The sequence below is a fragment of the Sharpea porci genome (assembly GCF_009695655.1).
Classification (GTDB): Bacteria; Bacillota_I; Bacilli_A; order Erysipelotrichales; family Coprobacillaceae; genus Sharpea; species Sharpea porci.
Window position 1 is genome coordinate 1 of the sequence record NZ_VUNM01000002.1, and the last position, 57,671, is coordinate 57,671.

At 37.6% G+C, this 57,671-nt stretch carries 55 protein-coding genes and 1 other annotated feature (1 of these 56 running past the window's edge); of the genes, 51 read left to right on the top strand and 4 right to left on the bottom strand.

Going from position 1 to position 57,671, the window contains the following annotated elements; translation table 11 throughout:
• Positions 1–990: 990 nt before the first annotated feature.
• Entirely contained in the window at positions 991–1,929 is a 939-nt protein-coding gene (locus FYJ79_RS01210) for a TIGR01212 family radical SAM protein (protein ID WP_154514170.1), read from the bottom strand.
• A gap of 46 nt (positions 1,930–1,975) precedes the next feature.
• Between FYJ79_RS01210 and FYJ79_RS01215 the strand changes: the two genes are divergently transcribed.
• The 5 genes from FYJ79_RS01215 to FYJ79_RS01235 all read left to right on the top strand — a co-directional run bounded on the left by FYJ79_RS01215 (position 1,976) and on the right by FYJ79_RS01235 (position 9,113).
• Complete coding sequence (locus tag FYJ79_RS01215) at positions 1,976–3,697, top strand: ABC transporter ATP-binding protein/permease (RefSeq protein WP_195836981.1); 1,722 nt, start codon at positions 1,976–1,978, stop codon at positions 3,695–3,697.
• The gene (locus FYJ79_RS01220) at positions 3,697–5,499 is read left to right on the top strand and encodes an ATP-binding cassette domain-containing protein (protein WP_154514172.1); all 1,803 of its coding nucleotides are present in this window, start codon (positions 3,697–3,699) and stop codon (positions 5,497–5,499) included. Before FYJ79_RS01215 ends, FYJ79_RS01220 begins: the two co-directional genes overlap by 1 nt.
• A gap of 54 nt (positions 5,500–5,553) precedes the next feature.
• Positions 5,554–5,753 (top strand) — a binding site (T-box leader).
• 36 nt (positions 5,754–5,789) lie between these two features.
• Complete coding sequence (gene leuS / locus FYJ79_RS01225) at positions 5,790–8,189, top strand: leucine--tRNA ligase (protein WP_154514173.1); 2,400 nt, start codon at positions 5,790–5,792, stop codon at positions 8,187–8,189.
• 107 nt (positions 8,190–8,296) lie between these two features.
• Complete coding sequence (locus FYJ79_RS01230; RefSeq protein WP_154514174.1) at positions 8,297–8,758, top strand: RpiB/LacA/LacB family sugar-phosphate isomerase; 462 nt, start codon at positions 8,297–8,299, stop codon at positions 8,756–8,758.
• A 91-nt stretch (positions 8,759–8,849) separates the two neighbouring features.
• Positions 8,850–9,113 (top strand): HPr family phosphocarrier protein, encoded by a 264-nt coding sequence (locus FYJ79_RS01235; protein ID WP_154514175.1) that lies wholly within the window; start codon positions 8,850–8,852, stop codon positions 9,111–9,113.
• A 62-nt stretch (positions 9,114–9,175) separates the two neighbouring features.
• Here FYJ79_RS01235 and FYJ79_RS01240 read toward each other — a convergent pair whose 3' ends face one another.
• Positions 9,176–10,840 (bottom strand): glutamine--tRNA ligase/YqeY domain fusion protein, encoded by a 1,665-nt coding sequence (locus tag FYJ79_RS01240; protein WP_154514176.1) that lies wholly within the window; start codon positions 10,838–10,840, stop codon positions 9,176–9,178.
• 153 nt (positions 10,841–10,993) lie between these two features.
• On the opposite strand from FYJ79_RS01240, the gene FYJ79_RS01245 reads away from it, so the two are divergent.
• Both FYJ79_RS01245 and FYJ79_RS01250 read left to right on the top strand, forming a co-directional pair.
• Positions 10,994–11,509, top strand: a complete 516-nt coding sequence (locus FYJ79_RS01245) for an SseB family protein (RefSeq protein WP_154514177.1) — start codon at positions 10,994–10,996, stop codon at positions 11,507–11,509.
• 33 nt (positions 11,510–11,542) lie between these two features.
• Positions 11,543–12,415 (top strand): IS1096 element passenger TnpR family protein, encoded by an 873-nt coding sequence (locus FYJ79_RS01250; RefSeq protein ID WP_154514178.1) that lies wholly within the window; start codon positions 11,543–11,545, stop codon positions 12,413–12,415.
• Positions 12,416–12,453: 38 nt separating this feature from the next.
• On the opposite strand, the gene FYJ79_RS01255 is transcribed toward FYJ79_RS01250, so the two are convergent.
• Positions 12,454–13,629: a pyridoxal phosphate-dependent aminotransferase gene (locus tag FYJ79_RS01255; RefSeq protein WP_154514179.1), complete on the bottom strand. Its 1,176-nt coding sequence runs from the start codon at positions 13,627–13,629 to the stop codon at positions 12,454–12,456.
• 68 nt (positions 13,630–13,697) lie between these two features.
• The gene (rpsD, locus tag FYJ79_RS01260; RefSeq protein WP_154514180.1) at positions 13,698–14,303 is read right to left on the bottom strand and encodes a 30S ribosomal protein S4; all 606 of its coding nucleotides are present in this window, start codon (positions 14,301–14,303) and stop codon (positions 13,698–13,700) included.
• A gap of 247 nt (positions 14,304–14,550) precedes the next feature.
• On the opposite strand from rpsD, the gene FYJ79_RS01265 reads away from it, so the two are divergent.
• The 44 genes from FYJ79_RS01265 to xerA form a co-directional block, all read left to right on the top strand.
• Complete coding sequence (locus FYJ79_RS01265; RefSeq protein WP_154514181.1) at positions 14,551–14,808, top strand: DUF1653 domain-containing protein; 258 nt, start codon at positions 14,551–14,553, stop codon at positions 14,806–14,808.
• 74 nt (positions 14,809–14,882) lie between these two features.
• Entirely contained in the window at positions 14,883–16,646 is a 1,764-nt protein-coding gene (locus FYJ79_RS01270) for a septation ring formation regulator EzrA (protein WP_154514182.1), read from the top strand.
• A 58-nt stretch (positions 16,647–16,704) separates the two neighbouring features.
• Positions 16,705–17,550: an ABC transporter substrate-binding protein gene (locus FYJ79_RS01275; RefSeq protein ID WP_154514183.1), complete on the top strand. Its 846-nt coding sequence runs from the start codon at positions 16,705–16,707 to the stop codon at positions 17,548–17,550.
• Between the two features lie 13 nt (positions 17,551–17,563).
• A complete protein-coding gene (locus FYJ79_RS01280; RefSeq protein WP_195836982.1) occupies positions 17,564–18,511 on the top strand; it encodes a FecCD family ABC transporter permease in 948 nt (315 codons plus the stop codon).
• Positions 18,508–19,269, top strand: coding sequence for an ABC transporter ATP-binding protein (locus FYJ79_RS01285; protein ID WP_154514185.1), 762 nt, complete (start codon positions 18,508–18,510; stop codon positions 19,267–19,269). The genes FYJ79_RS01280 and FYJ79_RS01285 overlap by 4 nt, the downstream gene beginning before the upstream one ends.
• Positions 19,270–19,279: 10 nt before the next feature.
• On the top strand, positions 19,280–20,287 hold the full coding sequence (asrA, locus tag FYJ79_RS01290; protein WP_154514186.1) for an anaerobic sulfite reductase subunit AsrA: 1,008 nt from the start codon (positions 19,280–19,282) through the stop codon (positions 20,285–20,287).
• Positions 20,288–20,289: 2 nt separating this feature from the next.
• The gene (gene asrB, locus FYJ79_RS01295) at positions 20,290–21,078 is read left to right on the top strand and encodes an anaerobic sulfite reductase subunit AsrB (protein ID WP_154514187.1); all 789 of its coding nucleotides are present in this window, start codon (positions 20,290–20,292) and stop codon (positions 21,076–21,078) included.
• A 13-nt stretch (positions 21,079–21,091) separates the two neighbouring features.
• Positions 21,092–22,081, top strand: a complete 990-nt coding sequence (gene asrC / locus FYJ79_RS01300; RefSeq protein ID WP_154514188.1) for a sulfite reductase subunit C — start codon at positions 21,092–21,094, stop codon at positions 22,079–22,081.
• Entirely contained in the window at positions 22,081–22,818 is a 738-nt protein-coding gene (locus FYJ79_RS01305) for a sirohydrochlorin cobaltochelatase (RefSeq protein WP_154514189.1), read from the top strand. Before asrC ends, FYJ79_RS01305 begins: the two co-directional genes overlap by 1 nt.
• A 235-nt stretch (positions 22,819–23,053) precedes the next feature.
• Positions 23,054–24,193, top strand: coding sequence for a cysteine desulfurase family protein (locus FYJ79_RS01310; RefSeq protein WP_326803025.1), 1,140 nt, complete (start codon positions 23,054–23,056; stop codon positions 24,191–24,193).
• A 4-nt stretch (positions 24,194–24,197) separates the two neighbouring features.
• Positions 24,198–25,403 (top strand): tRNA uracil 4-sulfurtransferase ThiI, encoded by a 1,206-nt coding sequence (gene thiI / locus FYJ79_RS01315; RefSeq protein WP_154514392.1) that lies wholly within the window; start codon positions 24,198–24,200, stop codon positions 25,401–25,403.
• A 53-nt stretch (positions 25,404–25,456) separates the two neighbouring features.
• Positions 25,457–26,212 (top strand): arginase family protein, encoded by a 756-nt coding sequence (locus FYJ79_RS01320; protein ID WP_154514190.1) that lies wholly within the window; start codon positions 25,457–25,459, stop codon positions 26,210–26,212.
• An 85-nt stretch (positions 26,213–26,297) separates the two neighbouring features.
• Complete coding sequence (locus tag FYJ79_RS01325; protein ID WP_154514191.1) at positions 26,298–27,521, top strand: acetate/propionate family kinase; 1,224 nt, start codon at positions 26,298–26,300, stop codon at positions 27,519–27,521.
• A 66-nt stretch (positions 27,522–27,587) separates the two neighbouring features.
• Positions 27,588–28,790 (top strand): Mbeg1-like protein, encoded by a 1,203-nt coding sequence (locus FYJ79_RS01330; RefSeq protein ID WP_154514192.1) that lies wholly within the window; start codon positions 27,588–27,590, stop codon positions 28,788–28,790.
• Entirely contained in the window at positions 28,783–29,757 is a 975-nt protein-coding gene (locus FYJ79_RS01335; protein WP_229771284.1) for an alpha-hydroxy-acid oxidizing protein, read from the top strand. The genes FYJ79_RS01330 and FYJ79_RS01335 overlap by 8 nt, the downstream gene beginning before the upstream one ends.
• Positions 29,758–29,764: 7 nt before the next feature.
• A complete protein-coding gene (gene bcp, locus FYJ79_RS01340) occupies positions 29,765–30,217 on the top strand; it encodes a thioredoxin-dependent thiol peroxidase (protein WP_154514193.1) in 453 nt (150 codons plus the stop codon).
• The gene (gene yaaA, locus FYJ79_RS01345; RefSeq protein ID WP_154514194.1) at positions 30,214–30,957 is read left to right on the top strand and encodes a peroxide stress protein YaaA; all 744 of its coding nucleotides are present in this window, start codon (positions 30,214–30,216) and stop codon (positions 30,955–30,957) included. Before bcp ends, yaaA begins: the two co-directional genes overlap by 4 nt.
• Before the next feature lie 10 nt (positions 30,958–30,967).
• Positions 30,968–31,513 (top strand): histidine phosphatase family protein, encoded by a 546-nt coding sequence (locus FYJ79_RS01350; protein WP_154514195.1) that lies wholly within the window; start codon positions 30,968–30,970, stop codon positions 31,511–31,513.
• Positions 31,513–32,481 (top strand): DHH family phosphoesterase, encoded by a 969-nt coding sequence (locus tag FYJ79_RS01355; RefSeq protein WP_229771285.1) that lies wholly within the window; start codon positions 31,513–31,515, stop codon positions 32,479–32,481. Before FYJ79_RS01350 ends, FYJ79_RS01355 begins: the two co-directional genes overlap by 1 nt.
• A complete protein-coding gene (locus tag FYJ79_RS01360; protein ID WP_154514196.1) occupies positions 32,462–34,090 on the top strand; it encodes a CvpA family protein in 1,629 nt (542 codons plus the stop codon). Before FYJ79_RS01355 ends, FYJ79_RS01360 begins: the two co-directional genes overlap by 20 nt.
• A gap of 77 nt (positions 34,091–34,167) precedes the next feature.
• On the top strand, positions 34,168–34,842 hold the full coding sequence (locus FYJ79_RS01365; protein ID WP_154514197.1) for a response regulator transcription factor: 675 nt from the start codon (positions 34,168–34,170) through the stop codon (positions 34,840–34,842).
• Complete coding sequence (locus FYJ79_RS01370) at positions 34,839–36,260, top strand: sensor histidine kinase (protein ID WP_154514198.1); 1,422 nt, start codon at positions 34,839–34,841, stop codon at positions 36,258–36,260. The genes FYJ79_RS01365 and FYJ79_RS01370 overlap by 4 nt, the downstream gene beginning before the upstream one ends.
• Complete coding sequence (locus FYJ79_RS01375) at positions 36,235–36,813, top strand: xanthine phosphoribosyltransferase (protein ID WP_154514199.1); 579 nt, start codon at positions 36,235–36,237, stop codon at positions 36,811–36,813. Before FYJ79_RS01370 ends, FYJ79_RS01375 begins: the two co-directional genes overlap by 26 nt.
• A 4-nt stretch (positions 36,814–36,817) precedes the next feature.
• Entirely contained in the window at positions 36,818–39,757 is a 2,940-nt protein-coding gene (locus FYJ79_RS01380; RefSeq protein ID WP_154514200.1) for a chromosome segregation protein SMC, read from the top strand.
• Between the two features lie 12 nt (positions 39,758–39,769).
• Positions 39,770–40,750, top strand: a complete 981-nt coding sequence (ftsY, locus tag FYJ79_RS01385; RefSeq protein ID WP_154514201.1) for a signal recognition particle-docking protein FtsY — start codon at positions 39,770–39,772, stop codon at positions 40,748–40,750.
• Positions 40,751–40,752: 2 nt separating this feature from the next.
• Positions 40,753–41,082 carry a YlxM family DNA-binding protein gene (gene ylxM, locus FYJ79_RS01390; RefSeq protein WP_033162660.1) on the top strand — a complete coding sequence of 110 codons (330 nt, stop codon included), beginning with the start codon at positions 40,753–40,755 and terminating at the stop codon, positions 41,080–41,082.
• Between the two features lie 9 nt (positions 41,083–41,091).
• On the top strand, positions 41,092–42,480 hold the full coding sequence (gene ffh, locus FYJ79_RS01395) for a signal recognition particle protein (RefSeq protein WP_154514202.1): 1,389 nt from the start codon (positions 41,092–41,094) through the stop codon (positions 42,478–42,480).
• A 60-nt stretch (positions 42,481–42,540) separates the two neighbouring features.
• Positions 42,541–43,815, top strand: a complete 1,275-nt coding sequence (locus FYJ79_RS01400; RefSeq protein WP_154514203.1) for a dihydroorotase — start codon at positions 42,541–42,543, stop codon at positions 43,813–43,815.
• Positions 43,816–43,907: 92 nt separating this feature from the next.
• A complete protein-coding gene (locus tag FYJ79_RS01405) occupies positions 43,908–46,916 on the top strand; it encodes a glycoside hydrolase family 2 TIM barrel-domain containing protein (protein ID WP_154514204.1) in 3,009 nt (1,002 codons plus the stop codon).
• A gap of 74 nt (positions 46,917–46,990) precedes the next feature.
• Complete coding sequence (rpsP, locus tag FYJ79_RS01410; RefSeq protein ID WP_154514205.1) at positions 46,991–47,260, top strand: 30S ribosomal protein S16; 270 nt, start codon at positions 46,991–46,993, stop codon at positions 47,258–47,260.
• A 3-nt stretch (positions 47,261–47,263) separates the two neighbouring features.
• Positions 47,264–47,518: a KH domain-containing protein gene (locus FYJ79_RS01415; RefSeq protein WP_154514206.1), complete on the top strand. Its 255-nt coding sequence runs from the start codon at positions 47,264–47,266 to the stop codon at positions 47,516–47,518.
• 37 nt (positions 47,519–47,555) lie between these two features.
• On the top strand, positions 47,556–48,062 hold the full coding sequence (gene rimM / locus FYJ79_RS01420; RefSeq protein ID WP_154514207.1) for a ribosome maturation factor RimM: 507 nt from the start codon (positions 47,556–47,558) through the stop codon (positions 48,060–48,062).
• Complete coding sequence (trmD, locus tag FYJ79_RS01425) at positions 48,052–48,771, top strand: tRNA (guanosine(37)-N1)-methyltransferase TrmD (protein ID WP_154514208.1); 720 nt, start codon at positions 48,052–48,054, stop codon at positions 48,769–48,771. Before rimM ends, trmD begins: the two co-directional genes overlap by 11 nt.
• A 110-nt stretch (positions 48,772–48,881) precedes the next feature.
• Positions 48,882–49,235 (top strand): 50S ribosomal protein L19, encoded by a 354-nt coding sequence (gene rplS / locus FYJ79_RS01430; protein ID WP_154514209.1) that lies wholly within the window; start codon positions 48,882–48,884, stop codon positions 49,233–49,235.
• Positions 49,236–49,284: 49 nt separating this feature from the next.
• Positions 49,285–49,773, top strand: a complete 489-nt coding sequence (lepB, locus tag FYJ79_RS01435) for a signal peptidase I (protein WP_154514210.1) — start codon at positions 49,285–49,287, stop codon at positions 49,771–49,773.
• A gap of 9 nt (positions 49,774–49,782) precedes the next feature.
• On the top strand, positions 49,783–50,640 hold the full coding sequence (gene ylqF, locus FYJ79_RS01440) for a ribosome biogenesis GTPase YlqF (RefSeq protein WP_154514211.1): 858 nt from the start codon (positions 49,783–49,785) through the stop codon (positions 50,638–50,640).
• Entirely contained in the window at positions 50,633–51,265 is a 633-nt protein-coding gene (locus tag FYJ79_RS01445) for a ribonuclease HII (protein WP_154514212.1), read from the top strand. The genes ylqF and FYJ79_RS01445 overlap by 8 nt, the downstream gene beginning before the upstream one ends.
• Positions 51,266–51,337: 72 nt before the next feature.
• A complete protein-coding gene (locus tag FYJ79_RS01450; RefSeq protein ID WP_154514213.1) occupies positions 51,338–52,183 on the top strand; it encodes an undecaprenyl-diphosphate phosphatase in 846 nt (281 codons plus the stop codon).
• 93 nt (positions 52,184–52,276) lie between these two features.
• On the top strand, positions 52,277–52,756 hold the full coding sequence (locus FYJ79_RS01455) for a hypothetical protein (RefSeq protein ID WP_154514214.1): 480 nt from the start codon (positions 52,277–52,279) through the stop codon (positions 52,754–52,756).
• A complete protein-coding gene (locus tag FYJ79_RS01460) occupies positions 52,753–53,205 on the top strand; it encodes a hypothetical protein (RefSeq protein ID WP_154514215.1) in 453 nt (150 codons plus the stop codon). The genes FYJ79_RS01455 and FYJ79_RS01460 overlap by 4 nt, the downstream gene beginning before the upstream one ends.
• On the top strand, positions 53,205–53,963 hold the full coding sequence (gene dprA / locus FYJ79_RS01465; protein WP_154514216.1) for a DNA-processing protein DprA: 759 nt from the start codon (positions 53,205–53,207) through the stop codon (positions 53,961–53,963). The genes FYJ79_RS01460 and dprA overlap by 1 nt, the downstream gene beginning before the upstream one ends.
• A 57-nt stretch (positions 53,964–54,020) precedes the next feature.
• Positions 54,021–56,126, top strand: a complete 2,106-nt coding sequence (gene topA, locus FYJ79_RS01470) for a type I DNA topoisomerase (protein WP_154514217.1) — start codon at positions 54,021–54,023, stop codon at positions 56,124–56,126.
• A gap of 80 nt (positions 56,127–56,206) precedes the next feature.
• Positions 56,207–57,505: a methylenetetrahydrofolate--tRNA-(uracil(54)-C(5))-methyltransferase (FADH(2)-oxidizing) TrmFO gene (gene trmFO, locus FYJ79_RS01475; RefSeq protein ID WP_154514218.1), complete on the top strand. Its 1,299-nt coding sequence runs from the start codon at positions 56,207–56,209 to the stop codon at positions 57,503–57,505.
• Positions 57,498–57,671: the 5' end (the start) of a site-specific tyrosine recombinase/integron integrase gene (gene xerA / locus FYJ79_RS01480; protein WP_154514219.1), read on the top strand. It continues 759 nt past the right edge of the window; only the first 174 of its 933 coding nucleotides appear in the window; the start codon lies at positions 57,498–57,500; its stop codon lies off the right edge, out of view. The genes trmFO and xerA overlap by 8 nt, the downstream gene beginning before the upstream one ends.

A 57,671-nucleotide genomic window follows, 5' to 3' on the forward strand; every position in this document is an offset into this window, starting at 1 on the left:
CCCATGTAAGATCACCTCTTCAAATATTTTACTACCAGGGATGCCGGATGGAAAGAAAAAGGAGAGGCCATTGAAAATGGGCTCTCCTGAGTGGACATGATTACTTGTAATCATGTCCTTTTTTTATGGTAACAACCCTAAAAGTGCTCAATGATTGATTTGTTTTTGGACTTTTACATCATCTGCTTTAACACCTACTCCATTGTCATTGATGTAGTAAAGATCTTTGAATTTAGTGAGATAGATTCTCATCTCTTCTATGATTTTTATAGGCTTTTCAAGAATATTGAGGGCTTCTTTGATATTTTAATGAGCTTGATCATGAAGATCAATATGCGCAAGTTCGTAGCCTATCTCAATGTATTTTGTGCTTAGCCCTTTCTTGAAAAATGTATCGCGAAATCCATGTCCTGCCCGACAAATGCCCCATGCTCATACATCCGACCTATAAATAACAAGCAGACTTATTGCCTTGTTGAGCTTTTTTAAAAGATTGTTGAAAGGATCTTGTGGATCTACATTACGAGAGAGTTTTCGATGGCTTTGTGGATATCTGGCTTTGTACCAATTCCAAACATATAAAAATCACCTAATAATTGGTGATAAAGCCAATGATGAATATCTAGTGATTATTGCAAGCTCTAAACATCATTATCACTGATATCCATTTTGATATAAGTAATGGCATAGCGATAGAAGAGTTTCTTTTAAGGTTTCTAATCCAATTGTATTATCTTGGTGATCTACAGGATGATTGAAACAATATTCCCAGGCAGGAAAAGCAGCTTCTTGATATCCTGGTTCCAATGTTGAAGTAGTATTATTTTGTAAGTGTGTTTTTAGGGCTTCCCATTCTTTTTTTTTGACATCTTATACATTGTTTTATGATTATTTCTTGTTTCTATGTTAGTAAATAGAGAAGAATTTTAAAAATAATGAAATTTAGGTGAGAAATTTCATTATTTTTGACAAATATATATATAGGGGGAATTAAAGTAAATCACCTTGAATAATATTATGAGCACGCATTAGTTTATCAATATCATTAAGAATAGTTGTCTTATTACGTGACCATTGTGGTTCGACAAGATCATCTCCAGGAGCATCGCCAGTGAGACGCTCAATGACAATTTTAGGTGGGATATATTCGAGCTGTCTCACAACCAAGCGAATATAGGCTTCTCTTTGCATGATGGGAAAAGGGTCTTTTTGATAAAGATAGTAGAGAGGGGCGTGCTTCATAATATAGAGACTATGAATCTTGAGTGCCTGGATATCCAATTGGCCAACCACTTGTGCTGTTTCAAGCATCATGGCTTCACTTTCGTAAGGTAAGCCATTGATGATATGGACACAAACTTCAAGATTGTGCTTGCGTAATATCGCCAATCCTTTCTTGAAAGAAGCGAAGTCCTCACCACGGTTCACAAGTTTTGATGTTTTGTCATGGATGCTTTGTAAGCCAAGTTCAACATAGATGTCAGTACGTCTGTTGAGATCTTCTAAATAGCTCGCAATTTCTTCAGTTATACAATCTGCTCTTGTAGCAATCGCAATACCAACGACATTCTCTTTATTCACAAAGGGTTCAAAACGACTCTTTAAGACTTCAAGTGGCGCATAAGTATTGGTGAAAGCTTGAAAATAAGCAATAAAGCTTGCCTCAGGCCATTTACGTTGCATCATGAGAGCCTGCTTATCAAACTGTTCCATCAACGAATCATTAACATCACCTGCAAAATCACCTGAGCCACTTTCACTGCAAAAGATACATCCACCTACACCAACCTTGCCATCACGATTAGGACAGGTGAAATCAGCATTCAAGGCGACTTTCGCTATCTTCTTATGATATCTCTTTTTTAGAAAGTAATTATATGTATGATAACGCTTGTTATCAAATGAATAGGGAAAAGGATTATTTATCATTTCAATACCTCACGGGCAACATTATAACATGGAAAGGGGAGTTATTATGCTTGAAATGCGTCATGTTTCGCATCGTTATGAAAAAGATATTCTCGTCGATCAGTCCTTTCAATTTCCTGCTACGGGCTTTATTGGCATCAGTGGGGAAAGTGGCTGTGGGAAGACAACGTTGCTTTATATTCTAGCTGGATTGTTAAAGCCGGACGAGGGGGAAATCTTTTTCCAACATCAGCCTCTTACACATGACTTTCTTGGAACGCATGTGACAATGATTAGACAAAACAATGATATGATTCCCTCTTTGAATGTCGAAGATAATATTGAGGTGGGATGTAAAATTGCCCAGTTAAGCGGCATAGAAAAATTGCCAGGTATCATCCATCAGCTTGATATCAAGCATTGCTTAAAAAAATATCCTCATGAATTATCCGTAGGACAAAGAAAACGTGTCAGCATTGCTCGTTCGTTGCTTAAAGATTCGGATATAATTCTTGCTGATGAACCAACTGGTGCCCTTCATCAAGAGGCTGGACATGAAGTTATGCGATTATTAAAGAAAGCTAGTAAGCAAGCTTTGGTTTTAATTGTCTCACATGATGAAAGTTTACTTGAAATGTATTGTGATGAAATTGTGACTTTAGAAGCAGGTCAGCTGAAGGGTGAGATTTCTGAGCCATGTCATGAAAATATAAAAGAGAGAAAAAAGAAGCATTATTCGTTATGGCCTTATGCAGTGAAGGAGGTATTCTTTAGGATACGGAGACTTTGTGCACTGATATGTTTTCAGGTCATTCTCTTGTCATCACTGCTTTTTATGGTGGAAGGCTTGAATGGACTTCGCTTGGCAATGCATAAAAGTGTTGCCCATGCACCTTTAAAGGATATTTATCTTGTATCAAGAAAGGACCAGGAGGACTTTTCACTATCGGGGCAAAATATACGCCCTCATTTCTTAGGAGAAAGTGGCTCAATCAAAGAATTACCATCCGCCATGGTGGCGATTCTCCCTCAAAAGACAATGCATATAGTTCTTAAAAGCGGACGTATGCCAGAAAAAGAAAATGAATGTCTCATCAGTGCCTCTATTGCCTCTAAAGTTAAAGATCAAAAACTTACTTATCTCCTTGATGAGAAAGAATCTTTAAAGGTTGTTGGGGTGGTGCAGGAGTATTTCTTCGTTCATCCATATGTCTATTTACCTGAACATTTTGTAAGTGCGCACCCGGAATATCTCACCCATAGTATCTATGAAGTTGAAGGAAAAAGTCACCTGCCTTCTAGCCAACAATATGTCATCTCTAATGATGTCTTAGAAGAACGTGAGAATTATGAGGAACTTATTAAAATTGGAAAAATGGCAGGAGGGATATTTGTGGCTATTAGTCTATTGAGTTCATTATCATTAATGAAAATTGTCTTTCAGTCAATCGCACTGCAAAGACGGCTGGACAATGCGATTATGATGACGCTAGGCATGAAGATGAGACAGCTCTTCCTCCGCTTCTTTGAAGAAGGCATGATTATTGGTATTTCCATCATAACAATGAGTTATTTGCTGACTTATTTTCTTAGAGAATACCTCAATACTATGACAGCTTTCACTAAGACCTATCATTTTAGCTTTACACCCCTAGTATTTTACTATCAAGCTGATTTCTATTTATTATTAGCGCTATTTTATATTCTCTTAGTGGGAATGATGGATGCTAAGGGTATTCGTTATGTGAAGAAAAAAGATATTGTGGATATATTGCGGGAGGAAGACTGATGATTACGTTAAAACATATCAATAAACGTTATTTACATCAACGCGTTCTTATTGATGTCAATATGTCTTTCCCATCCAAGGGTTTTGTCAGTATTGTGGGGCCATCAGGATGTGGTAAAAGCACATTGTTGAATGTCATTGGGGGTATTGATCGTGAGTATCATGGGCAAGTATGCTTACATGGTCAAGTCGTAAAAGATTTATCAAAGAAGCTACGTGTAACGATGATATTCCAAAGTTATCATTTAATTCATTATCTCAGCAATAGGCATAATATCCATCTCTATGATGATTTTCATCCAACACGCTTTACTGACTATCATCAAAATCTCATCCAACAGTTTTATAAATTACCAGTTTCCAAGCTCTCCCTCGGACAGCGCCAGCGTGTTGCAATATTAAGGGCTTTATATCCTGAACCTGATGTTATTCTATGTGACGAGCCCACGGCATCCTTGGATGAGGCAAATAAAGTTATGGTAATGCGCTTTCTAAAAGAGCTATCTCAAAACGCTTTAGTAATCTTTGTCTCCCATGATCATAAGCTTGTTGAAGAATATAGTGATTATATTTATACAATGGAAGATGGTGAAATAACAAATACTATACAATATGACAAAGTCGACAAGGCTATCGTCAAATTAGACCATCATTTTCATCCCTTTGCCATCTTCAAGTTGGCTTTGCTGGGATTTAAATGTCAGAAAAAACGCTTCTTACAAATGTGTTTCTATCTCAGTTTAGCTCTTGTCTCCATTATGCTTGTCTTCACATTATCATTTTCTCTCAGGCATGCCATTATTGATTATATTGAAAGTGTACTACCTAAGAGTACTATCAGCTTTCAAAACATCAATGACATAAAAATGACCAAGAATTCTTCAATACAACATGTCTTTCATTATGTTGATGGCGTGGAGTTATTAGGACTTTCAGAAAATCGTGAACGCTATATGAAAAATGAAGCGCTCTTTATTAATGATGAAACAGGTTATACCAATAAAATTCACTATGGGCGATTGATTAAAGAGAATCATGAAATCATTCTCCCTTATAATACGGCAAGGAAGCTTGCAGGAAATCAGCATGTAGAAAAACTGCTAGGAAAACATTTCTATGCCTATTATAAATATCGTAATCTTGTCAAAGGTGTTGAAATGAAGGTGGTTGGTATTAGTCAAGAACGTTTAAGCTATGATGCGTTCTACCAGGCCAAAGATGCCAATCTGATGCATATGAAAGCACTTTTTGGGGACCAGCTTCAAACAAAACTAGGTATCCTTTACTATAAGGGAGATGGCAAGAAGGTTTTGAAGACTCTTCAAAAACAAAACCCACGCATACAGTTTAAATTGGTGGGGGAAAAGACCAAACAGAATATGAATAAGACCATTGATCGTATTGAGTTCATTCTTTTCCTGTTTGCCTTGATTGCGATTATGTCCTCATGTTTTATTATTGGTGAGATGATGTATTTGTTTGTAGAAAGTCATATGAAAGATTATGCCATTGAATATGCCTATGGAGCTAGGCGTATTCAGCTTTTTAAACAACTCTTTTACAGCATTATGCTTGTCATAGGGGTAAGCAGTTTGTTAAGTATTGGTGCATTGCAGGGATTACTTGTGAGTATGAACCACATTGTGTTGCCAAAGCTCTTTGAATCCTCCTTTCACGTTACCATCCCTATTTCGTTGTTAGTGATGACTCTATTGGGCGCTATTATACTTGTTTTGATTTCAGCTTTGGCATCATTTATTCGGATGAGTCGCTTCAATGTCGCTGAAGTTATGAAGCAATAGGGATGGAAGATTTAAAGTGTTTGCGTTAGCAGTCTTTCTGTGCTAAGATACGTGTATAAATCGATGATCAGGAATAGTAATAGGGAATGCTGCCAAGAGAGAGCTCATGGCTGGTGGAAATGAGCGACAGGAAACTATGAACTCACCTGTAAGATGCTTAGGTGATAAGCTTAAGTCGTAACTCGCGTTAAGAGGCTAAGAGCATGAATATTGTCTTCATGAACTAAGGTGGTACCGCGCTAGTCGTCCTTAGGTTATGAGGACTTTTTTATTTAGGAGGAAATGAAATTATGTCTTTTGATCACAAACAGATTGAACCAAAATGGCAAAAGTATTGGGAAGACAACAAAACATTCAAAACAGATACAAGTGACTTCTCAAAACCAAAATACTATACCCTTGATATGTTCCCTTATCCAAGTGGACAGGGCCTTCATGTAGGACATCCTGAAGGTTATACAGCGACGGATATTGTCAGCCGTTATAAACGTATGCAGGGATTTAATGTTCTTCATCCAATGGGATTTGATGCTTTTGGTTTACCTGCTGAACAGTTCGCTATTAAAACAGGTCATCATCCTGCTGAATTCACTTATAAGAATATTGATAATTTTAGACGTCAGATTAAAAGCTTAGGATTCTCATATGACTGGGATCGTGAAATTCGTACATGTGATCCTGATTACTATAAGTGGACACAGTGGATCTTCAAGAAAATGTATGATGCTGGACTTGCTTATATTTCTGAAATGCCTGTTAACTGGTGTCCGGGTTTAGGTACTGTCTTGGCGAATGAAGAAGTCATTGATGGTAAGAGTGAACGTGGCGGTTTCCCTGTTTATCGTAAGATGATGAAGCAGTGGGTCTTAAAGATTACGGATTATGCGGAAAAGTTATTGGAAGGCTTGGATGATATTGACTGGCCTGAATCGACAAAAGAAATGCAGCGTAACTGGATTGGTAAGTCTGTTGGGGCAGATGTTGTCTTCAAGATTGCTGACACAAATAAAGAATTTACCGTATTTACAACAAGAGCTGATACATTGTTCGGGGCAACATATTGTGTCATGGCTCCAGAACATCCATTTGTAGATGAAATCACAACACCAGAACAAAAAGAAGCTGTTGCTGCTTACAAGAAAGAAATTGCGACAAAAAGTGATTTACAGCGTACAGACCTCAATAAAGATAAAACAGGTGTCTTTACGGGTGCTTATGCGATTAATCCAATTAATGGGAAAAAGATTCCTATCTGGATTTCTGACTATGTATTGATTACTTATGGAACAGGTGCAATCATGGCCGTTCCAGCACATGATACAAGAGACTATGAATTTGCGAAGAAATTTGATTTACCAATCATTCCTGTCTTAGAAGGTGGTGATATTGAAAAAGAAGCCTTTACTGGAGATGGCAAGCATATTAATTCTGGATTCTTAGATGGCATGGGTAAGCAGGAAGCTATTGATACTATGATCAAATGGCTTGAAGAACATCATTGTGGTGAAAAGAAAGTCACTTACAAACTAAGAGACTGGTTATTCTCTCGTCAGAGATACTGGGGTGAACCTATTCCTATCATTCATATGAGTGATGGTACATTACGTGCTGTTAACGAACAGGATTTACCACTTGAATTACCAGCTACAGATAACTACATGCCTTCAGAAGAAGGAGAGTCACCATTATCACGTGTAAAAGATTGGTTAAATGTAGAAATTGATGGTGTCAAAGGTGTCCGTGAGACAAATACAATGCCACAATGGGCAGGCAGCTGCTGGTATTATATTCGTTATATTGATCCTCATAACAATGATGAAATTGGTGAAAAGCGACTTCTCGATCACTGGTTACCAGTTGATTTATATATTGGCGGTGCTGAACATGCCGTATTACACTTATTATATGCAAGATTCTGGCATAAGTTCTTATATGATATTGGGGTTGTAAGTTCACCAGAACCATTCCAGAAGCTATTCCATCAGGGCATGATTCTTGGACCAAATGGTGTCAAGATGTCAAAGTCTCGTGGTAATGTCATTAATCCGGATGAAATTGTTGAAGCATATGGTGCTGATACATTGAGACTCTATGAAATGTTTATGGGTCCTCTTGATGCAAGCAAGCCTTGGAGTGAAACAGGTGTTGAAGGTAGCCGTCGCTGGTTGGATCGTGTCTATCGTTTAGTTGTTGAAAGTGATAAGCTTGTGGATGAAAATGATGGTTCACTTGACTATATCTACAATGCGACAGTGAAGAAAGTCACAGAAGATTATGAAGCACTGGCTTTCAATACTGCTATTTCCCAGATGATGATTTTTGTCAATGAAGCTTATAAAGCTAAAACTTTATATAAAGGTTATGCCGAAGGTCTTGTTCAGATGTTGAGCTGTATTGCCCCTCATGTTGGTGAAGAAATGTGGCAGAAGCTTGGTCATGATGAAGGTATTTCTTATACAAAGTGGCCTACATTTGATCCAAGCAAGCTTGTTGTTGCTGAAGTTGAAATGGCTGTTCAGGTTAATGGTAAACTAAGAGCAAAGATTACTGTCGCTAAAGATGAAGACCAAGAAAAAGTGAAAGAAATAGCTTTAGCAGAAGATAATGTCAAGAAGTTTACGGAAGGTAAAGAAATTAAGAAAATCATTGTTGTCCCTAACAAGATTGTGAATATCGTAGTACCTAAATAATGAGCAAGGGAGTACTCTTTGAGTGCTCTCTTTTTGCAAAGAAATCTTTTTTAGGATTGCTTGTCATCTATGTGATGGATAAAATGAATATGAAGGAGTTGAGATCTATGAAAATAGCAATGGCTAATGATCATGCAGGAACACGCATGAAAAATGAAATTAAAGCTTATTTAGAATCACAGGGATATGAGGTTGTGGATTTTGGAACCTATGATGATACATCTTGTGATCTTTCAGATTATGTCTATCCTGCTAGCTTAGCAGTCGCTAAAGGTGAATGTGATCGCGGTATTTTCGTTGATGGTGTGGGATATGGCAGTGCTTTAATTGCGAATAAGATAAATGGTATTTATGCAGCTGTTTGTCAGGATCCATTTTGTGCCAAACTAGCAAGAGAGCATACTGATTCTAATGTTCTTTGTATTGGCGCAAAGATTATTGGTGATATGATGGCAAGTGAGATTGTGAAGACTTGGCTGACAACAGAACCACTGATGGAGGAAAAATATCGCCGTCGTGTCAATAAAGTTAAAGAAATCAATGATCGACATTGTATCCCTGTAAAATAACCTTGTATTCAGCAAAATTTTGTTATTCGATGATACAATAGAAGAAAAGTATGATATAATGAAAGCGGATACAAGAGGAGGGGATCAATCTATGGAAAAGTATTCTTTTACAGTCAATAACCCTAATGGTCTTTATGCAAAACCAATCAATACAATTGTCAATAACGTATCTAGCTTTATAAGTGATCTCTCTTTGACTTACGGTAATCGCACTGTCAATCTTAAATCGATGATGGGTGTGATGTCATTGGGAATTCCTAACAAAGCATTTCTTGAAATTACGGCAGAAGGTCCGGATGAAGAAAAGGCCATGAAAGAAATCAAACGTATTTTAGTTGATGAAGATATTGCATAACAACTTCATCTAGGCAGCTTATGTAGGCTGCCTTTTTTTGAACAAAAAATAGGTCCGAAGACCTATTTAGGAAGTTTGAATGATGATTTCATGGCACAGATTCTATTGAAGACTGGATGATCTTCTGTGGAATCTTTTGTATCAATGTTGAAATAGCCCTTTCTTACAAACTGGAAGGCATCACCAGGTTTATAATTCTTAATATTTTCTTCAATATAGCCATCAACAACAGTGAGTGAATGAGGATTAATATTCATTGTACCATCTTCATTGTAGACACCTTTTTCTTCATCAACAAGCTGTTCATAAAGACGAACAGGTGCTTTTACACAATGATGAGCAGCAACCCAATGAATAGTTCCTTTGACTTTACGTCCATTGAAGCCTGAGCCAGATTTTGTTTCTGGGTCATAAGTGACATGAACGACAGTAACATCCCCATTAGCGTCTGTTTCATAGCCTACACATTTCACAAAGTAAGCATTCATAAGTCTAACTTCATTGCCAGGGAAGAGACGATAATACTTCTTTGGTGGTTCAATCATAAAGTCTTCTCTTTCAATATAAAGCTCTCTTTCAAATGGAAGCTTTCTTGAGCCAAGTTCCTCATTTTCAACATTATTAGGGGCATCAAGATATTCGACCTGTCCTTCAGGATAATTATCAATAATAACCTTAATAGGCTGATCGAGAACAGCCTGCAAGCGTGGGGCCTTAGGCTTAAGATCATCTCTGATAAAATATTCAAGCTGCGCATAGTCTACTGAAGAGTTGGCTTTAGTGACCGAAGTGCTCTTCATGAAGTTCTTGAGCGATTCTGGCGTAAAGCCTCTTCTTCTCAAGGCTGCAATTGTGACAAGACGTGGATCATCCCAGCCATCAACAACACCATCTTCAACAAGCTTTTTAATATAACGCTTACCAGTTACAACATTGGTAAGATATAATTTCGCAAATTCAATCTGTTTAGGTGGATGAGGGTAGTCTAAGTTTTCAACAACCCAGTTGTAAAGAGGGCGGTGATCTTCAAACTCAAGTGTACAGATAGAATGCGTAATGCCTTCAATGGCATCTTCAATTGGGTGGGCAAAATCATACATTGGATAAATACACCATTTATCTCCTGTATTATGATGTGTGACATGAGCGACACGATAGATGATAGGATCACGCATATTAATGTTTGGTGAACTCATATCGATTTTAGCACGTAATACCTTTTCTCCATCCTTGAATTCATCATTCTTCATTCTTTCAAACAAATCCAAGTTTTCTTCGATAGAACGATCACGATATGGTGAATTCTTGCCAGGCTCTGTCAAAGTACCACGGTAAGCTCTGATTTCATCTGCGTTTAAGTCATCAACATAGGCTAAACCTTTACGGATGAGAGTCTTAGCGGCTTCATACATCTGATCAAAATAATTGCTGGCATATCTTACGCCACCAACCCATTTGGCCCCCAGCCATTCAACATCCTTGACAATACTATCCACGAATTCTGTATTTTCTTTCTTCGCATTCGTATCATCAAAGCGAAGATGGAATTCTCCATTATATTCCTCAGCTAAGCCATAATTTAATAAGATACTCTTGGCATGACCAATATGTAAGTAGCCATTAGGTTCAGGTGGGAATCTTGTAACAACTTTTGTATATGTTCCTTCAGCAAGATCTTCATCAATAATCTTTTCAATAAAATTCTTACCGATTTCATGATTATCCATAATTCATACTCCCTTTCTTAATTTCTTATCCATTTTACCAAATAAAAAACATTCTTTCCATACAATAAGATGAAAATAGACTAAGTGTTGGGATTTTTCCTACTCAAGAAGATGGATATTGGTTATAATAAGGAATATGTGAGGTAACTTGATATGAATACAAATGAAAGATCGCTTGATAATCGTCGACTTGTTGTGTTATTAGATACATTAAGGGAACATCCAAATGATGAACTTTATGAAGAGCTGTTTACATTGATTGCTGAAAGTAGTTATTTCTACGTTGCAGCCCATTTTGATAAACAGCCTGTCCGTCAGAAAGATGGTTCCTACTTATTACAAAATGATACACATATGACATTCCCACGTCTTTATGATGATCGAGGTGTATATTATTATCCGGCTTTTACATCACTTGATGAATTAGAAAAGTGGCAGGATGAGGAAGTGAAGAATGCAAGTATTTTAACGTTATGTATTGATGATTTTTTAGATATGCTTCATCATGATGAAGGGACTTCTGGTGTTGTCATAAATCCTTATACGCAATCATTCCTGCTTTTTAAAGGAATGATGGAACATCTCTATGAAGTAAGAGAAAAAGCACATCCATTCCATCGTCATACAATTTTAGAGCATCTTTATAAAAACAATAAAGATGCTGCATAGATATAATAATATAGAGAAAACGGAGGATTTATTATGTTTAGGGATACTTTAGATGCCTTTATTGATCAACTTGTTTCGAATACATTAGCTTATGATGACCAGGAGCTACAATTAAATATATCAAAGTTAAAAAAAGGTCTTGGTAATGATTTTGAATTCTTCTTTCAACACATAATTAGATTTCAGACAGCCCATGGTATTATGGCGGATCTTACGGATCAGGAATACATAAAAGGCATCATGACATTGCTTTCTCATCAAGTTCATGATTTGAAAGTACTTAATGGAATTTATACATTTAGGGTGGATCTTGTTGGCCATGAAAACAGCTGCTGGCGTGAAATCGCCATCCCAGGCAGTATGTCACTTGCTGATTTGGGATATATGATTCAGATGGCTTTTGGGGCAACTGGAGAACACTTATTTGATATAAGTTATCGTGGGGAAACTTTTATTTGTGATTCCCAGGATCAATATGAATCATTTGATGAGCCTTATGCCGCAGATGTCCAGATAGGACTATTGAAACTACGTAAAAACAGTCACTTAGATATGACATATGATTATGGTGAAAATTGGCAATTCAAAATTAAAGTCACTGGTGTCCATACTGTTAGACGCTTGACTAAGGATACAGATATGACTTTTGGTGAAGGGGCAGGTATGAATATCTGGGAAGATGATCATTATGATTTTGATCGCTATGCTTATGAACCGAAAGCTGTATCGAAAGAGTTTGAAAAGAATGGCTGGGATATTTCTGATTTCACTGATAATGTTTATGATAAAGATGAATGTAATAGTGATTTGTTGGAGAATTTCTATAATTTTAAAACAGGATATGAAGCATGTGAACCAAACTTCTTTGATGAAGTTGAAGAAGATGATTTTGGACCACTTAATTAGAACTGGGGAACCAGTTCTTTTTATATAAAAAGCCCATCTTAATCGATGGACTTCAATGTTTTCATAAAGTGTTCGATTTTATCGGTTGCGCTCTTGAGTTCATCAAGGGAATAAGCATAAGAGATTCTGACAAAACCTTCGCCACCACTGCCAAATGCACTGCCCGGGGTAAGGGCAAGGCGTTCTTTTTTCACAAGCTCAACACAGAAATCATAAGAGGAAAGATGCGTTGAAGTGATATTGCTGAAGGTGTAGAAGGCACCTTCTGGCATGAAGGTTGGCAAGCCGATTTCATTTAAACGTTTCACGAGAAAATTACGGCGTTGGCGATAATCATCGCGCATGCCATTCACATCACTTTGACATGCCTTTAAACCAGCCAGGGCACCATATTGAGCGGGAGTGTTGGCACAGATAGCACCAAACTGGTGAATCTTCACCATTTCCTCAATGAGTGCTTCATGTGCACAAAGATAACCAACGCGCCAGCCGGTCATCGCAAAGGCTTTCGAGAAGCCGTTGATGGTAATCACCTGATCTTTGATTTCATCAAAGGAAGCTAGCGAACAATATACATGATCATAGCTTAATTCAGAATAGATCTCATCACTGATGACTATCAGTTCATGTTTTTTAATGATTGGGACAAGTTGGGCAAGTTCTTCTTTTGTCATCATGGCACCAGTAGGGTTGTTAGGGTAGTTGATGAGTAATACTTTTGTCTTGTTTGTGATTGTTGCTTCTAGAATATCAGGCTGAATCTTAAACTGATGTTCTTCATCAAGAGGAAGAAAGACCATTTTTCCATTAGCAGCTCTAACAGCAGATTCGTATGCAACATAACCAGGATTAGGAATGATGATTTCATCACCTGGATCAATAAGAGTTCTTATGGCAAGATCAATACCTTCACTACTACCTGTTGTCACAATGACATGCTTATTGGCATCATATGCAACATCATAGCGTGCCTGATAGTAATCGCAAATAGCTTGACGCAAGCTCAAGAGACCACGGTTGGCCGTATAATGTGTTTGACCGTCCTGAATAGCTTGAATAGCCTTATTACAAATATATTGCGGTGTATCATAATCAGGTTCACCTACACCAAGTGAAATGACATCATCAAACTGTCTGGCATAGTCTGAAAACTTTCTGATGCCTGAGGGTTTTATGTTGATAATGCGTTGACTGACTTTATCCTTTATATTCATGTTTTATTTCCACCTTATCATCACTTAAAAGAAAAAGGTCCACCAATAATTGATGGAACCTTTGAGAATTAACCAAGTCTGTTGTAGTATTCAACAATTAACTGTTCGTTGATTTCCTGATTTAATTCAGATCTTTCAGGAAGTCTTAAATACTTACCAGTTCTCTTGTCAGCATCAACTTCAACGAAACCTAAAGTTGCAGTCTGTGCTTCTAAAGCGTTCTTGATAACATCTAACTGTAAAGATCTTTCTTTTACAGATACTGTATCGCCTGGCTTAACAACTGTAGAAGGGATGTTGTTCTTCTTGCCGTTTAATAAGATATGACCATGGTTAACTAACTGTCTAGCCTGTCTTCTTGTAGCAGCAAATCCCATTCTATATACAATATTGTCTAATCTTGATTCAAGTAAGAATAAGAAGTTTGCACCCTGTACGCCTTCCATCTTAGTTGCTTTGTTGTAAGTGTTGTGGAACTGTTTTTCATTTAAACCATACATATGTCTTACTTTCTGCTTTTCAGCTAACTGTAAGCCATATTCAGTCATCTTGTGTCTTCCCTGACCATGCTGACCTGGAGCATATGGTCTCTTTGCTAATTCTTTTCCATTTTCCAATACTGAGAAACCTAATCTTCTAGACTTCTTCCAAACTGGACCTGTGTAACGTGCCATTCACGTTTCCTCCTTATTGTATATTTGCAATAAGTAGAGTTCATATTCTATTTTACGAATGTTCTCATAAAGCCGTTGGTCAGCGGTTGACTACTAGACATCCTTTATGTTGAGAACATAACTGTAAAACTCCTATGTACCGCTATTCATACTGCAAGCAAAACTATACTGTTTTTTTGAAGATGTGTCAATGAATTTTCTTCAATTCATCGCATATTTTAGGTAAGATATGAACTGAGGTGAGATTATGCGAACATTTAAAGCAGGCGATATCGTCCAACATTTTAAAAGAGAAACAGTGGATCCACAAACAACAACCTATCTTTATAAGATTATCGGAATAGCGACACATTCAGAAACACGTGAAAGCATGATGGTCTATCAGGCACTCTATGGGGATCAAGGTTTGTATGTACGCCCTTTAGAGATGTTTATGAGTGAAGTGGATCATAAGAAATATCCTAATATACGACAAAAATATCGTTTTGTAAGAAAAGATGATTGATGGTCAAGATTTGCTGATGAAAATACATAACAAATATGATATCATAATTCTATATATAGAAAGAGGTTAGATTTATGGCAAGTGTTTCTTCATATATTAATCATATTATTACAGTTGTGGGTTATCGCAATTTAATTATCATTGGCATTATCCTTGTACTTCTCATTATTGCCATTATTATTTATCGCTCATTGCGTCTAAAAGTTTATCGACAGGAAATTGTTGAAATAGAAAATCATGTCAATGGCATTAAATCTTTGCCCATCCAATATCGCTTAGGCAGAGTGAAGTCAATTGCCAAAAATATGAGTGAGGTCGCCCAAAAATATACTCGCTTTGCGGCAGAATTTGAGCGTCTTTCAGAATTTCAGCAAAATGAGCTTGGTGTCTTATTGAATGATGTTGATGAACAATTATTCTATGGCAAAATTGGTGGCGTTGGTCATAAATTAAATGAATTAAAAGAAATGGCTGATGAATATGATCGCGATTCTAAGGCATTACTTGCCGAAATAGAAAAAGTGACAGAAATAGAGAATGAACAGCGTATTGAAATCATTAAGGTCAAAGAGAAATATCGTACGGTGGCTAATGCTTATGATAGTATTCGTGTCAAGGTGGAAAGTTTTGTGCCTGAATTAGCTGATATTTTTAAGAATATTGATGATGATTTTGTGAAACTTGAAGGGATGATGAATAATCAGTTATTTGCTGATGCGAAAGTATTTACTAATGAATTAGATCAACGTATTGATATGCTTTCAGAAAATATGAAAGATCTCCCATCATATGTTTCTGTTGTTAAGCAGTTACTACCTAGTAAGATTCATGATATTGAAAAAATGATTCAGGAACTCGCTGATGATGAATATGCGCTTGAGAAATTCGATGTTGAAAATCGTTATGATACAATTGTTGAAGAATTGGAAAAGAGCACATTACTGGTGAAAGATGTTAAAATTAAGGAAGCAGGAGCAACCTTAGAAACATTAACTGATCATATTGAATCACTTGCTGTAGATTTAAATACGGAAAGAGAATCTTTTGTGAAATTCCAGAAAGCATGGGCAAAATGTAAAAAAGTTTATGAAGATATTTATCAACAATATAAGAAAGCTCTTGCTGATCTAGATCAATTATCAACATATTATATTATCAATGAAAACGAAGTGACTTTAAGAAAGACAAATCATGATTTTATGGTTCTTTATGATAACTATAAACAGATTGAAGAAGAAGTCATTTCTGGTCATTTCTCCTATAGTGATGCTCTTTTAAGAGTTGAAAAACTCAATGAGGATGTCAAGGAACATGCTGATCATATTACGGACTTCAATGCCCAACGTAATGCCTACTATAAAACAGAACAAAAAGCTATTGAAGAGCTTGAAAATATCAACATTGTTTTATTAGAGACAAAGAGTGAAATTAAGAATCGTCATCTACCAATGATCAATGATTCCTATAAAGACTACATTCAAGAATCCTATGCGAAAGCGAGTGGTATTCAGTCTTTTAGAAATAGACGTCCAATTAGTGTTGAAGAATTATCAGAAAAGGTCAAAGAAGCTAAGGATATTATCTATAAATTATATGATAATGTTCATAATCTTGTTGTTACGGCAGAGATGGTTGAAGAGGCTATTGTTTATGGTAACCGCTATCGTTCAACTTATCTTGAAGTCAATACAGAATTGACAAAGGCGGAAGTGCTCTTTAGAAATGGCGAATATACAAAAGCTTTACAGACAGCTGTTGATATTATTGAAAAAATACAGCCGGGTTCTTATGAACACTTAATTAAAAGACAGGAGACAGCTGCTACAGAAGGTGCTTAGGCACCTTCTTATTGTGAAAGAAAGTAAGGTTTTGTATACTTAAGGAAAAGGAGAGGTTATGAGAAAAACAAGAATTTATACATTTGTCTTAATCTGTGCATTGATGCTGACTGGATGCACAAAGCCAAAGTCTACACCTAAGACAAGCTTGCAGAATGTGATTGCATGCTCTAAGTCGCTTGGTGAGATGTGGCAGCTTTCTGGTGGAAAACTGGCAGGTATTACTGATGATGGAAAAGAGCTAGGTAAGAATATAAAGGTTGTGGGGACATTAATGCGTCCAAGTGTCGAGAAGATAATTGCTATGAAGCCTAGTCTCGTCTTAATCACCGGTGACATTCCAACCCAACAAAAAGTCAAAAAGGCACTCACTGATGCATCAATTAATGTCAAAACAGTTAATGTTGATGATTTTCAAGATTATGATCGTTATATGAAAGAATTTACAAAAATGAATAAGCGTGAAGATCTCTATCAAAAGAATGTTGTTGATGTTAAAAAACGTATTCAAGTGCTCAAAGAGAAAGTGAATTTTAAGAAACAATCTTATTTGATGATACGTGTATCATCAATGAAAAACAAAGTCTTAAAAAATGATTATTTTGGCTGTGAGATTGTGAATGATATGAATATGGTCAATATAGCTCAGGATGATCGTGCGCTTGATGATATTAATGTGGAAGAAATCATGAAGAAGAATCCTGACTATATCTTTGTGGTTTATCAGGGCGAAGAAAAACAAGCACAAGAAGCTTACAATAAGATTGCTTCAATGCCAGGATGGGATCAGTTGAGTGCTTTGAAGAAGAATCATGTGAAAGTGTTGCCTAAGAACTATTTCCAATTTAAGCCTAATGCGAAATGGGATCAGGCATATCAGTACCTTTATGACTATCTCGCTTAAAAAGATGATTTGTGTGGGTCTTATTATCAGTGTGATGGCATTGATGATTTCTTTATTTGCTGGTTTATCATTTCCAATAAGCCAGCAATTAACTTTTTCACTGAGTGAAAGCGCTAAGACAATCATACTAAAAGTGCGTATCCCACGGTTTTTAGCCGCTTATTTTGTCGGTGCAGGTCTGGCAATTGCCGGCTTAACAATGCAAAGTGCACTTAATAATGCCCTAGCTTCACCAAGTGTTATTGGCATTCATGGCGGAGCGGGTTTCTTTACGCTTCTTGCTGCCCTTATTTTTCCTTACTACCTGCATGCACGGATGTTTTTTGCTTTTATAGGAGCACTGGTGAGTGCTTTGGCAGTTTATGGCATCAGTCATCAGGCTGGTGTCAGTAAGACAACTTTACTGCTTGCTGGTTTGGCTGTAAGCAGTCTAATGAGTGGTTTTGTGAATGCCATGATCACTTTCTTTCCTGAAACGGTAGGGGATAAGGTTGCTTTTAATCTTGGGGGCTTTTCAACAGTTATCACGAGTCAGCTCTATTTTGCGATACCTGTCATTATTATTGCCATAGTGATCTTATTGAAACTTAGTCGTGGCATTGATTTGTTATTACTAGGAGATGAGATGGCAACAAGTCTTGGTATTAATGTTGGGCATTTACGCTTAGGGCTTATTGTTTTAGTGGCTTTATTAAGTGGGGTAAGTGTGGCCATAAGTGGTTTGATTAGTTTTGTGGGACTTATTGTTCCCCATATTGTAAGAAGAATGACTAAGGCTGATACAAAAGTTCATATTATCGCCTGTGGTTTATTTGGTGGGAGTTTCTTAGTTTATTCTGATTTGCTAGCGAAATATCTCTTTTATCCCTATGAATTACCTGTTGGGTTATTGTTAAGTATGATTGGGGCACCATTCTTTATTTATTTGTTGATTCATAAGAAAAGGAAACTGAAATTATGATTGAGATGCATGATTTAGTCGTTGAATATGGTCATCGCCGAGTTCTATGTATAAATAATGTCAAATTAAAAAAGGGCGAAATAGTGACCATAATTGGCCAAAATGGTGCTGGAAAATCTACACTTCAAAAATGTTTGACTGGTCTAACTGAATATAAAGGTGCTATCTTAGTAGATGGAAAGAGCTTGAAAGAGCTTCCATCACGCCTGCGAGCACAAAAAATTGTCTACTTGCCTCAGGCCCAAAGTTCACCTGTTATGCAAGTTGCTACATTAGTAAGTCATGGCCGTTTCCCATACCTTGGCTATAGTCATACGTTAAGAGAAGAAGATAGGCGAATTGTTGAGGAAGCAATGAAGGCTACACATGTTGATTTATTGAAGGATCGTTTTCTTGATGAATTATCTTTAGGAGAGAGACAACGCGCTTTTCTAGCAATGGTTATTGCTACTGAAAGTGACTACTTACTCTTGGATGAACCTGCGACTTATCTTGATTTAATGAGCCAGCATGAACTGATGCAAATTCTCTTATCGCTTAAAAGGCAGGGAAAGGGAATTGTGCTTATTAATCATGATTTACCGGTAAGTTTTTCAATGAGTGATCAGCTTATATTGCTTGATCATGGGGAAGTCTTACAAAGTGGTACGCCAGAAGATTTTTTAGCCCATCAAGATCATTTACGCGAAGTTTTTCATGTCGGCATGAAAAAAATAGAAGATCCGCATTTATTATATCAATATGTCATCATTCAATAGGAGGAAGAAAATGGGATTTGTGATGAATAAGGAAGACTTTTCAAAGACAATAGAAAAGCTTTCTCAAGATTATCGATTATATGCACCAGTTGTAAAAAAGGGAGAAGGGCGTTGTCTTGATGAAGATATTGTACGCTATGATTTTATTAAGGATGCTGATGAGATTGAATTAGAATTGAAGTCTGATTACTCTTTTAAAGAAATCCTTTTACCTTTGTCAGAAACTTTGTTCTATTTTACTGAAAATGAGACAAAAGTAGCTGATCGTGATTTATCAGATGTTCTCGTCTTTTTAAGAAGCTGTGATTTACATGGCTTGCAAAGACTTGATGATATGTATTTAAGAAATGGCAGAGAGAAAGATTTTTTCTATAATCGTATTCGTGAACATGTCCATTTTGTCTTAATTGGCTGTACGCATTCCTATAAGGATTGCTTTTGTGTATCAATGGGAGCCAATAAGATTGATGATGGTTATGTCTTTTCAATCGAACAAAGCAATGATGGCTTTAAGAGTGAAATCAAAGATGATGCTTTTGCATCCTACTTTGTAGGCCAGGCTGAAAATGTGGCAGTTAGCTATGTGACTGAAAATGAAACAAAGGTCAATGTTCCTGATCATGTTCCACTATCAATCTATAAGTTAGATATGTGGCGTGAGTATGACGTAAGATGTATAGGCTGTGGTCGCTGTACTTTAGTTTGTCCAACATGTACATGTTTTACAATGCAGGATACATTCTATGATGCAAAAGGTAAAGTGGGTGAACGCCGTCGTGTGAATGCAAGCTGTATGATTGATGGCTATACGAATGTTGCTGGAGGAGGTAGCTATCGTCAGCCTAAAGGTGAACGTATGCGTTTTAAAGTCTTACACAAAGTCAATGATTTTAAAGCTCGCTTTGGTTACAACATGTGTACAGGATGTGGTCGTTGTGATGCTGTTTGTCCTGAATACATTTCATTTTCAACGCTCATTAATAAGCTTGATGCAGAAATCAAGAAGGAGGCAGAATAATCATGGAAAATGCATATATTCCTTTTCCCTCTCAAGTATTAGATGTTATCAAACATACTGATATTGAATATACTTTTCGTTTGGAATTTACTGGCGATGTTAAACCAGGTCAGTTCTTTGAAGTATCCATTCCTAAATTTGGGGAAGCACCTATCTCAGTAAGTGGTATTGGCGATCATTATGTTGATCTGACAATTAGACGTGTTGGTGTTGTCACCAATGAAGTATTTGAAAAATATGTAGGTGACTATTTGCTTCTTAGAGGTCCCTATGGTAATGGGTTTGATGTCAATCTCTATAATGATGGAGAAACAGTTGTTGTAGCAGGGGGAACCGGTGTATCACCAGTAAGAGGGGTCATTGATGCTTTAAGCCAGAGTGATGATCCACAAAATAAATATGCGATTGTTGGTTTTAGAAGCCCCGAACATATGCTTTTTAAAGATGATTTAAAAGCATGGGATAAGAAAATGAATCTTATCTTAACAGTGGATTCTGCAAAAGAAGGCTACCAGGGGAATGTTGGCTTAGTGACAAAATATATTCCCGACTTACCTATTCAAGATGTGAATACAGCTAAGGCCGTTGTGGTAGGCCCTCCGGCAATGATGCGTTTTTCTGTCATGGGCTTACTTGAAAAAGGGTTTAAAGAAGAAAATATCTGGGTTTCGCAGGAACGTAAGATGTGCTGTGGACTAGGTAAATGTGGCCATTGTCGTATTGGTGAAAAATATGTCTGCATTGATGGACCTGTCTTCAACTATACTGAATCAAAGGGCTTAATCGACTAGGAGGATCGAAAATATGGGATTAGATATTAATGCTAAGAAAATGATGAAAAATGCCTTTCGTATCTCCAAGGTCAGAGGTGAAACTGCTTCGCGTGTGCGTATACCTGGAGGCCTTATTGATGCGAAAAGTCTTGTCAAAGTAACCGAAATTGCAGAAAAATATGGGAATGGTCAGATCTTCTTGACAAATCGTCAAGGTATCGAAATTCCTGGTATTAAATGGGAAGATGTTGATGCTGTTAAAGAAGAACTTCAGTCCATTATTGAAGCTATTGGTACAAATCAGGTTGATGATGAAACTGGCTATCCAGCTAGTGGTACAAGAAATGTAGTGGCATGTCCAGGGGCGCGTCTTTGTCCATTTGGCTGTTATGATACAACAGAACTAGCAAGAAAGATGGAAGATGTCATCTTCCCCAATAACCGACATGTCAAGATTGCTTTTACCGGCTGTTCCAATGACTGTGCTAAGGTGAGAATGGATGATATTGGGATAATTGGTATGACTGAACCACAATATGACCCTGATCGTTGTATTGGTTGTGAGCAGTGTGTGAAATGGTGCAAGAAGAGATCAGTTGGCGCTTTGTCAATGTTGAATGGCAAGGTTAAACGTGATGAAGATTTATGTATTGGCTGTGGTGTTTGTGTGCACTATTGTCCAACTCGTGCCTGGACAAGAAGTAAAGAACATTATTTCCGTGTTGTCTTAATGGGACGTACTGGCAAGGTCAATCCAAGATTAGCGGAAGACTTTGCAAGATGGATTGATGAAGAGTCCATTCTTAAGATGGGACACAATCTTTATGCCTATATTGAAGAATATATTTCTAAAGATGCTCCTAATGGCAAAGAACATGTCGGCTATATTGTTGATCGTACAGGTTTCGAGACATTCTATGAATATCTCATGAAAGATGTGACACCAGGACCTAAGGCTGAAATTGCAACGACGATGTATTGGGGCGGCAAACGTTATGACCGTTCCAACAATCTCAAATAATGAAAGGGATATTAATTGTCAGTCATGGCACATTGGATCAAAGAGCTAAAGCGCGTTCTCTTGATCTTCTTTTTGAAGAAAACAAGCAGAGAGCAGATATTGTTCTTGCTTGCTTTGTTTCCAAGAAGACGATTGCAGGACAGAATGTATTATCTCTTGATCAAGCCATGAAGAAAATGCTGGACCTGGGTGTTGATGATCTTCATATCTATAATACATTTGTCATCCCTGGTGATATTTATCATCAGTTTCTTACGACCATTATTCCATATGAGGCTTTCTTCAAGCGACTTGTCATTGAAAAGCCATTACTTCATGAAAACTGTGATTTCTCTTTGCTTGCCCGTATGCTTACAAGAGAATATGCTATGAAATCTAATCGGACATATCTTCTTATAGGACATGGCTCCACAATCCAAACAAATAAGCTTTATGCCCATCTTGAAGCAGCTTTTAAGAAGCAAGCTATGACAAATGTGCATCTTGTCTTAATACATGGCCATCCTTCTATTGATGATGTGATGCCTACGCTCAATAAAAAACAAAAAATCATGCTATGTCCATTAATGATGAGCACTGGACATCATGTTGCTCATGATGTGAAGCAGTTTAAGAAATCATCAATCGAGACAAAACTTCTTGAAAATAACTTTGATGTTGAAGTGCTTGATCAGGGATTGGCAGAATATCGAACAATACGAGATTATATCATGCATAATGAAAAGACTTCTATTTAAAATAGAAGCCTTTTTTCTACAAATCTTTGAGCCATTGAATGATTTTCTTGAAGTTTATAATGAGTAGGATAAGTAAGAGAATAAAAATAATTAAAGCTATCACTAACCAAAACATGTTTGTCCTCCTTTTCTTCTTTTGTTTTAATATACATCAATCGTTTTTGCTACCAAAGACATTTTAGTTGTCACAAATGAAAAATAGTGTACAATAAGAACGATTAAGGAAGTGTAGAAAGTGATATATCTTGATTATGTGGCAACAACACCACTTGCTCCTGAAATTAAGGAGACATATATAAAACTGTTAAATCAATATTTTATTAATGCGGATTCTGCTTATGCACCTGGTTATGAAGTTAGCGGATTGATTGAAAAGAGCCGTAGCCATATTGCCAAGATGCTGCATGTAAGAAATGATGAAGTGATTTTCACATCATGTGCATCTGAAGCCAATAATCTTGCGATAAAAGGCGCTGCTTTTCAATATATGAATCGGGGCAAACATATTATTACAACTGCCATTGAACATAGCTCTGTCGCTAATAGTTTCAAAGAGCTTGCTGATGTATTTGGCTTTGAAGTTGACTATCTTCATGTCAATCATCAAGGGGCACTTGATCTTGATGAATTACGTCATCTTATTCGTGATGATACAATTCTTGTCTCAACGATGTATGTCAATAATGAGATTGGGGTGATTAATCCTATTCATGAAATTGCCTCTATCATTCATGAAAAGAATCCGAAGACAAAATATCATGTTGATTGTGTTCAGGCTTTAGGGAAATTGCCGATTGTGCTTGATGATATTGATCTTGCCAGTTTTTCTGCACATAAGATCTTTGGCTTAAAGGGAAGTGGTTTACTTTACAAGAAGCACAATACTTCGCTTGTCCCTCTTATTAATGGCGGACAGCAGGAATTTGGCTTAAGGGGCGGTACAAGCAATGCCGCAAGTGAAATTGTTTTTGCGAAAACAATGCGTCTCGCTTTAGAAGCAAGGGAAGAACACTATGCCTATGTATCTCAACTTAATCAATATCTAAGAAGCGAACTTGCGAAACGTCCTGCTATTGTCATTAATTCACCAGCAGAGAACTGTTCACCATTTATTCTCAATATCAGTATTCCTCATTATAAGCCTGAAGTTCTAGTGCATGCATTAGAAGAATATGATATTTATATTTCCACAAAAAGTGCCTGTTCCAGCAAGCATACGGATGTCTCACATACACTTGCTGCAATGTATCTTGATGATGAAATTGCTAGGAGTGCATTACGTATTTCCTTTTCTCATTTAACGACTAAAGAAGAAATTGATACATTCTTAAAGGCTTTGGATGAAAGCCTCAAGAATGTCAAGAAACAGAGGTAGAAAGATGATTCCTAATCATATTATCGTGCGTTTTGGTGAATTGACGACCAAAGGCAAGAATAGAAAAAACTTTACAAGAAAGTTATTAAACAATACCAAAGAAATCCTAAAAGACTTTGATAAGCTCACTTATCAACTGACATATGATCATCTGTATATCATGCTGAATGGCAGTGATCCACAAAGTGTTATGGAAAAGCTGAAAACTGTTTTTGGAATTCATTCTTTTTCATTATGTTATAAGGTGGAAGCTGATTTAGAAAAGGTTAAAGAAGTGGCAGCCTATATTATTAATCATGATGAAGGCATGAGCTTCAAGATTGATACAAAACGTAATGATAAAAACTTCCCGATGACATCATTAGAGATGAACAAGGCGATAGCCGGCTATGTTTTCCACAATACAACCAAAGAAGAATTACGTGTTGATGTTCATCATCCCGATATTCTTGTTAAAGTAGAATATCGTAAGGATTATGCCTATGTCATGGATAATGTTGTGTTGGGAGCAGGGGGATATCCTGTAGGCATTGGTGGGAAGGCTTTATTGATGCTTTCGGGTGGCATTGATTCACCAGTGGCTGGATACTTGATGATGAAACGTGGCATTGATATTGAATGCATTCATTATGCGTCTCCACCTTATACTAATGAGAAAGCTCGCGAAAAAGTGCTTGATCTTGTCGATGTCATGAAAAACTATGGTCATGGTAAGATTACCGTCCATATTATTCCTTTCACGCAAATTCAGCTTTCTATTTATGATCATGCCGATGAATCATATGCCATTACAATTATGCGCCGGATGATGTATCGTATTGCTCAGCAGGTTGCCAGGGAAAGAAACTGCAAGGCTATTGTCAATGGTGAATCTGTTGGTCAGGTGGCCAGTCAGACACTTGATTCTATGCAAGTCATTAATGAAGTCATCAATACTCCCGTTATTCGTCCTGTTGCTTGTGCGGATAAGCTTGAAATTATCAAGCTTGCTGAGGATATTGGAACATATGATATTTCCATTCGTCCATTTGAAGACTGTTGTACCATCTTTACACCACACAACCCGGCGACTAAACCAAAGAGTTATCGTTGTGAAGCCTATGAAAAAGAGTGGGATCATCAAGCTCAGATTGATGAGGCGATTGCTAATAAGGAAACAATTGTTATTGATTCAACCTATAAGAATGATGAAGAGGACGACTTATTCTAGTCGTTCTTTTTTGTATAGAACGTGCTATAATATTGCATTAGGAGGAATTTGATATGAATAGAAATCTATTGGTCGATTTCACACATATCTATCAGCCTACAAAACCTATTCAACAGGATTTTGCCCACTTAGATATGAGTGATATGCATTCTGTCAAAATGTATTTAAGCGATGAAAGCAAACGAGAATTAAGAAAACGTCTTGCCCGTTATCCTATTTCCGGCATACACTTTATTGATTCAGGAGATTATCATTATGTCACAGAATTCTTTGTTGAAAGAATTCATCAACCTTTTTCTTTAATTCTTTTTGATCATCATAATGACATGCAGCCATCCTCATTAGCTAATATCACAACATGTGGCAGCTGGGCGCTAGAAGTCCTTCTAAAGAATCAATTCCTTGTTCAGCTTATATTGATTGGTACAAGTCAGCATCATATTGATGAAATACCCGTTCATTCTTCCAAACTGATTACGCTTTCGGAAGAAGAAATTTGTGATGGAAAGCTATCAGAAAAACTCAAAAAGATCTGTCATCAGGTTCCTTTCTATATTTCCATCGATAAAGATGTCTTAAGTCAGCGTTATGCTTTGACCAATTGGTCACAGGGGCATATGCGTATCACAACACTATATCATTTCCTGGATCTTATTTTTCAAAAGGAGAAGGTTATCGGCGTTGATATTGCTGGTGAAATGGATGAAGATGATGGCGGTTCTGATTATTTTAAAGCCAAAGCCCTCAATGATCGGACAAATGTTGCTTTATATCGCTATCTAAAGCAGATTGGTACAAAGAAAAGTTGAAAACAAAGCAAAAAATGAAAATTATTATAGAAAAGTGTAAGCGCTTCTAGTAGAATAAAGATTAAGTTGTTAGGAGGATTCATACATGTCTAAAATAATGTCAGTAAATGCTGGAAGCTCATCATTAAAATTCCAGTTGTTTAAAATGCCTGAAGAAGAAGTGATTTGTTCAGGTGTTGTTGAGAGAATTGGTCAAGCAATGGGAAGCTTTACAATGAAACATAATGGTGAAAAGAAAGTGATCGAAGAACCTATTCCTGATCATGGTAAAGCCGTTGATATGCTTTTAAAAGCGTTGATAGATGATGGTATTGTTGAGAAGCTTGAAGAAATTGATGCAGTAGGCCATCGTATTGTCCAGGGGGGTCCATACTTTAGTGATTCAGCTATTGTAGATGACGACGTAATCGCAAAAGTAGAAGAACTTGCAGAATTGGCACCTTTGCATAATCCTGCTCACTTAGTTGGCTATCGAGCTATTGCGAAAAAGCTACCAAATGTGAAACATGTCTTTACATTTGATACAGCTTTCCATCAAACAATGGATGCCGAAAGATATTTATATCCATTACCATATGAATACTATACAGATTTAAAAGTGCGTAAATATGGTGCCCATGGGACAAGCCATAAATATGTCAGTGAACAGGTTATTGATATGCTTGGTAATCCAAAGCATTCAAGAGTGATCGTATGTCACCTTGGCAATGGTGCAAGCTTAAGTGCTGTTCAAGATGGTAAGTGCATTGATACATCAATGGGCTTTACTCCTTTAGCTGGCGTTATGATGGGGGGAAGATGTGGTTCAGTAGATCCATCTATTATGCCTTATTTATGCAAGAAGCTGAATAAAACACCTGATGAAATCTTATATATTTATAATCATGAATCAGGCATGAAGGGTGTTTCAGGTATTTCAAGTGACTCACGTGATGTCGAAAATGCTCTCTTCAATAAGGATGGTAAAGCAACACCTGAACAGAGTGAACGTGCTTTATTAACTTCTCTTCTTTATGCCCGTATTGTTTCTAAGTATATTGGTCAGTATTATGTAGAATTAGGCGGCTGTGATGCGATTGCCTTTACGGCTGGTGTAGGTGAAAATGCGGCTTATTTGCGTCGTCTGATTATTGATGACTGTTCAAGAGCACTTTCTGTATTCCTTGATGAAGAAGCGAATAATATCCATTCTAGTGAAAATAGAATTATCTCTAATGAATATTCTAAGATTGATGTGATGGTTATTCCTACAAATGAAGAAGTCATGATTGCGAGAGATACAGTAAGATTATTACATTTAGATGCATAACATAAAGGGAACTGCAAGTCGTAGTTCCCTTTATATATTTATGCTATAATCTTATCGGAGGGGCTTATGGAAAATCGTGATAATGTTTGTACATATATAAGATTTAAAGGTGATTGTTCATTTAAAAAGATGTCTTTTAATGAAGTTGATGCGATGATTTTTGCTTTATTATCCTATGTGGATTTTAGACAAATACTCACTTCACCACAAACATTAGAAGATGCTTATAAGAAGCTTTTAATCGTTGAAGAGAAGGGAATAGACGATTCACGTCCTCATACTCCAACGAGTCTAGATGTCTTGGAAATGGTTAAGCTCATGGCGCATTCAACACGTTTTCATAATATTATTCTTGATCATTATGTGGATGAATATTCCTTGTCACAAAGTGAACAGTTTGCAGCCTTAACGATTACTTTCATGCCACACTTCCATGTCTTCAGTTTTAGAGGAACGGATGATTCATTAGCGGGCTGGAAGGAAAACTGGGAAATGATTTATAAAATGCCAGTTACTGGACAGACAAAAGCCTTAGCCTATATTCAAGACCATATTTCTTCAAAATGGTATCATGCTTTTGAGCACTATTGGCTTGTGGGTCATTCAAAGGGTGGTAATCTGGCTGTCTATGGTGCTTGTTGTCTAGAAGAAAAGCAGGCCAAAAAGATTGATGGTATTTATAGCTTTGATGGGCCTGGTTTCCGTTTCCCACTGACAGAATTTCCCCATTATACAGCCCTAAAATCACGTATTCATAGCTATACGCCTAGCTTTTCGGTTATTGGCATGACTTTTGAGTATTATCATAAGGACTATACGATACAGTCATTTGAAGAAGGGCTTGCTCAACACTTAGGATTTAGCTGGGTTGTTTGTAATGATCATTTTGTGCGCAGTATGCGTGATGAGGAAAGTATACAGGTTGAAGAGCTGTTTCATAGCTGGCTAAGCGAAATTCCTCTTGATGAACGAGAACAGTTTGTTCAATCATTATTTCAAGTGCTTGAACAAGCAAACATCACAAATCTTCAAGAATTTCTTCATATGGATATTAAAGCGATGATTGAAGTGGTTAAAGCGATGGGAGGCATTGATGGCGAAAGACGAAACTTGATCATACGTATTTTAACGCTCCTGGCAGCTAAAAGCGCCAAACCGCGGTTTGATTGGTTTAATGAAAGTGTTGAGAAAATTGGCAATGCATTAAGCTTGAATACACAAAAGATTATCGATAAATTCAGTAAGAGAGGTAACAACAACAATGAGTAATATGAATTTAACTGGTCCTTGGCCAGGCCCTGAAGGGTTGATTCCAGAACCACCAAAAAATGCTGCTGATGCGAATAGGCATACAAGAAATTACTTAGACAGTATTCTGATTGAAGAACGCATAATTGATGCAATCGAACCAGATTTACATTTTGATTTATGGGGTAAATCATTTGCCTCACCAATCATGATGCCAGCCTTTTCTCATTTAAATAAAGTTGGAGAAAATGGCCGTACACCAATGGAAGAATATGCCCAGGCTGCAAAAGAATTACAGATTGTCAATTGGGTTGGTATGGAACCAGATGATGAATTTGCTAGAATTGCTGCTCTTGGAGCAAAAACTGGGCGTATCATCAAACCATTCAAAGACAAAGAAGAAATCTATCGTCAAATTGATAAGGCTCAAGAATGTGGTGCGATTGCGGTAGGTATTGATATTGATCATGTTTTTGGCAAGGATGGCAAATATGATATTGTTGATGGCATAGAATTAGGAAGTGTGACATGTGAGGATCTTAAAAATTATGTCAACTATTCAAAGGTGCCATTTGTCGCCAAGGGTGTTTTAAGTGTGACAGATGCCATAAAATGTAAAGAAGCTGGGGTAGACGCTATTTTTATTTCCCACCATCATGGCCGAATGCCTTTTGCGATCCAGCCTCTTGCACTTCTGCCTCAAATCAAGAAAGCATTAGCAGGGACAGGGATGATGATTTTTGTCGATTGTCATATTGATGATGGCTATGATGCCTATAAGGCGCTTGCTTTAGGTGCTGATGCTGTATCTGTTGGACGTGGGATTTTACCTGGCCTGTTAAAAGAAGGAACTGAAGGCGTTATGAAAAAAGTCAATAAGATGAATGAACAATTAAGAGAATTAATGGGTTATACAAATGTACATAATGTGAATGAGTTTGACCCAAGTGTTCTCTATGTTTATGGTCATCAGCTAGAAAAGGAGTAAAAGTAATATGCTTGAAGTAGGAAGTTTAGCACCAGATTTTTCCTTACCGGATGAAAATGGTGATTTACATAAATTAAGTGACTATCGTGGTCAAAAAGTTATTTTATATTTCTATCCTAAGGACAACACGGCTGGATGCACAAATCAGGCATGTGGCTTTAAAGACCGTTACCCACTCATTCAAGAAAAGGGAGCGGTTGTCTTAGGTATTTCAAAAGATTCCGTAAGAACACATAAGAATTTTAAGACAAAATATGATTTGCCATTTACTTTGTTGTCGGATCCTGAACATCAGGTGATTGAAATGTATGATGTCTGGAAGGAAAAGAAGAACTATGGCAGAGTCTATATGGGGATTGTGAGAAGTACTTATCTCATTGATGAGAATGGTATCATCGTCAAAGCTCTCGAAAAAGTAAAACCTGATCAGAATCCTCAGGATATGGTGGATGTTCTATGAGAATCATTTTTTCTCCGACAAAGAAAATGGTTCATGATGAATATGCCAACTTTCAACATCTGCCAGTATTCCTTGATGAGACAAGGAAGATCTTAGCTTATCTTCAGTCACTCAGCTATGAAGAACTCAAGAAGCTATGGAAATGTAATGACAAGCTTGCTAAAGAAAACTATGAGCGCATTATGGACATGGACTTAACTCATCATTTGACACCGGCTCTTTTTGCTTATACCGGTTTAGCCTTTAGTCATCTTGCCCCCAATATATTGAGTGAAGATGCCTATCAATATCTTGAAGACCATTTGCGTATTCTTTCAGGCTTTTATGGTGTTCTTAAACCTTTTGATGGGGTGACGCCTTATCGCTTAGAAATGCAAAGCAAGACAAAGATTGAAGGCTATAAGGATCTTTATATGTTTTGGGATTATAAGCTGTATGAGGAAGTTATTGATGAGAGTCATCTAATCATCAATTTAGCTAGTAAAGAGTATGCCAAGTGTATTGAAAACTTTTTAAGTGATGAAGATCTCATGGTTACGATTGTTTTTGGTGAATATAAAGATGACAAGGTTATTTCCAAAGGCACAAAAGCTAAAATGGCAAGAGGTGAAATGGTGCGCTATCTGGCCATGAACCATATTGAGAATCTTGATGGAATCAAGGACTTTGATGTCATGAACTACCAGTATGATGAAATGCTAAGTGATGATCATACATATTATTTTATTGAAAAAGGATAGTGAGGAGTGCATGATAAAGAAACTCTATTTTACTAGACATGGGCAGACATTCTGGAATGTTGAAAATAAAATATGTGGGGCAACGGATATTGGTTTAACTGAACTTGGTCACAAGCAAGCTATTGCGTGTGGCAAAGCCATTCTTGATGCTCAATTGCCTATTGATCTTATCCTCTATTCACCTTTAATAAGAGCGAAAGATACAGCCATGCATATAAGTGAAATCACGGGCATTAAGGCTATTGAGGAAAGACGGCTAAAAGAACAACATTTTGGGAAGTTTGAATCAACTCCCCGGGATGGCCATGAATTCTATCTTGCCAAGAAACAATTCTGTTATGACTTTGATGGCGGAGAAAGCATGATGCAGATGGCTTATCGTATCTATGGTTTGCTTGATGAATTAAAAGAAAGTGAAAAGACATACTTGTTGGTGGCACATAATGGCATTGCAAGAATTGTTGCGTCTTATTTCCATAATATGACCAATGATGAATTTGCGAAAGCAGGGATAAAGAACTGTGAAGTTGTGACCTATACATTCAAGGATGCCTAATGAAAAGGAGTACAATGATGTTGGAAATAATTAAAAAAATCAATGAATATGAAGAGATTCTCATCTATCGCCATGTCAATCCGGATTTGGATGCCTATGGTTCGCAGTTGGGCATGTATGCCTTCTTGAAGACAAATTATCCTTTTAAGAATATTGTTCTTATGGGCCAGGAGGATGAAGGGCTCAATAAAATCTTTCTTCCTGAAGGCATGCCAGTCACCAAGCCAACTGGTCAAAAAGCATTAGCTATTGTGCTTGATACTGCGAATCGAGAACGTATTGATGGTGATTTAACACTGGCAAGTGAAGTGATTAAGATTGATCATCATTTGGTTGTTGATAGCTATGGTGATATGAATTATGAGCGTGTTGATGCTTCTAGCTGTGCTGAGATTGTGACATTGTTGATTGGTGAAGTGCTAGGCAGTTATAATTTAAGTGTGGCAGGTGCTCGTGCGCTTTATATTGGTATTGTAGGGGATTCTAACCGTTTTCTCTATCGCAATACGACCAGACGTACTTTTGAAGCAGCCTCTGTCTTGATTGATCAGGGCATTGATATTGAAGAAATCTATGCGTCGATGTATGTTCGTAAAGAGAAGGAACTGCAGGTAACAAAATATATCTTGAATCATTATAAGAGTGAAGGTGGCTTTGCTTATTATTATCTCAGTGATGAAACGCTTAAAACTCTTGGCATTAGTCGCAATGAAGGCTCAAATTATGTCAATGTTTTAAGCAATGTTGAAGAATTCAAGGTATGGGGTGCGATTACCGAAAATAAAGAAGCTGGCAACATACGTGTTTCCTTGCGCTCACGAGAGTATCCAGTGAATGAAGTCGCTGCTCGTTATCATGGTGGAGGCCATATGCTTGCAGCTGGAGCTACACTTGAAACATTGGACCAATTGCCTGAACTTGTAAGAGATGTGCAGGAGGTGATTGCACATGGACGAGAAGAAGAGTGAAGAGAAGAAACAAAAAAATCCTTTTAAAGAGACATTGCTGGCACTGCTTATTACATTCATTCTGTTTGTTGTTAGTGAGTATTTTACGCTAACGCCTGTAACTTTTCATAGCCGGACATTTCTTGTCACATTTGCAATCACTATCGGCGTCTTTGTCTTTCTGCGTTTGATTTTCTTGCATCGTTTTGATAAATTGCAGTGGGTTTTATGCCTGTTGATTGTTTTGTCTCTTGGCATCAATGTGGTAGGTCCTTATTTCTCAACAGAAATGCTGAATGCGAAAAAGTATGCACGTCAAATTCAGTTAACGAAAAGCAATGATTTCTATAAGGATAATGAGAAAGTTACAGAGAATGCGATACCGGTTGTTGATAAACAATCGGCTATTAAACTTGGTGACAAGAAGATGGGCTCAATGAGTGAATATGTGAGTCAGTTTGTGGTTGATAATACATATAATCAAATCAATTACAATGGTAAAGCTGTTCGTGTTACAACCCTGAATTATGGCAGTAATCTTAAATGGCTTACTAATCACTGGTCGGGTATTCCTGCTTATATTATGGTTGATATGGTCACTCAGGATACAAAGGTTGTGAAACTAGAAAATAAGATGAAGTTTACAATCCATGATCATTTCTTTCGTAATATTAATCGCTATATTCGATTCCGTTATCCGACATTGATATATGCTAAACCTGCTTTTGAAATAGATGAAAAAGGCAATCCTTATTATGTTGCTCCTGTCTATACTTATAAGATTGGTCTATTTGGTGGCAGGGATATTAAGGGAGCGATTGTTGTGAATGCATCAAGTGGGCATGTTCGCTACTATCGCAAGGAGAAAGTGCCTAAGTGGGTTGACCGTGTCTATCCGGCCGAGCTCATCTATAAGCAACTTGAGAATTCAGGTAAGTATTCTGGTGGCTTTTTGAATAACTATCTGTCCCAAAAAGGTGTTCTCAAGCCAACAAAGGGTTATTCCTATTTGGCTATTGATGATGATATTTATATGTATACGGGCTTTACATCTGTTTCTGGAGATAGCAGTAATGTTGGCTTTGCGCTTGTCAATATGCGCACTAAAAAAGCAAAATTCTATCCCATTGCTGGTGCGACAGAAGCAAGTGCTATGAAATCAGCCAAAGGCAAAGTGGAGAACTATGGCTATGATGCAACATTCCCTATCTTGTTGAATGTGGATAATGTACCGAGCTACTTCCTTTCACTTAAGGATGAAGAAGGGCTGGTTAAGAAATATGCCTTTGTATCAGTAGAGAATTATGAGATTGTCGGGATTGGTGATAGTGTAAAAGAAGCTCGTGAAAATTACATGAAGCTTATTAATGATTCTGGTCATGCAAAAATTAAGACTTTGACAAAAAAGGCGGAAGGTAGGATTGCTTCAATCAAGGAAGTTGTTGTTGATGGTAATACAACATACTACTTTACCTTAGAAAATGATACGAAGACATATATTGCCTCAATCAAAGTCAATCCTCAGCTTCCTTTAAGCAAAGCAGGAGATGAAGTCAAACTGACTTATATTGATGACAGTAATGAAGCGAAAACAGTCTCACAACTTACATTTCTCACAACCCAAAGCTAATCATTATGGTTAGCTTTTTTAGTCTATAATTCTAAGGGGTTCTATGCTATAATGTGTGATATTGTGGGGTGAGTATCATGAAATCTAAGATTATGATTGTCGATGATGAAGAACATATTAGAGAATTGGTAAGATTCTATTTAGATAAAGAAGGTTTTGAATGCATTCAGGCTGCTAATGGTGAGCAGGCGATTGAAATTATTGAAAACCAGTATATTGATTTAGCGATTGTAGATATTATGATGCCAGGTATGGATGGGTTTACGCTTGTGGAAGAAATGCGTCAGTATCGTGAATTTCCAGTTATTATGCTGACGGCAAAGTCACAATCGAAAGATAAACTTAAAGGCTTTTCTCTTGGTGTTGATGACTATGTCACTAAGCCATTTGATCCTGAAGAACTTTTAGCTCGTGTGAAGGCTATTTTAAAGCGTTATTCCATCAATTCTTCGAATGTTGTAGAGATTGGTGATGTGATCTTTGATGGTGATAAGTATGAAGTACGATATCTTGATGAAACTATTCATTTGCCATTAAAACAATTTGAATTAGCCTTTGAGCTCGCTAAACATCCTAATCAGATCTTTACTCGTGAACAGCTTATTGAGAAGATCTGGGGAATGGATTATGATGGCTTTGATCGTACAGTTGATGTTCATGTCAAACGTATTCGTGAAAATCTTAAGGGTTTACCTGGCTTTAAGTTTGTAACAGTTCGTGGTGTTGGCTATAAGCTTGAGGTAGAACAATGAATCTTAAATCCGTTTATTCTAAATTATTTATGGGATTTCTCATTACCCTCATCCTTTCTTTTAGTGTGACAGGTTATTATATTGTTAAACGCTCTTCAAGCAATACACAAAGCGTTGCACTTGAGGAACTTAAGGGAAGAAATGAGCATATTGCAGATCTGGTAGAGACTGTTGATGAACAGGATATAAGGCGTATCCTTGATGATTATGCCAAGACAAGCAAGAGTGCCTTTCATATTGAAGGTGGGACGCTTCATGACAGCTTTGGTAAAGTACAGATAGGCTTGGTGCTTGATGATGTTTCGATGAAATCGATGAAGGTCAAAGAAGGAGCAGTCAAGATAAGAAATCATGATAATTTCTATCAGTATTCTAAAAGCTATAAAATCCATAATCAAATTTATATTATTACCGTTCAGAAAGATGTCAGTAAATCAGCATCAGCTTTCCTAGATTCCTTTATCTTATCTGGGGTGATTATGTTTCTTGTGGGAACTGTCGTATTCTTAGTGGTAAGTGATATTATTGTTAGACCAATTAGTAAGCTTACCGCGGCCACAAAGGAATTATCAAAAGGTAATTACAAGGTTCGTGTTGGTTATGCTGGTGATGATGAGATTGGTAAGCTCTATGTTGCCTTCAATAAAATGGCTGTTGAACTCAATAAGCAAGAAGCAAGAAGACAGCAGTTTATCTCCGATGTTTCCCATGAATTCCAGACCCCATTAACGGCTATTAGTGGTTTTGCCGGAATTTTGAAAATGGAAGATTTGCCAGCTGAGCAACGTATGAAATATGCTGATATTATAGCTTTCAATGCCAAAAGACTATCAACACTTTCGAAGAATATGTTGCAGTTAACTTTGCTTGAAGGTGAAGATGTGCAGCTCGAAAAAAGCAAGTATTCACTTATTGATCAGCTTAATCGTGTTATTGAGACGGAAGATAATAATGCGCTTGCGAAAGATATCGAAATTGAATTTAAGCATCCTCGTGGTGATATTGAGATTGTTGGTGATGAAGCAAGAATGGAGCAGGTCTGGATTAACTTGATTGGCAATGCTATTAAATATACGAATGAACATGGTGTGGTGACTGTTGATATACGTAAGACGACAAAGGATATTGAAGTGCGTGTAGAGGATACGGGTGTTGGTATGAGCGAAGAAGCCATCAGTCATATCTTTGAGCGTTTCTATCGTGAAGACAAATCCCGCAGTGTCGAAGGAAATGGGCTTGGGTTATCGATTGTTAAGAGAATATTGGATTTACATGAATTTTCTCTTGATGTGACAAGCCAGGAAGATGTTGGTAGTGTTTTTACAGTCAAGATTCCTTATGCACCATTTGGTGATTTTGCGAAAAGATTAAATATAAAAAGAGATAAAGAACATGAAAATATTGGAAAAGAAGATTAAGGAAGAAGGTCAGGTTCTTGAGCCGGATATTCTTAAGGTGGATAGTTTTCTCAATCATCAGATTGATGTAAGTTTGTTTCAGGAAATAGGACAAACCTTTCAAAAGCATTTTAGTGATAAAAAGATTAATAAGATTTTAACGATTGAAGCAAGTGGGATTGGTTTGGCAGTGATCTGTGCACAGAATTTTGATAACTGTAAAGTTGTTTTTGTGAAAAAGGCAGCTTCAAAGATTACGGATGATCATGCCTATACAACAACGATTCATTCCTTCACTAAAAATACAGATTACATTGCGCGGGTTTCTGCTGATTATTTGAATGAGGATGATCATGTGCTTATTCTTGATGATTTTCTTGCCAATGGAGAAGCAATATTAGGAATGTATGATCTATGTCAGCAGGCTCATGCAACAGTTGAAGGCATTGGCGTTGTTATTGCGAAGGGATTCCAGTCTGGGATGACAAGAATTAAGCAAGAAACAGGCTTGGATGTTTATGCCCTAGAAGTCATTGAAGGCTTTGAAAAGGGAAAGGTTATATTAAGGAAGTAGATATATGTATCTAAAAAGAGTAGAACTGCAGGGGTTCAAGTCTTTTGCGGATAAGAGTGTAATAGAATTTGAACCGGGTGTAACAGGCATTGTAGGGCCCAATGGCTGTGGAAAATCGAATATTACAGATGCAATACGCTGGGTACTTGGTGAAAAGAGTGCAAAGGCCATGCGTGGGGATACGATGACGGATGTCATTTTCTCTGGTTCAGAGGATCGTAAGCCTCTCAATATGGCGGAAGTGACTCTTGTCTTTGATAATGAAGATCATTATCTCGACAATGACAGTAATGAAGTGGAAATCACAAGACGTATTTATCGTGATGGTGGTGATGCTGAATATTATATTAATCGCCAGCAGTGCCGTTTAAAGGATATTACCGACCTTGTAATGGATACAGGGTTAGGGCGAGATTCATTATCAATTATCTCCCAGAACTCCATTAATGCCTTTGTTCAAAGTAAGCCAGAAGAGCGCCGTGGGATGTTTGAGGAGGCAGCCGGTGTTGCTCGCTATAAACAAAGAAAGAAGGAATCGGTCGCCAAGCTAGAGCGTACAACGACAAATCTTGAACGTGTAGAAGATATTGTCAATGAACTCGAACGCCAGCTTAATCCTTTGAAGCGCCAGAAAGAAAAAGCAGAAACCTATCTGTCATTAAAAGATCAGCTTCAGGAAATTGAAGTCAGTGTTCTTGTCAAAGAGATACAGACATTTACTGAAGAACTCAAAGTTGTTGATCAGGAATTAAAAAAGCTTGATGCTGATAAAGTACAGAATGAAGCCCAAATGACTCTAAATGAAGGCAAGAAAGAAGAATTAGAAGCAAAAATGTATCAGCTTGATCAGGAAGTCAATGACTTGCAAGGTCAACTCTTAGCAGCAATGAATAGAGTCAATGACTTGGAAATGCAGAAAGTTGAGATTGATGCTAATCGTAAACATATTCTTGAATCTACCAATAAAGAAGATCTTGCAGCAAAAATTGCGAATATGAAAGCGATGCTTCAGGATGCCTTAAGCGAATATAATGACCGTGTTGAACGATATAATGAAACAAAGAAAGAAAAAGAAGAACTTGATGAAAAAACACGTCAAAGTGATATTGCCCAAAACAACCAACGCAATAAGATAGAAAATATCAATATATCTTTACACCAACTACGTGCTACAAGAGCGCAAATTAAAGATCAGCTTGAAAATAAATCAGGCTTGTCCTATGGTGTACGTACGATTTTAAAAGCTGCTGATACACTAGCTGGCATTAGAGGTGTTGTTAGTGATTTGGTTGTGCCTAGTGAAGGCTATGAGAAGGCTGTTGGTGTATCTCTTGGTGGCAGTGCTCAGTTCATCGTCACGCTAAGCGAACATGATGCAAAAAATGCCATCAGTTATCTCAAACGCAATAAAGCAGGACGTGCGACATTCTTGCCTTTAGATGTCATCAAAGGGAGAACAATACGTAGCGATCTTGCCATGATTGCTAAAAACAGTGAAGGCTATTTAGGCGTTATGAGTGATTTTGTCACATATTCCCAAGATATCAAACAAATCGTTCTGAATTTGTTAGGACAGATTGTTGTAACGGATACCCTTGATCATGCGACCATCCTCTCGAAGAATATTCAGCATCGTCTCAAGGTTGTCACTTTAGCGGGGGATGTTGTTAATGTTGGTGGTTCGTTAACTGGTGGTAGTTTAAAAAATACCAACAATACATTTACTCATAAAGGAGAGCTAGAACGCATTGAAAAGCGAATTGGCGAGGAAGAAAATCATCTTCGCCAAGCGCGAATGGAATTGGCCCGTTTGGAAAATGAGGGACGTGAAATTCATCAAATGTTTTTACAAAAACAGGTATCATTTGCGAAACTGGAAGTTGTTGTTACGAATAAGATGAATGACTTGCAGGTAGCGAAAAGTGAATATGAAGCTCTCACCCATCAGTCTGCCAACCTAGAAGAACTTGAAGCGGATTCTGATGATAACAAGCTCTTGGATGAACTCAATGAAGCTAAGCGTAAACGTGATACATTGAAGGAAGAAATTCAATATAAACGTGATATGCGTATGCGTTATGTCAATGAAAATGATATGCTTTCTAATGAATTGCGTGAATTAAGAGCTTCACAAAGAGTCATTGAAAAAGCTATTACAGATCATCGCATTGCGAAAACAAAATATGAAACAGATATTCAAAATGCGCTTAACCGCCTCAATGAATCCTACCAGATGACCTATGATCATGCCTTGGAATTCTTAAATGAGGAAGTTAATCTTGAGCAGGCAAAAGAAACTGTACGCTCACTTAGAATGCGTATTGCCTCACTTGGCAATGTCAATCTTGATGCCATTAAAGAATATGAAGACGTTTCGTCACGTTATGAGACACTCAATAAGAATCGCATTGAATTACGTGAAGCCCAGGATGCCTTGATGAAAGCCATCAATGATATGGACCAGATCATGGTTGAACGTTTCTCAGAAACATTTGAGAAAATCAATACGGAATTCAATCGTGTCTTTCGATACCTGTTTGGTGGGGGCTATGCTCAGCTCAAATATACGGATCCGGACAATATATTAGAGACAGGCATTGACATTGAAGCCCAGCCACCTGGAAAAGCAGCTAAGCTCCATTCCTTCTCAGGGGGCGAAAATGCATTAATTGCCTTGAGCTGTCTCTTTGCGATGATGTCTGTAAGAACAGTGCCACTTTCTATTCTTGACGAAGTAGAAGCTGCTTTGGATCCAGCCAATGTCGAAAGATTTGCGAAGTACTTACAGGAATATTCTGACAAGACACAATTTATTGTCGTGACCCATCGTGAAGGAACAATGGCACAATGTGATTTACTGTATGGAGCAACAATGCAACAAAAAGGTGTGACAAAACTTGTCAGTGTAAAGTTTGAAGATGCCACCCAGATGGCGAGTGCTTAATGGAGGAGAAATATGGGATTTTTTAAGAGTATTAAAGAAGCCATTGTCGGTAAATCGGCAAAGACAAATGAAAAATATGTAGCGGGTCTAGATAAGTCATCAGAAACCTTTTCTTCACGTATGAATGCCTTGGCTGCTCGCTATCGTGAAATTGATGATGATTATTTTGAAGAGCTCGAAAACATCCTGATCATGAGTGATGTGGGTGTGAATATGGTGATGACGATTGTTGATGAAATTAAGAAGGAAGTGCGTCTTAATAATATCAAGGATCCTCGTGAAATTAATGAGATTATTGCGGATAAGATGTTTGTTATTTATGCCAATGATTCCATTATGACCACAAAGCTCAATTATGCCAAAGAAGGCTTAACTGTCATTTTGATGGTGGGTGTCAATGGAGCTGGCAAGACAACAACAATTGGGAAACTCGCCCATAAGATTATGGAAGAGGATCACAAGAAAGTCATGGTTGCTGCTGGTGATACGTTTAGAGCTGGGGCAATTGATCAGTTGGCTGTCTGGGCTGAACGATTAGGCATTGAATGTGTTACAGGTAAAGAAGGTGGTGATCCTTCATCGGTTATTTTTGATGGCCTGAAAAGAGCGAAAGAAGCTGGTGCGGATGTCTTGATTTGTGATACGGCTGGCCGCTTACAAAATAAAGTTGGCTTGATGAAAGAACTTGAAAAAATGAATCGTATTATTAAGCGTGAAGTCCCTGATGGACCTCAGGAAACCCTTCTTGTCATCGATGCAACAACTGGCCAGAATGGTGTCAATCAGGCTGTTGAATTCAGCAAGATTACTGATATTACAGGGATTGTCCTGACAAAAATGGATGGCACAGCTAAAGGCGGTATTGTGCTTTCCATTAAGGATATGTTGAATATTCCAGTGAAGTTTATTGGTCTAGGTGAAAAGATTGATGATTTACAGGAATTTGATCTTGAACAATATATTTATGGCTTATGTCATGACTTGATGGGGTAGGCATGGAAGATTTATTAGAGAAGAAAGAACATATTATTTTACTTCATGATATGTATGGAGATTTATTGACAGATAAACAGAATCAGTATATATCTTTATATTATGAAGAAGACTTGTCTTTAAGTGAGATTGCGGATGATTTACATGTCAGTAGAAATGCCGTCTATGATAATCTAAAAAGAGCAATTAAGCTAATGGAGAAGTATGAAGAAAAGCTTCATCTTTTAGAACGTCATCAAAAGCGTATGGCTTTGATTGATGAAATAGAAGAAGAAAATAAGAAGAAACATGAAGATATTGATGAATATCTTGAGATGTTGAGAAGACTATAGGAGGACATTATGGCTTTTGAATCATTATCGGATCGACTTCAAGAGTCTCTTAAGAAAATTAGAGGGCAATCCGTATTAACTGATGAAAATATGGAGGATATGCTAAGGGAGATTCGCTTAGCATTACTTGAAGCAGACGTTAACTTTAATGTAGTCAAAGAATTTATTGATCATACACGTGAAAAGGCTAAGGGACAAAATGTTGTTGGTTCATTAAAACCAGGACAGCTGGTAGTTAAAATCGTGCATGATGAATTAGTAGAATTACTAGGGACAGAAGTTTCTGAAATCAATGTTGATAAGAATCCAACAATCATTATGATGGTTGGTTTACAGGGTTCAGGTAAAACAACTTCAGCAGGTAAGATTGCGAAATATTTGCGTGATAAAAAAGGCAAGAAGCCATTAATGGTTGCAGCAGATATTTATCGTCCAGCAGCTGTTGAACAGTTAAAGACTCTAGGTGAAACATTGGATGTTCCTGTTTTTGCGAAGGGGACAGAAGTCTCAGCTGAAGAGATTGTGACGGAGGCTTTAGCATATGGTCGTGACAACAACAATGATGTCATCTTGATCGATACAGCCGGACGTTTACAAATTGATGAACGTTTGATGAAGGAGCTTGAAAATCTCAAAGCCATTGCTCATCCTGATGAAATTCTTTTAGTTGTGGATGCTTTAGCTGGTCAGGAAATTGCGAATGTTGCACAGAGCTTTAATGATCAGCTTGGGGTAACAGGTGCAGTGCTCACTAAGCTTGATGGTGATTCTCGAGGCGGTGGAGCAATCTCTATTCGTTATATGACAGGCGTACCTATTAAGTTTATTGGTACAGGTGAAAAGCTTGAAAATATTGATTTGTTCTATCCTGATCGTATGGCTGATCGTATCTTGGGCATGGGGGATGTTGTATCCTTGGTTGAAAAGGCTCAGGAAGTCTATGATGAGAAAGAAAGCATGAAGGCCATCACAAAAATGCAGAATGGGACTTTTGGCTTGGATGACATGCTTGTTCAGATGCACCAGTTGCAGAAAATGGGACCACTGTCAGGAATTCTCAAAATGATTCCAGGGATGCCTAAATTACCTAATTTCAGTGATGAGGATTCAGCAGCAAAGCTTAAGATTACGGAATCCATCATCTATTCCATGACTAAAGAAGAACGCCGTCATCCTGATATTATTACCTTAAAGCGTAAAGAAAGAATCGCTAAGGGATGTGGTATGGATGTAGCTGCTGTTAATCGTCTTTTAAAGCAGTTTGAAGAAAGCAAGAAGGTTATGAAGATGATGGGCAATATTGATCCTCGTACTGGAATGCCTGGTCGTCCAAAACAGAATCCTTATATTGGTAATCCAAATCGTAAGAAGGTTCGTAAAAAGAAAAAGAAGAAATAGTGTATGGGACGTGTTGTTACACGTCCTTTTTTGGTATGATAGCTTAGAGGTGATAAGAAAATGCTTTTAATCAAGAATGGACGTGTTATTGATCCAAAAACCAAAACAAATGCCCTGTTAGATCTATTGATTGATGATGGTAAAATCATCAAGATAGAAGAACATATTGAAGATGAAAATGCCGATATTATTGACGCCACAAATCTCATTGTCGCACCCGGTCTTATCGACAATCATGTACATTTTAGAGATCCAGGGTTTACTCATAAGGAAACCCTAGAAACAGGTGCTAATGCGGCTAAGGCAGGTGGCTTTACAACCGTCGTTTGCATGGGAAATACAAAGCCATGTGTGGATAATGTCGAAGTCCTAGAAGACATCCAGGAACGGGCCAAATACTTGCCTATTCATGTCCTGCAAGCTGCAAATGTGACTTTGGGAATGAAGGGTAAAGAACTTACTGATATGGTTGCATTAAAAGAAGCAGGAACAATTGGCTTTACTGATGATGGTGTTCCTATTAGAGACCCAAATGTAATGCTGGAAGCTATGCGTGTTGCAAAATCGCTTGATATGCCTATATCCCTTCATGAGGAAGATCCAGCACTTGTCGGCACGGCCGGTGTCAATGCAGGTCCTATTGCGGATAGTCTGCATATTGCCGGAGCAAGCCATTTGGCTGAAGAAACAATCACGGCAAGAGATTGTCTCTTGGCAAAAGAGACGGGTTGTCGTATCGATATCCAGCATCTTTCATCAGGAACGAGTGTGGATATTATTCGCTTTATGAAGAATTTAGGCGTTGATGTCTGGACGGAAGTCACGCCACAGCATCTTACGTTAACTGAGGAGGATGTTCTCACTTATGGTGCAAATGCGAAAATCAATCCCCCATTAAGAAGTGAAACAGATCGCATGAAATTGATTGAAGGCTTAGTTGATGGAACAATCGATATGATTGTCACTGATCATGCCCCACATGCCAAAGAAGAAAAAGATAAAGGTATTGTTCATGGCGCTCCATCAGGAATGATTGGCCTTGAAACATCACTAGCTCTTACTTTAACAGCTTTGGTTGAACCAGGATTTATGAAAGTAGAAGATGTGATTGAGAAAATGACTCTTAAGCCAGCTGAGTTCTACCATATGGATAAGGGAACAATCACAGTTGGTAAGGATGCGGATCTATGTATTTTTGATGAAAATGAACTGTGGACAATCAAAGATGAAGATTTTCATTCAAAGAGTCACAATTCACCATTTATTGGTCGAAGTGTCAAGGGCCGTGTTCGCTATACAATTTGTGGTGGTAAGATTGTCTACCAGCATCATTAAGAAGTCGCAAGAGCGGCTTTTTTACATTTAAGAAACCGTTTACAATATTTTAGTTTCCACTTATAATAATTTTATCAGATGGGAGGAAGAATATGTCTGAAGAAGATTTAAGCTATTTAGAGAATCCTGAGGTCTTTGGCATTAATGTCCTTAGACCAACAAGTAGTCATAACCATTATCACAATTATGAAGACTATAAGCATCATCAAGAGAGTTTTAAGCAGTCACTTAATGGTGAATGGCTTTTTAGCTATGCACCTAATCCAAGTGTGCGTAATAAAACTTTCTATAAGGCAGAAAATGTCGATTATCATGATTTTAAGACAATTAAGGTGCCAGGCCATATTGAGATGCAGGGCTATGGACAAATGCAGTATATTAATACGCTCTATCCCTGGGATGGACATGAATATTTAAGACCTCCGTATGTCAGTAAGACGGATAATCCTGTAGGAAGCTATATTTGTAATTTTACGATTAAGCCTCATTTAGCCAATAAACATATTATTTTACGCTTTGAAGGCGTTGAAAGTGCGATGAATGTTTATGTAAACGGACATTTCGTAGGTTATAGCGAAGATTCCTTTACGCCTAGTTCGTTCGATATCACACCCTATATACTTTCGGGCACCAATAAACTTGCCGTTGAAGTCTTCAAGCATTGTTCAGGGAGTTGGTTAGAAGATCAGGATATGTGGCGTTTCTTTGGTATCTTTAGAGAAGTGGCTTTATATGATCTACCAGAATGTTATGTCGAAGATGTCCGTGTGACAACACCTTTAAGTGATGAATATCGAAAGGCGAATGTCAATGTCGACCTGAAAATGATGGGAGAAGGCTATAATCTTGTAGCGAAACTTATGGACGACAACAATGTAATAGCCTCTTATGAGGGATGTGATACATCTTTCTCTTTTGATTTAGATCATCCTCGCTTATGGAGCAGTGAAGACCCTTATCTCTATAAGCTAGTTGTTGAAGTCTATCACAATAACGAACTCCTAGAAATTGTACCCGTTAATGTGGGCGTTAGAGAGTTTGCTATGCGTGATGGCATAATGCAGCTTAATGGAAAACGGATTGTCTTGAGAGGTGTGAATCGTCATGAATTTAGCTGTGAAAATGGTCGCGTTATCTCCCATGAGGAAATGCTTTATGATATACGTTTCATGAAACAACATAATATTAATGCTGTCCGTACATCACATTATCCTAATGTCAATGAATGGTATGACTTGTGTGATGAATATGGCATTTACTTAATTGATGAAACGAATATGGAATCCCATGGATCATGGCAGAAGCTTGGTCAGCTAGAGCCGAGCTGGAATATTCCTGGCAATCTTAAAGAATGGCAGGCTTGTGTGCTCAGTCGTGCAGAAAGCATGCTGGAGCGTGATAAGAATCATCCATGTGTTCTTATTTATAGCTGTGGCAATGAAAGCTATGCGGGCGAGGATATTGTCAACATGGCCAACTATTTCAGAAAAACTGATCCAACACGTCTTGTTCACTATGAAGGCTGTACTTGGAATCGCAACTATAGTGCAGCAACAGATATGGAAAGTAGAATGTATGCCAAGGCTAAGGATATTGAAGACTATCTCAAGAATGATCCCAAGAAGCCTTATATTAGCTGTGAGTATATGCATGCGATGGGCAATAGCTTAGGTGGCATGGAGAAATATATAGAATTAGAGGATCGATATGAAAAATATCAGGGTGGTTTTATCTGGGATTATATTGATCAGGCTATAAGTTATACAAATGATTTTAGTGAAAAGGTATTGGGCTATGGTGGTGACTTTGATGACCGTAATACGGACTATAACTTCTGTGGTGATGGGATTGTTTTCGCAAATCGTAAGCCATCACCTAAGGCTGATGAAGTCAAATATCAATATCAAGATATCATCTTGAATGTTGATGAAGCAGGAGTATCTATTCGCTCTAAACGTCTCTTTAAAGACACATCCGATCTCATTTTCCAATATCAGGCAATCCAAGGCAAAGATGTTATTCGAAAAGGACAGTTTGAAGCCATCGTTCAACCACAAGAAGAAATCTATGTGCCCGTTGATTTTGGGACATTCCATCCTGGGGAAGTCATTCTCACTGTAAGCGCACATTTAAAAGAAGAATCTTTATGGGCAGAGCAAGGCTTTGAGATTGCCTTTGGTCAATGCGTCTTAGGTCATTATAGCGATATGCCATATGTTGAGGAACCGCTTGTAGTCATACCTGGTGATGGCGATTTAGGCGTGAAATGTAAAGAATTTGAAGTTCTCTTCTCACAAGAAGGCTTATCGTCACTTAAATATCGTGGGAAGGAATATATGATGCGTGGACCACGTCCTGTCTTTATGCGTGCGACTACGGATAATGAAAGAGGTTATGCGCATCACTTTACAAGTAATATCTGGGCTGGTGCATCTAGCAATCAGGCGCTAACGAACATGCATTACAATATTGCCCAGGATCTCCATGAAGTCAGCATTACCTATGAGTATTCTGTTCTTGTCGAACCAAGAGTTCGGGTAGAACTGACTTACTATGTTCGCTCGCCAGGTATTGTACGGGTAAAATATCATTACTATGGACAGCCTCATTTACCAGAAGTTCCACTCTTTGGGACACTCTTTACTTTAAGTCACAAGCTGGATCATTTCAGCTATCTCGGTCGAGGACCTCATGAAAACTATGTTGATCGTAAAAAGGGAAGTCGCCTTGGCTTCTTTGAATCAACCGTAAAAGACAATCTGACGCCCTATCTTAAGCCACAGGCGTGTGGAAATCGTACAGATGTCCGTGAAGTTACGCTGTTAGATCGTGACCAGGATGGCTTGCGCTTTACCATGGTTGATGCACCTTTTGAATTCACAGCTCTGCCTTATAGCTGGCAGATGATGGATGTTGCTTTACATCAATATGAGCTACCAGAAAGAAGCTATTATACATATCTGACAATCATGAATAAACAAATGGGTGTTGGTGGCGATGATAGCTGGGGTGCACCAGTACTTGAAGAATATTGTCTTAAAGCAAGTGATGATCAGGAATATATCTTTGATATTATGCCTATTCATCAAGAAAAAGCTTAAGTGTTAAGTAAAAATACTTGACACTTAATATTCTTATGTTATACTTGGAATGCAACTTAAAGGAGGATATACACATGGCTGTAAAAATTAGATTAAAGAGAATGGGCGCTAAGAAAGCTCCTTTCTATAGAATTGTAGCTGCTGATTCAAGAGCACCAAGAGATGGTCGTTTCATTGCTCAGTTAGGTACATATGATCCAAGACAGAATCCTGCAAAAGTGACATTAGATAAGGAAGAAGTTTTAAACTGGTTATCAAAAGGTGCTCAGCCTTCAGATACAGTAAAGAACATCCTTTCTAAAGAAGGCGTCATGAAGGCATTCGCAGATTCAAAGAAGGCTTAGCCTATGGATTACGCTAAGACATTACATGATATTGCTGTAGAATTAGTTCATAATAAGGATCGCTTAGAAGTGAGAGAAATGCCTTCACTTGATGAAGATACATTAACTCTTGTCGTCTATGCTGATCATGAAGATATTGCCAGACTGATTGGCAGACATGGTATTATGGCGAATTCCATTAGAAGATTAATGAGTGTGCCAAGCCGTATGAACAATAAGCATTTAGATATCAAGTTTGAATCTTATGGTGAAGAATAAGGGATGTCAGTGACATCCCTTTTTATTTGAGGTGGATATGGAAAAGGTTAGAGTAGGTAAGATTGTGAATACATTTGGCATCCGTGGAGAATTAAAGGTGGATGCTTATACAGATTTTCCTGACGAAAGATTTCAAGTGGGCAATGCCCTTTTTGTACGTTTTCACAATGAAGATGTTGAATTAGAAATCAGTCGTCATCGTGTTCATAAAGGCTATGACTTGATGGCTTTTAAAGATTTAGAAAATATTAATTTTGTTGAAAAGTATAAGGGTTGTTTCCTTTATGCCTATCGTGATGAAAGCTTATTAGATGAAGATGAGCATTATATTTCTGATTATATTGGCTGTATGGTCTATAATTATGGCAAGGAACTTGGTAAAGTTGTACAGCTTAGAGACAATACATATCAGGATATTTTTGTCGTTGATTACAATGGTAAACAGATCCTTATTCCTAAAGTCGATGCGTTTGTCAAGAATATAGATGTTGATCAGAAACGTATTGATGTAGAATTGATTGCGGGGTTTATTGATGAAGATTGATATACTTTCGCTTTTTCCAGAAATGTTTGAAGGATTTCTACACACTTCAATTATCAAACGAGCGATAGATAAGGGTGTTGTTGAGATTGAAATCCATAACTTTCGTGATTTTGCCTTAGATAAGCATAAAAGCGTGGATGATACTCCCTATGGTGGTGGAGCGGGTATGGTTTTGAAGTGTCAGCCGTTACTGGATTGCTTAAAAACTGTAACTACTAAAGACTCTCTTGTCATTCTCATGTCACCACAGGGGATGACCCATACTCAGCGTTATGCTCAAGAGCTTTCTTTAGAAAAGCATCTTGTGATTATTTGTGGGCACTATGAAGGCTTTGATGAACGTATTAGAGATTATGTGGATGTTGAGTTATCGATTGGAGATTATGTTTTAACTGGCGGTGAACTTGGTAGCATGGTTGTCGCTGATAGCGTTGTTCGCTTATTGGAAGGGGCAATTAGAGAAAGTAGTCATGAAGACGATTCTTTTTCTAATGACCTCTTAGAATATCCCCAATATACAAAGCCCGCGGAATATGAAGGAAGTCGAGTTCCTGATGTATTGCTGAGTGGTCATCATGAGAATATTCGTAAATGGCGTCTCTATCAGTCACTCTTAAAAACCAAACGCAAGCGTCCTGATCTATTAGAAAAACATCATTTTACCGATGAAGAAATAGAAATGATGCATGAAATCAACAAAAATGATTGATTAAAGAGTGAGAAAGTGCTATTATATCACAGTCGTAAAGACGCAGAAGCTCCGCTGGTTATATACGAATGAGCTTTGAAGACATTATTTCTATAGGAGGAAGCATTATTATGAATATGCAGTTAGTTGACGAAATTACAAAGAGTCAGTTAAGAAGTGACGTTCCTACTTTTAAGCCAGGTGATACTTTAAAAGTATACGTTAAGATTCAGGAAGGTAATAAGACACGTTTACAGTTATTTGAAGGTGTCTGCATTGCAAGAAAAGGTAAGGGCATTGGTGAAACTTTCACTGTTAGAAAGATTTCTTACCAGGTAGGTGTTGAAAGAGTATTCCCTGTTCATTCACCAATCATTGATCATATCGAAGTAGCTAGAGTTGGTAAAGTACGTCGTGCTAAATTACACTACTTACGTGGTTTATCTGGTAAAGCTGCTAGAATCAAAGAAATTCGTCAGGACTAAGAAAGTGAATGGAGCTTGCCTCCATTCCTTTTTTTCTAGGAGGATATTTATGAAAAAGCACAAGAAGATTGTTGTGTTTTTGGTGATTGTTTTGTTGGGAAGTGTGATGTTGCGTTTAAATGTATTGCCTGTTTTAGTTGATGGGCGTTCAATGGAGCCGACCCTATATGATCATGATTATTATTTAAGTAATCGTAATTCTCTCAATCACTTGCAGCGTTTTGATGTTGTTGTTGCTTATAGTCGACAACTCAATGAAAATATCGTTAAGCGTGTGATCGGCATGCCAGGTGATAAAGTTACCTATAAAGAAAATAAGCTTTATATCAATGGAGACTATGTGAAAGAGCCCTTTCTTCATAACAGTATGACCAATGATTTTACAATTATATTGAAAAAGAATCAGTATTTCTTAATGGGAGATAATCGTATGAATTCTACGGATTCACGTGTTCTTGGACCTTTTCAGAAAAAAGATCTCAAAAGTAGAAATGGTGTGATTGTCTTTCCTGCTAAACATTTTAAAAAACTACAATAGGAGGCATGAATGGCACAATTACAATGGTATCCTGGGCATATGGCAAAAGCACAGCGAGAAATAGAAGGACGTTTGAAACTTGTGGATATGGTGATTGAACTTGTGGATGCAAGAGCACCTTTTTCCTCACGCAATCATACTTTTGATCGACTTTTAAAAAATAAGCCTCGTCTTGTCATTATGACAAAAAAGGATTTAGCTGATCCTGCATGTACCCAGACGTGGATACAAAAATTTGAAGAACGTGGCTATAAAGCTATAGCTGTTGATTTAAAACATTTTAAAGATACGAATAAAATCATTCAGTATTGTTTAGAGATCTTAAAAGACAAGCGTGAAAATGAAGCGCGTAAAGGCCTTAAGCCAAGAGCTATCAGAGCGATGATTGTCGGTGTTCCTAATGTTGGCAAGTCAACATTGATTAACGCTCTAGCTAAGCGTAAGGCGACTGTAACGGGCAATAAGCCAGGTGTTACAAAAGCCCAGCAAATTATCCGAGTCAATAAAGATTTTGAGCTTTTTGATACACCGGGTGTTTTACCACCTAAATATGATGATTTAGAAATTGCGAGAAATGTAGCACTTATTGGCTCTATCAAGCGCGATATCTTACCGCTTGATGAACTCTTTATTTATGCATTAAGCTATCTTAATAAGAATTATCCTGATGCCTTAAAGAATCGTTATCAGCTTACTTTTGATGAAAATGATAATTGGGTTCTTGATGCCTATGAACAGATCGCAAAAGTACGTCATTTGCCTTTATTGAAGGGCGAAATTGATTATGAGCGTGTACAAGATCTTTTCTTTAAGGATTTAAGTGATGGTGTCTTTGGTGGGATAACGTGGGAGAAGGCCAATGTGTGAGAGATTACAATATGAAAATGAAGCCTATCAAAAAGGATATCATTATATTATAGGCCTCGATGAAGCAGGACGTGGTCCTATGGCGGGTCCTCTTGTGGTTGGAGGAGTGATATTTCCTAAAGGTTTCTATGATGAACGGATTAATGATAGTAAGAAACTCACTGAAAAGAAGCGTGAAGTCCTTTACGATTTTATTATTGAAAAGGCTTTAGCGTATGATATTGAAGTAATATCGGTGGAAGAAGTTGATAAGCTCAATGTCTATGAAGCAAGTCGAACAGGTATGCGCCGAATTATTGAACGTATTGGTGTGAAGCCGGATTTTGCCCTGACGGATGCAATGCCATTAGGGGATGATGCCATTGATCATTTATCCATCATTAAAGGTGATGCAAAAAGCATGTCAATTGGTGGGGCAAGTATTCTTGCGAAAGTCACAAGAGATCGCATCATGAAGGAATATGCGAAGATCTATCCAGAATATGGCTTTGAAAAACATAAGGGCTATGTCACAAAAGCCCATAAAGAAGCATTGGCAAAATATGGTATTTGTCCTATTCATCGACGTTCTTTTAAGCCTGTACAGGATGTTCTTCATCAACAGCTTTCCCTCTTTGATGATTGATAAGGTACACATTTGATATTGAAAAAGCTGCTATTTATGGTATGGTTATAGTTGTTTGAGGGAGAAAAAGATATGCTTAAATATTTAATAAGTATTTTATTTGGTATTGTTGAAGGGATTACGGAATGGCTTCCTATCAGTTCGACAGGCCATATGATTTTATTGAATCAATTGATTCCACTTGAAAAACTGACTTCACCTAAATTCTATAGTATGTATGAAGTCGTGATTCAATTAGGAGCTATATTAGCGGTCGTAGTTATTTTCTGGAAGCAAATTTGGCCTTTTAGAAATGATCAGAAAGAAACAGGTTATAAGAGATTTGTGAACATGGATATTATTGATCTATGGTTGAAGATTCTTGTTGCCTGTATACCGGCAGCGATTATTGGGATTTTGTTTGATGATTGGATTGATGCCCACTTCTATAATTATTGGGTTGTCGCTATTGCTTTAATTGTCTTTGGTGTAGGTTTTATCATTATTGAAAATAAAAACAAAGACTTGAATCCAAAGATTCATTCATTAAAAACATTAAATGGTAAGACAGCTTTATTGATAGGTATTTTCCAGGTTATTGCCGCCGTATTCCCAGGTACATCACGTTCTGGAGCAACAATTTTAGGTGGTTTGATGCTTGGTGTTAGCCGTACAGTCGCCGCAGAATTTACCTTCTTTTTAGCGATACCTGTTATGTTTGGGGCAAGTTTATTAAAGATTGCTAAGTTTGGCCTGGCCTTTACTTCAACAGAACTCATGATCTTACTTGTTGGCTGTATTGTGGCCTTTGTGACAAGTATGATTGTTATTAAATTCTTGATGGGTTATATTAAGAAACATGATTTCAAGGTCTTTGGCTGGTATCGTATTGTTTTAGGGATCATTGTCTTAATCTATGGTCTTGTTACAACACTCTAAACATCTCTTTTGAGATGTTTTTTAATTATTTTAAAATTTAGGTGAGAAAAATGCCTTTTATTTGCATATATATAAGTAGGAGGTGTTTTTTTAATGGAGACAGAACTTTGCCACATTCACATTGATGATGATGGAACAATCACAATCAACCAAATGCAATCCCTCTTTTTGTCAGAAGGATATATTTTTCTTGCGAATGCCATGCTGGATATTATTCTACATGATGCATCTTTCAACATGAAAGAGCGTGCGCCTTCTATTAAACGCTTTATTGTATTTTATGATATATCTACCAGGGCTAATGTTCTACGTATTACACATCAATTAAGAGGGGATATCCTTAAAGATGTCGCTATTCATGATTTTGGCATTTTCACAAACGGCAGTATGCTTCAGTTCCCTTCATTTTTTCATGACTTAACTTGCCAACAACAAGCTCTCATACTCAGTATTTTATTAGGAACTTGTATGAGCGAGAAAGAAGCGCGCTGTATTGAGCTTGTTGCCAATGAACTGTATTTTGATGTTGTGAGAAGAGCCGATGCGCTCATATCGAGGGGGCTGAATTCATGAGGGTTGTTACGACGATTGAATTTAGTATGAAAATGGCATTAGATCATCAGGATGATGTTGATAAGAAGCGTCTCTATGATGACCTATATCATGAAGTTTTTCAGTTGTTTTGTGTTGAGGAGAACTATCATGTGGATACTTTTCTCAAGGGCTTTGAAGATGTGATGGAGGTGATGAAATTCACTGGTTTGATGGCGGAGTTTGGCCATAACTTTGGCATGTTTCCTTTACCGCCAAAAGTAGAGCTTGTTGAAGATGATGCCAAGACATATCGTTTTGTTTATGAAGAAGATCCTAAATTGACAGAACATATCGTTGTCTTAGCAATTATTCTTCATACCTATTTCACCCATCGGGAAATTGCCGAATTCTTTGGCTCTCTCATGTATCGGATTATTAGTATTATCGATCAAATGGATCAGGACTTGTTTCTTATGGGAGGTGTCTAATGGAGGAAATCTTGCTTTATTTTGCTCTGAAATACCAAGGCGATTTTCATGCCATCATGACAGCAATAGAGAATAAGGAACAAGTTGATAAAGATGAAGCGAAGGCACTAAAAGCAAGGCTTAAAGCACACTATCTGACCATCTTATCTCCACTCTATCCAACATCGCTTAAAAATATCCAATGTCCGCCCTTTGTTCTCTTCTACCATGGGCATATTGAATTTCTTAAAGAACCATCCATTGGTGTCATTGGCATGCGTCATCCTTCTGATTATGGTCTTTATGCAACAAATCATCTTGTCAAAGGACTTGTTGAACACAATCTGACAATTGTATCAGGAATGGCTATTGGTATTGATGGGGCAAGCCATCGAGCTGCGATACGTCATCATGGACATACGATTGCTGTATTGGGAGGAGGTATTGATTATATTTATCCAAAGAGTAATACAGATATCTATGAAATAATGAAAGATGAACATTTGATTATTTCTGAAATTCCTTATGATATTTTGCCCAAACGTACTGATTTTCCAAAACGCAATCGCATTATTGCTGGACTGTCTGACAATCTTTTGGTTGTCGAAGCCCAAGAAAAAAGTGGGACAATGATTACTGTAGGCTGTGCTCTTGAACAAGGTAAGGATGTGTTTGCTATACCGGGTAGAATCTATGATCATGGTGGCTGTAATATGTTGATTGGTCAAGGGGCAAAGCTTGTCAACAAGGTTGAAGATATCATTGAGGACATATATTAATGTTGACAATTTCAAGAATTATGATTAATAATAGAAAAACGTAAGGAGGTTTGGTGTATGAGCTCTCTTGTAATAGTCGAATCACCATCAAAATCGAAGACTATTGGAAAATATCTTGGTAAGGATTATGTGGTGACATCATCAAAAGGTCATATTCGCGATCTAGCCACTACTGGTAAAGGTGGCTTAGGCGTTGACGCTGAGAATGGATATGAGCCAAGTTATACAATAAATAAAGATAAGAAGAATGTTGTGAAGGAATTAAAACAATATGTTAAAGATGCGGATAAAGTCTATCTAGCGACCGACCCCGATCGTGAAGGAGAAGCCATCAGCTGGCATTTAGCACAAGTTCTTGGCATTCCAATGGATGAGGATAATCGTGTTGTCTTTCATGAAGTAACTAAGCGTGCGGTCACTGAGGCCTTAGAACATCCTCGTCAGATTGATCAGGATTTGGTGAAATCACAGGAAACAAGACGTGTGCTTGATCGTATCATTGGTTTTAAATTATCAAAGCTTTTACAGCGTAAGATCAAGAGTAAGTCAGCAGGACGTGTGCAATCAGTGGCACTAAGACTTATTTGCGAACGTGAAGAAGAAATCAATAAGTTTGTACCTGAAGAATATTGGAGTGTGCAGGCCCATTTTACTAAGGATGGGATGGACTTTACAGCTGATCTTTCGAAATATAAGAATAAGAAAATCAAGCTCTCTTCAGCGGAAGAAACAGATGCTGTCTACAAGGCATTAAATAAAGAATTTGTGATTGAAACGCTCAAGAAGACAGTTAAACGTAAAAATTCTAAAGCACCTTTTATCACATCAACCCTGCAGCAGGAAGCAAGTACAAAACTTGGCTTTAAGGCTAAACGTACAATGCAGGTTGCACAGTCACTTTATGAAGGGGTGGATATTGGTAGTGAAACTGTCGGTCTTATTACCTATATGCGTACTGATTCCATCCGTTTAGCACCTGAATTCATCAGTGCTGCTCATGACTATATTGAAGAAAAGTATGGTAAGCAATATCTTGGACGTGTTAAAGTTTCCAATAAGACAGAAAATGTTCAAGATGCGCATGAAGCAATTCGACCTACAGATATTACCCGTACGCCAGAATCAATCAAGAGTCATTTAAATACGGATCAGTTTAAATTATATTCTCTGATTTATGCGCGTGCCCTTGCCTCATTGATGTGTGCTGCTAAGGTTGATGCAACGAGTGTTGTACTTGATAATAATGACTATAAATTTAATGCATCAGGTTCACGTATTCAATTTGATGGCTATCTGAAAGTCTATGCTCCCTATGAAAAAAATAAAGACACATACTTGCCAGAGCTTGCCGAGGGAGAACTTCTTGAAAGCAAGAAGGTTGATAAAGAACAGCACTTTACAAATCCTCCAGCACGTTATTCGGAAGCTAAACTCATCAAGGAGCTTGAAGAATTAGGGATTGGTCGTCCATCGACTTATGCGACAATTATTGATACCATTGTAGCAAGAGAATATGTGGAAATGGTCGATAAGACTTTTAAACCTACAGAAAGCGGTATGTTGACAAATGAGAAGCTGGTGGAATACTTTGATCCTATTATCAATGTAGAATATACAGCACAGATGGAAAATGAACTTGATGAAATTGCGAATGGTGAAGATACATATCTGCATGCCATCACAACATTCGAAGATAAATTTGAACCATTGCTTGATAAAGCCAACAAGGAAATGGAAAAAGTCGAACCTAAGAAAACAGGTGAAAAATGTCCTGAATGTGGTGGCGATTTAGTTATTCGTAAAGGGCGTTATGGTGAGTTTGTCGCTTGTTCAAACTATCCTGAATGTAAATACATCAAAAAGGATCCAAATGACAGAACGGGCCAGCCAACAGGTGAAACATGTCCAAAGTGTGGTTCACCAATGATTTATAAACGTGGACGTTTTGGTGAATTTGAAGCTTGTTCCAATTATCCAACATGTAAGTATATCAAGAAAAAGCCACGCGAGGGTGATGAGCTGATTGGCAAGCCAACGGGTGATAAATGCCCTAATTGTGGTGCGGATGTTATTTGGAAAAGAGGACGTTTTGGCATGTTTAAGGCATGTTCAAACTATCCTGAATGTAAGACAATTATAAAGACACCAAAAGAGAAGAAATAAGGGGTATGCCAATCCATACCTCTTTTGTATTTCTTTTTGCGATTAAAGAAAAACATGTTATGATACAGGTGGTGATGAAAATGAAAAAAGTAAATGTTGTGGGAGGGGGACTTGCCGGTGTTGAAGCTGTACATCAGCTTGTAAGCGCAGGTATTGCTGTTGACCTCTATGAAATGCGACCTGTTAAAACAACTGGTGCACATAAAACAGATCAATTTGCGGAACTAGTTTGTTCTAACTCATTAAGAGCAGACGGTTTGAAGAATGCAGTGGGTGTTCTTAAGGAAGAAATGATGATGAATGATTCTATTATTATTCGTCAGGCTCGCTTGCATGCAGTTCCTGCTGGGGGATCATTGGCAGTCGATCGAGAAGGATTTTCAAAGGCTGTAACAAAGGAGATTTCTGAAAATCCTTTAGTTCATGTCATTCATGAAGAAGTGACAGATATACCTGAAGGTCCTACTATTATTGCTTCTGGTCCATTGACAAGTGCCACTTTATCGAAGAAAATTGGAAAATTGCTTGGACAAGAGGAATATTTTTATTTTTATGATGCGGCTGCACCGATTATTGAATTGGATTCAATTGATTTAAATAAAGCTTATTTTAAGAGTCGCTATGATAAAGGAGAGGCGGAATATATCAATTGTCCAATGACAAAAGAAGAGTTTGAGGCATTCTATGATGCTTTGATTCATGCTGAAGTCGTTAAGCCACATGATGGGGAAGAAAAATTCTTTGAAGGCTGTATGCCTTTTGAGGAGATTGCACGTCGTGGCGAACAGACATTGCTTTTTGGCCCAATGAAGCCTGTTGGTTTAGAACATGATGGCCAGCGTCCTTATGCGGTTGTTCAGTTGCGTCAGGATAATGCTGTTGGGACGCTTTATAATATAGTTGGCTTCCAGACACATTTAAAATGGGGTGAACAGGAACGTATTATTCATATGATTCCAGGATTAGAAAATGCGAAGATTGTACGATATGGTGTCATGCATCGTAATTCCTTTCTCAATTCACCACTTTACCTTAAACAGACTTATCAATATAAAGATCGTGATGATTTATTTTTTGCGGGACAGATGACAGGTGTTGAAGGGTATGTGGAAAGTGCGCAGAGTGGTCTTGTTGCAGGAAAGAATATGGTAAGATTGCTCAAAGGGCAGGAACCTGTTGTCTTTCCAAGAGAAACGGTGATGGGGGCATTAAGTTACTATATCACCCATGCCTCAGCGACAAACTTTCAGCCTATGAAAGCTAATTTTGGCATATTACCGGACCTAGTTCCACAAGTGAAAAAGAAGGAAAAGAAAGAAGCCTATGCCTCTAGAGCTATTCAAACGATGCAATCTTTCCTAGCTGAAATCAATGGATAAACAACGGGATGCATTTCTTGATTATTTGACTTATCAGAAACACTATTCCCTTTTAACAGTTGCCTCTTATCAACGAGAGATTAATGACTTTATCATCTATTTAAGACAAGAATCTTATCAGAGCTTTCAGGAATGTGATTATGCCTTGATTAGAAGTTATCTTGTC

What these genes read in the sequence shown, in the direction of transcription:
- FYJ79_RS01240 (WP_154514176.1), bottom strand. Translation starts at nt 10,840, where the DNA reads ATGGATAATCATGAAATCGGTAAGAATTTTATTGAAAAGATTATTGAT.
- FYJ79_RS01445 (WP_154514212.1), top strand. Translation starts at nt 50,633, where the DNA reads ATGTGTGAGAGATTACAATATGAAAATGAAGCCTATCAAAAAGGATAT.
- FYJ79_RS01355 (WP_229771285.1), top strand. Translation starts at nt 31,513, where the DNA reads ATGAAAAGGAGTACAATGATGTTGGAAATAATTAAAAAAATCAATGAA.
- asrB (WP_154514187.1), top strand. Translation starts at nt 20,290, where the DNA reads ATGGAAAATGCATATATTCCTTTTCCCTCTCAAGTATTAGATGTTATC.
- FYJ79_RS01405 (WP_154514204.1), top strand. Translation starts at nt 43,908, where the DNA reads ATGTCTGAAGAAGATTTAAGCTATTTAGAGAATCCTGAGGTCTTTGGC.
- FYJ79_RS01305 (WP_154514189.1), top strand. Translation starts at nt 22,081, where the DNA reads ATGAAAGGGATATTAATTGTCAGTCATGGCACATTGGATCAAAGAGCT.
- rimM (WP_154514207.1), top strand. Translation starts at nt 47,556, where the DNA reads ATGGAAAAGGTTAGAGTAGGTAAGATTGTGAATACATTTGGCATCCGT.
- dprA (WP_154514216.1), top strand. Translation starts at nt 53,205, where the DNA reads ATGGAGGAAATCTTGCTTTATTTTGCTCTGAAATACCAAGGCGATTTT.
- rpsP (WP_154514205.1), top strand. Translation starts at nt 46,991, where the DNA reads ATGGCTGTAAAAATTAGATTAAAGAGAATGGGCGCTAAGAAAGCTCCT.
- trmFO (WP_154514218.1), top strand. Translation starts at nt 56,207, where the DNA reads ATGAAAAAAGTAAATGTTGTGGGAGGGGGACTTGCCGGTGTTGAAGCT.
- FYJ79_RS01400 (WP_154514203.1), top strand. Translation starts at nt 42,541, where the DNA reads ATGCTTTTAATCAAGAATGGACGTGTTATTGATCCAAAAACCAAAACA.
- FYJ79_RS01320 (WP_154514190.1), top strand. Translation starts at nt 25,457, where the DNA reads ATGAATAGAAATCTATTGGTCGATTTCACACATATCTATCAGCCTACA.
- FYJ79_RS01210 (WP_154514170.1), bottom strand. Translation starts at nt 1,929, where the DNA reads ATGATAAATAATCCTTTTCCCTATTCATTTGATAACAAGCGTTATCAT.
- FYJ79_RS01365 (WP_154514197.1), top strand. Translation starts at nt 34,168, where the DNA reads ATGAAATCTAAGATTATGATTGTCGATGATGAAGAACATATTAGAGAA.
- FYJ79_RS01350 (WP_154514195.1), top strand. Translation starts at nt 30,968, where the DNA reads ATGATAAAGAAACTCTATTTTACTAGACATGGGCAGACATTCTGGAAT.
- FYJ79_RS01380 (WP_154514200.1), top strand. Translation starts at nt 36,818, where the DNA reads ATGTATCTAAAAAGAGTAGAACTGCAGGGGTTCAAGTCTTTTGCGGAT.
- FYJ79_RS01325 (WP_154514191.1), top strand. Translation starts at nt 26,298, where the DNA reads ATGTCTAAAATAATGTCAGTAAATGCTGGAAGCTCATCATTAAAATTC.
- FYJ79_RS01330 (WP_154514192.1), top strand. Translation starts at nt 27,588, where the DNA reads ATGGAAAATCGTGATAATGTTTGTACATATATAAGATTTAAAGGTGAT.
- ftsY (WP_154514201.1), top strand. Translation starts at nt 39,770, where the DNA reads ATGGGATTTTTTAAGAGTATTAAAGAAGCCATTGTCGGTAAATCGGCA.
- FYJ79_RS01275 (WP_154514183.1), top strand. Translation starts at nt 16,705, where the DNA reads ATGAGAAAAACAAGAATTTATACATTTGTCTTAATCTGTGCATTGATG.
- FYJ79_RS01415 (WP_154514206.1), top strand. Translation starts at nt 47,264, where the DNA reads ATGGATTACGCTAAGACATTACATGATATTGCTGTAGAATTAGTTCAT.
- FYJ79_RS01375 (WP_154514199.1), top strand. Translation starts at nt 36,235, where the DNA reads ATGAAAATATTGGAAAAGAAGATTAAGGAAGAAGGTCAGGTTCTTGAG.
- thiI (WP_154514392.1), top strand. Translation starts at nt 24,198, where the DNA reads ATGATTCCTAATCATATTATCGTGCGTTTTGGTGAATTGACGACCAAA.
- lepB (WP_154514210.1), top strand. Translation starts at nt 49,285, where the DNA reads ATGAAAAAGCACAAGAAGATTGTTGTGTTTTTGGTGATTGTTTTGTTG.
- asrC (WP_154514188.1), top strand. Translation starts at nt 21,092, where the DNA reads ATGGGATTAGATATTAATGCTAAGAAAATGATGAAAAATGCCTTTCGT.
- FYJ79_RS01215 (WP_195836981.1), top strand. Translation starts at nt 1,976, where the DNA reads ATGCTTGAAATGCGTCATGTTTCGCATCGTTATGAAAAAGATATTCTC.
- FYJ79_RS01220 (WP_154514172.1), top strand. Translation starts at nt 3,697, where the DNA reads ATGATTACGTTAAAACATATCAATAAACGTTATTTACATCAACGCGTT.
- FYJ79_RS01250 (WP_154514178.1), top strand. Translation starts at nt 11,543, where the DNA reads ATGTTTAGGGATACTTTAGATGCCTTTATTGATCAACTTGTTTCGAAT.
- FYJ79_RS01245 (WP_154514177.1), top strand. Translation starts at nt 10,994, where the DNA reads ATGAATACAAATGAAAGATCGCTTGATAATCGTCGACTTGTTGTGTTA.
- FYJ79_RS01270 (WP_154514182.1), top strand. Translation starts at nt 14,883, where the DNA reads ATGGCAAGTGTTTCTTCATATATTAATCATATTATTACAGTTGTGGGT.
- yaaA (WP_154514194.1), top strand. Translation starts at nt 30,214, where the DNA reads ATGAGAATCATTTTTTCTCCGACAAAGAAAATGGTTCATGATGAATAT.
- FYJ79_RS01460 (WP_154514215.1), top strand. Translation starts at nt 52,753, where the DNA reads ATGAGGGTTGTTACGACGATTGAATTTAGTATGAAAATGGCATTAGAT.
- FYJ79_RS01450 (WP_154514213.1), top strand. Translation starts at nt 51,338, where the DNA reads ATGCTTAAATATTTAATAAGTATTTTATTTGGTATTGTTGAAGGGATT.
- FYJ79_RS01265 (WP_154514181.1), top strand. Translation starts at nt 14,551, where the DNA reads ATGCGAACATTTAAAGCAGGCGATATCGTCCAACATTTTAAAAGAGAA.
- FYJ79_RS01255 (WP_154514179.1), bottom strand. Translation starts at nt 13,629, where the DNA reads ATGAATATAAAGGATAAAGTCAGTCAACGCATTATCAACATAAAACCC.
- rplS (WP_154514209.1), top strand. Translation starts at nt 48,882, where the DNA reads ATGAATATGCAGTTAGTTGACGAAATTACAAAGAGTCAGTTAAGAAGT.
- trmD (WP_154514208.1), top strand. Translation starts at nt 48,052, where the DNA reads ATGAAGATTGATATACTTTCGCTTTTTCCAGAAATGTTTGAAGGATTT.
- ffh (WP_154514202.1), top strand. Translation starts at nt 41,092, where the DNA reads ATGGCTTTTGAATCATTATCGGATCGACTTCAAGAGTCTCTTAAGAAA.
- topA (WP_154514217.1), top strand. Translation starts at nt 54,021, where the DNA reads ATGAGCTCTCTTGTAATAGTCGAATCACCATCAAAATCGAAGACTATT.
- FYJ79_RS01235 (WP_154514175.1), top strand. Translation starts at nt 8,850, where the DNA reads ATGGAAAAGTATTCTTTTACAGTCAATAACCCTAATGGTCTTTATGCA.
- rpsD (WP_154514180.1), bottom strand. Translation starts at nt 14,303, where the DNA reads ATGGCACGTTACACAGGTCCAGTTTGGAAGAAGTCTAGAAGATTAGGT.
- leuS (WP_154514173.1), top strand. Translation starts at nt 5,790, where the DNA reads ATGTCTTTTGATCACAAACAGATTGAACCAAAATGGCAAAAGTATTGG.
- FYJ79_RS01370 (WP_154514198.1), top strand. Translation starts at nt 34,839, where the DNA reads ATGAATCTTAAATCCGTTTATTCTAAATTATTTATGGGATTTCTCATT.
- asrA (WP_154514186.1), top strand. Translation starts at nt 19,280, where the DNA reads ATGGGATTTGTGATGAATAAGGAAGACTTTTCAAAGACAATAGAAAAG.
- bcp (WP_154514193.1), top strand. Translation starts at nt 29,765, where the DNA reads ATGCTTGAAGTAGGAAGTTTAGCACCAGATTTTTCCTTACCGGATGAA.
- FYJ79_RS01285 (WP_154514185.1), top strand. Translation starts at nt 18,508, where the DNA reads ATGATTGAGATGCATGATTTAGTCGTTGAATATGGTCATCGCCGAGTT.
- ylqF (WP_154514211.1), top strand. Translation starts at nt 49,783, where the DNA reads ATGGCACAATTACAATGGTATCCTGGGCATATGGCAAAAGCACAGCGA.
- FYJ79_RS01230 (WP_154514174.1), top strand. Translation starts at nt 8,297, where the DNA reads ATGAAAATAGCAATGGCTAATGATCATGCAGGAACACGCATGAAAAAT.
- FYJ79_RS01360 (WP_154514196.1), top strand. Translation starts at nt 32,462, where the DNA reads ATGGACGAGAAGAAGAGTGAAGAGAAGAAACAAAAAAATCCTTTTAAA.
- FYJ79_RS01335 (WP_229771284.1), top strand. Translation starts at nt 28,783, where the DNA reads ATGAGTAATATGAATTTAACTGGTCCTTGGCCAGGCCCTGAAGGGTTG.
- FYJ79_RS01455 (WP_154514214.1), top strand. Translation starts at nt 52,277, where the DNA reads ATGGAGACAGAACTTTGCCACATTCACATTGATGATGATGGAACAATC.
- ylxM (WP_033162660.1), top strand. Translation starts at nt 40,753, where the DNA reads ATGGAAGATTTATTAGAGAAGAAAGAACATATTATTTTACTTCATGAT.